Origin of the sequence: Veillonella sp. CHU740, from assembly GCF_003992055.1 — a bacterium.
In the GTDB taxonomy this organism is placed as follows: domain Bacteria; phylum Bacillota; class Negativicutes; order Veillonellales; family Veillonellaceae; genus F0422.
Genome location: NZ_RQVD01000007.1, coordinates 1 through 57,671, shown reverse-complemented (window position 1 = coordinate 57,671; position 57,671 = coordinate 1). Strand labels below are relative to the sequence as shown.

32 protein-coding genes and 10 tRNA genes (1 of these 42 running past the window's edge) are annotated in these 57,671 nt (G+C 41.2%); 39 read left to right on the top strand and 3 right to left on the bottom strand.

Annotated features, from left to right (window positions below; translation table 11 throughout):
• The 19 genes from EO115_RS05245 to EO115_RS05155 all read left to right on the top strand — a co-directional run.
• Positions 1-368: the 3' end of a DMT family transporter gene (locus tag EO115_RS05245; RefSeq protein WP_126937928.1), read on the top strand. Its footprint begins 541 nt before the window's first position; the window shows 368 of its 909 coding nt (coding positions 542-909); its start codon lies off the left edge, out of view; its stop codon occupies positions 366-368.
• Positions 369-375: 7 nt separating this feature from the next.
• On the top strand, positions 376-1,281 hold the full coding sequence (locus EO115_RS05240; RefSeq protein WP_126937927.1) for a DMT family transporter: 906 nt from the start codon (positions 376-378) through the stop codon (positions 1,279-1,281).
• 324 nt (positions 1,282-1,605) lie between these two features.
• Entirely contained in the window at positions 1,606-2,487 is an 882-nt protein-coding gene (locus tag EO115_RS05235; RefSeq protein ID WP_126937926.1) for a prephenate dehydrogenase/arogenate dehydrogenase family protein, read from the top strand.
• A 214-nt stretch (positions 2,488-2,701) separates the two neighbouring features.
• Positions 2,702-3,115 (top strand): hypothetical protein, encoded by a 414-nt coding sequence (locus EO115_RS05230; protein WP_126937925.1) that lies wholly within the window; start codon positions 2,702-2,704, stop codon positions 3,113-3,115.
• Positions 3,112-4,455 (top strand): MATE family efflux transporter, encoded by a 1,344-nt coding sequence (locus EO115_RS05225; protein WP_126937924.1) that lies wholly within the window; start codon positions 3,112-3,114, stop codon positions 4,453-4,455. The genes EO115_RS05230 and EO115_RS05225 overlap by 4 nt, the downstream gene beginning before the upstream one ends.
• 255 nt (positions 4,456-4,710) lie before the next feature.
• Positions 4,711-4,938, top strand: a complete 228-nt coding sequence (gene relB / locus EO115_RS05220; RefSeq protein ID WP_126937923.1) for a type II toxin-antitoxin system RelB family antitoxin — start codon at positions 4,711-4,713, stop codon at positions 4,936-4,938.
• A complete protein-coding gene (locus EO115_RS05215; protein ID WP_126937922.1) occupies positions 4,938-5,207 on the top strand; it encodes a type II toxin-antitoxin system RelE/ParE family toxin in 270 nt (89 codons plus the stop codon). The genes relB and EO115_RS05215 overlap by 1 nt, the downstream gene beginning before the upstream one ends.
• 261 nt (positions 5,208-5,468) lie before the next feature.
• Positions 5,469-6,515 carry a nicotinate-nucleotide--dimethylbenzimidazole phosphoribosyltransferase gene (cobT, locus tag EO115_RS05210; protein ID WP_126937921.1) on the top strand — a complete coding sequence of 349 codons (1,047 nt, stop codon included), beginning with the start codon at positions 5,469-5,471 and terminating at the stop codon, positions 6,513-6,515.
• Positions 6,508-7,572: a nicotinate-nucleotide--dimethylbenzimidazole phosphoribosyltransferase gene (locus EO115_RS05205; RefSeq protein WP_126937920.1), complete on the top strand. Its 1,065-nt coding sequence runs from the start codon at positions 6,508-6,510 to the stop codon at positions 7,570-7,572. Before cobT ends, EO115_RS05205 begins: the two co-directional genes overlap by 8 nt.
• Positions 7,573-7,615: 43 nt before the next feature.
• Positions 7,616-7,939 (top strand): nucleotidyltransferase family protein, encoded by a 324-nt coding sequence (locus EO115_RS05200; RefSeq protein WP_126937919.1) that lies wholly within the window; start codon positions 7,616-7,618, stop codon positions 7,937-7,939.
• A gap of 313 nt (positions 7,940-8,252) precedes the next feature.
• A tRNA-Gly gene (locus tag EO115_RS05195) sits at positions 8,253-8,327 on the top strand.
• A gap of 10 nt (positions 8,328-8,337) precedes the next feature.
• Positions 8,338-8,413 (top strand) — tRNA-Asn (locus tag EO115_RS05190).
• A gap of 27 nt (positions 8,414-8,440) precedes the next feature.
• Positions 8,441-8,516 (top strand) — tRNA-Lys (locus EO115_RS05185).
• 12 nt (positions 8,517-8,528) lie between these two features.
• A tRNA-Glu gene (locus EO115_RS05180) sits at positions 8,529-8,603 on the top strand.
• A 3-nt stretch (positions 8,604-8,606) separates the two neighbouring features.
• Positions 8,607-8,682: transfer RNA gene (locus tag EO115_RS05175), tRNA-Val, on the top strand.
• 101 nt (positions 8,683-8,783) lie between these two features.
• A complete protein-coding gene (locus EO115_RS05170) occupies positions 8,784-10,229 on the top strand; it encodes an LPO_1073/Vpar_1526 family protein (RefSeq protein WP_126937918.1) in 1,446 nt (481 codons plus the stop codon).
• A gap of 569 nt (positions 10,230-10,798) precedes the next feature.
• Entirely contained in the window at positions 10,799-37,297 is a 26,499-nt protein-coding gene (locus tag EO115_RS05165) for a YadA-like family protein (RefSeq protein WP_126937917.1), read from the top strand.
• A 159-nt stretch (positions 37,298-37,456) separates the two neighbouring features.
• On the top strand, positions 37,457-38,050 hold the full coding sequence (locus EO115_RS05160; protein ID WP_126937916.1) for a type IV toxin-antitoxin system AbiEi family antitoxin domain-containing protein: 594 nt from the start codon (positions 37,457-37,459) through the stop codon (positions 38,048-38,050).
• A 172-nt stretch (positions 38,051-38,222) separates the two neighbouring features.
• A complete protein-coding gene (locus tag EO115_RS05155) occupies positions 38,223-39,221 on the top strand; it encodes an Abi family protein (RefSeq protein WP_126937915.1) in 999 nt (332 codons plus the stop codon).
• Between the two features lie 242 nt (positions 39,222-39,463).
• Here EO115_RS05155 and EO115_RS05150 read toward each other — a convergent pair whose 3' ends face one another.
• The 3 genes from EO115_RS05150 to EO115_RS08515 all read right to left on the bottom strand — a co-directional run bounded on the left by EO115_RS05150 (position 39,464) and on the right by EO115_RS08515 (position 41,258).
• Complete coding sequence (locus tag EO115_RS05150) at positions 39,464-40,174, bottom strand: Crp/Fnr family transcriptional regulator (RefSeq protein WP_126937914.1); 711 nt, start codon at positions 40,172-40,174, stop codon at positions 39,464-39,466.
• Between the two features lie 10 nt (positions 40,175-40,184).
• The gene (locus tag EO115_RS05145) at positions 40,185-40,976 is read right to left on the bottom strand and encodes an Rpn family recombination-promoting nuclease/putative transposase (protein WP_126937913.1); all 792 of its coding nucleotides are present in this window, start codon (positions 40,974-40,976) and stop codon (positions 40,185-40,187) included.
• A 153-nt stretch (positions 40,977-41,129) separates the two neighbouring features.
• Positions 41,130-41,258 (bottom strand): hypothetical protein, encoded by a 129-nt coding sequence (locus EO115_RS08515; protein WP_256359653.1) that lies wholly within the window; start codon positions 41,256-41,258, stop codon positions 41,130-41,132.
• A 223-nt stretch (positions 41,259-41,481) separates the two neighbouring features.
• On the opposite strand from EO115_RS08515, the gene hcp reads away from it, so the two are divergent.
• The 20 genes from hcp to EO115_RS05045 all read left to right on the top strand — a co-directional run.
• On the top strand, positions 41,482-43,047 hold the full coding sequence (gene hcp / locus EO115_RS05140; RefSeq protein WP_126937912.1) for a hydroxylamine reductase: 1,566 nt from the start codon (positions 41,482-41,484) through the stop codon (positions 43,045-43,047).
• Between the two features lie 613 nt (positions 43,048-43,660).
• Positions 43,661-44,326, top strand: a complete 666-nt coding sequence (gene sdaAB / locus EO115_RS05135) for an L-serine ammonia-lyase, iron-sulfur-dependent subunit beta (protein WP_126937911.1) — start codon at positions 43,661-43,663, stop codon at positions 44,324-44,326.
• A gap of 8 nt (positions 44,327-44,334) precedes the next feature.
• Positions 44,335-45,210 (top strand): L-serine ammonia-lyase, iron-sulfur-dependent, subunit alpha, encoded by an 876-nt coding sequence (gene sdaAA / locus EO115_RS05130; RefSeq protein ID WP_126937910.1) that lies wholly within the window; start codon positions 44,335-44,337, stop codon positions 45,208-45,210.
• A 10-nt stretch (positions 45,211-45,220) separates the two neighbouring features.
• Positions 45,221-46,675: a CCA tRNA nucleotidyltransferase gene (locus tag EO115_RS05125; RefSeq protein ID WP_126937909.1), complete on the top strand. Its 1,455-nt coding sequence runs from the start codon at positions 45,221-45,223 to the stop codon at positions 46,673-46,675.
• Complete coding sequence (locus EO115_RS05120; RefSeq protein ID WP_126937908.1) at positions 46,672-48,657, top strand: penicillin-binding transpeptidase domain-containing protein; 1,986 nt, start codon at positions 46,672-46,674, stop codon at positions 48,655-48,657. The genes EO115_RS05125 and EO115_RS05120 overlap by 4 nt, the downstream gene beginning before the upstream one ends.
• 76 nt (positions 48,658-48,733) lie before the next feature.
• The gene (locus tag EO115_RS05115; protein WP_126937907.1) at positions 48,734-49,582 is read left to right on the top strand and encodes a bifunctional 5,10-methylenetetrahydrofolate dehydrogenase/5,10-methenyltetrahydrofolate cyclohydrolase; all 849 of its coding nucleotides are present in this window, start codon (positions 48,734-48,736) and stop codon (positions 49,580-49,582) included.
• Complete coding sequence (gene hypA, locus EO115_RS05110) at positions 49,560-49,901, top strand: hydrogenase maturation nickel metallochaperone HypA (RefSeq protein WP_009353487.1); 342 nt, start codon at positions 49,560-49,562, stop codon at positions 49,899-49,901. The genes EO115_RS05115 and hypA overlap by 23 nt, the downstream gene beginning before the upstream one ends.
• A gap of 9 nt (positions 49,902-49,910) precedes the next feature.
• On the top strand, positions 49,911-50,576 hold the full coding sequence (gene hypB / locus EO115_RS05105; RefSeq protein ID WP_126937906.1) for a hydrogenase nickel incorporation protein HypB: 666 nt from the start codon (positions 49,911-49,913) through the stop codon (positions 50,574-50,576).
• Positions 50,566-52,068 (top strand): hypothetical protein, encoded by a 1,503-nt coding sequence (locus EO115_RS05100; RefSeq protein WP_126937905.1) that lies wholly within the window; start codon positions 50,566-50,568, stop codon positions 52,066-52,068. The genes hypB and EO115_RS05100 overlap by 11 nt, the downstream gene beginning before the upstream one ends.
• Positions 52,069-52,346: 278 nt before the next feature.
• Positions 52,347-53,735 (top strand): YadA-like family protein, encoded by a 1,389-nt coding sequence (locus EO115_RS05095; protein WP_126937904.1) that lies wholly within the window; start codon positions 52,347-52,349, stop codon positions 53,733-53,735.
• A 66-nt stretch (positions 53,736-53,801) separates the two neighbouring features.
• Positions 53,802-54,944, top strand: coding sequence for a YadA-like family protein (locus EO115_RS08530; protein ID WP_164724057.1), 1,143 nt, complete (start codon positions 53,802-53,804; stop codon positions 54,942-54,944).
• A 420-nt stretch (positions 54,945-55,364) separates the two neighbouring features.
• Positions 55,365-55,440, top strand: a tRNA-Thr gene (locus EO115_RS05085).
• 7 nt (positions 55,441-55,447) lie between these two features.
• A tRNA-Tyr gene (locus tag EO115_RS05080) sits at positions 55,448-55,532 on the top strand.
• A 6-nt stretch (positions 55,533-55,538) separates the two neighbouring features.
• Positions 55,539-55,614, top strand: a tRNA-Met gene (locus EO115_RS05075).
• 25 nt (positions 55,615-55,639) lie between these two features.
• Positions 55,640-55,715, top strand: a tRNA-Thr gene (locus EO115_RS05070).
• Positions 55,716-55,722: 7 nt separating this feature from the next.
• Positions 55,723-55,799: transfer RNA gene (locus EO115_RS05065), tRNA-Met, on the top strand.
• A gap of 103 nt (positions 55,800-55,902) precedes the next feature.
• Positions 55,903-56,445, top strand: coding sequence for a Panacea domain-containing protein (locus tag EO115_RS05060; protein WP_126937902.1), 543 nt, complete (start codon positions 55,903-55,905; stop codon positions 56,443-56,445).
• On the top strand, positions 56,435-56,752 hold the full coding sequence (locus EO115_RS05055) for a type II toxin-antitoxin system PemK/MazF family toxin (RefSeq protein ID WP_126937901.1): 318 nt from the start codon (positions 56,435-56,437) through the stop codon (positions 56,750-56,752). The genes EO115_RS05060 and EO115_RS05055 overlap by 11 nt, the downstream gene beginning before the upstream one ends.
• 30 nt (positions 56,753-56,782) lie before the next feature.
• Complete coding sequence (locus EO115_RS05050) at positions 56,783-57,397, top strand: hypothetical protein (protein WP_126937900.1); 615 nt, start codon at positions 56,783-56,785, stop codon at positions 57,395-57,397.
• Positions 57,398-57,579: 182 nt separating this feature from the next.
• A partial coding sequence (locus tag EO115_RS05045) for a GTP-binding protein (protein ID WP_018590913.1) occupies positions 57,580-57,671 on the top strand: 92 nt, incomplete at its 3' end.

The following is a 57,671-nucleotide window of genomic DNA, read 5'->3' as shown; positions in this document are numbered from 1 at the left end:
TTCTTCGTACCTATGGAACCATGCCGATCGTAGGATTTGCCATGGTCATTGGTGGTCTAGTAGGTTGTGGTGTTTTTGATTTAGATAACACTGAAAGTATATGGGATCTATGGACATGGTTAGCTTTTTTTAGCCTTGTTTTTTTAGGCGCAGTAGTTTCTTTCAATGCCTACCATGAAGGGGTACAGCGGATAGGAGCTGTTCGGGGCTCTATCTTGTCTTCTGTAGAACCAATTTCTGCAGCATTGTTGGGTTGGACTATATTAGATAATCATTTTACAAGTTATGATATTATAGGATTTATTCTTATTATTATTACTATTTTTATGCTTGCTTTCGATGCCAATCGTCATACTGAAAGTGATTAGAGGAGTTATGAATTCATATATACTGAAAGGCATGTTGTATATCGTAATAGGCGCTGTCCTTTGGGGATTTTCTGGGATGTGCTCACAATTTGTGCAGCAAGAGAGGAATATGCCTGCGGAATGGGTAGTCGCCATGCGACTGACCTTAGCTGGAGCCATTACGGTACTCGCTGCATTTTGGCAAGGTAGAGCGTCTATTTTTAAAGTGTTTACTCATACAAAAGATACGATACGGCTCATCATATTTGGCGTGTTAGGTATGTGGTTGTGCCAATATACCTATTTCAAGGCCATTGCGTATGCAGGAGCGGGAATTGCTACGGTGCTGCAATATGTAGGTCCTGCATTGATTATTTTATACATCTCTATTACACGTCTAACGTTGCCAAGGGGGGCAGAAGTAGTCAGTGTAGTACTAGCTACAGTGGGAACGGCGATCATTGCCCTACAAGGAGAGTGGAATCTGGCAGCTTTAGATGACACCTTATTATTCTGGGGTCTCACCTCAGCCGTAGCAGTTGGCATTTATACAGTACAACCTGTACCATTGTTGAAGAAATATGGTACAGCTCCTATTGTAGGCTTTGGAATGCTGATTGGTGGCGTGTTTGCGTGGATAGTAACCCAACCGAGTGCAGAGGGAATCGTTTGGGATCTATGGGCCCATGGTGGATTTTGGAGTATTATTATCTTTGGTACGGTAGTCTCCTTTAATGCGTATCTAGAAGGAGTGCGTCGTGTGGGGGCTGTGACGGGCTCGATCCTGTCATCCATTGAACCCATATCGGCAGCTGTATTGGCATGGTTGGTGCTGGGGAATCAATTTTCTCAGTGGGATATGATAGGGATGACCCTGATCATTGTTACTATTTTTCTGTTGGCGTGGGATAAGCGTCGAGCTGCAGAATCGTAAATAATTCTATGATACACCATTCATTCGTCAGCGCTTTACAGCTGTACAAAACTAATATATTTTTATAGCATGCTATGTGGGTTCTAACCGTATGGCATGCTATTTGTTTTAAATGGAGATAATACTTTCTAGCTAAAGATAGTTACTTTCAATATAATGAAAGGTTGACCGCATAAGAAAATCATGGTAGAACTAGTAAATATAGAATAATAGACTATATCTATGACGGGTGCTTATACGGATCTAATAGACTAGTCGTAGCTAAGGAGCATTTGATTATCTGCATGGATACATATCCTCAAGGTGAGGAGTAGGAGGGATTCGATGACACGAACAGTGGGCATTATAGGGTTAGGGTTGCTAGGGGCATCTTTAGCAAAAGCATTACGAGCATATACAACATATGATGTCATCGGTTACGCTCGGCGCCAAGAGATTTGTGATGTGGCTCTAGCCGAAGGCTGTGTATCGCAAGCTTTCACAATGGTGGAACCTATTATTACGGGTGCAGATATCGTTGTGTTTGCCTTGCCTCCAGAAACGAATGGTCGCCTATTTGAAGAAGTGGCCCATTTATTTCGTCCGGGGCAAGTGGTGACAGATGTATCCAGTGCGAAAGATGAGTTTGCTAGTACCGTGTACGCACATATTCCAGAAGGCGTTCATTTTGTATCCATTCATCCTATGGCGGGCTCTGAAAAAGGTGGCTATGCAGAAGCCCACCAAGATTTGTTTCAGAAAATGGGGTGGATTGTCCTAGAGGATGAGGCACAATCAGCCTATGATGCTACAGTGGCACGGGAGTTAGCTGACATGGGTCGTGCTGTGGGGTCTCGTATTGAATATGTGGAGATGGAGCACCATGATAAATATTTGGCCATGGTGAGTCATATGCCACATATGTTGGCGTCGATTATGATTACTACAGCAGGTGGAGATGAACTGGGGGACAAACGGATGAGTTTATCTGCTGGTGGCTTGCGAGATAGTACGAGAACGGCTAGTGGCCTGCCTAGTATGTGGCAAGAAATTATCTACGGAAATCGTATGAATGTGTTGAAAGCCATTGAGCACGTAGAGCAAGAACTAGCTACTGTAAAACAGTTGCTCCATGCTAATGACAATGGAGATAGTTTGGGGCAGTATCTGGAGCGAGCGAAACAGATACGAGATCGCTTACCAAGCTTGACTATCGATAAACAGTGATAGATAGCGTAGAGATGATTGTATGGAGAATGCATATTGACTCATATAATCAATATACAGTCTGTGATATAATAGAAGTATATGCAATTAGGAGAAGCAGTATAAGGTAGCATAGTATATAATGCCCATAGGGGAGTCTTTTAGAACGGTTCTAGATGCCTTGCCTTATGGGGGGAAGAGTATATAGAGTGGATAGATAGAAAGGAGCAATAGTATGATGGAAGTAGCGCAAACCATTGTGGATCAAGTGCTAGAGGAAGTACAAACTACAGAAGGGCCAGGGGTGGAGAATCCATTAGGCGTCGCTGAGCAGGCGTTACAAGAAACATTAGCTGCTAGTGTAATTCCTAGTGAGTATTGGAGTGAAATTGTGTCCTGGATTTCTTCTACTGGATTAGATATAGTATATTTAGATAGTCATGATCGCATCGGTGCCTGGTGGGCAGCCAAAGAAGTTCGTTCTATGGGATATACGTTGAACTTTACTAAATCTGGTAAGGTTCCCAGTGAATGGTTCCCAGATGGGGCTCATTGGGAAGAAGCCGAAGCAGAAGCGAGATATCGCCTAGTGGCTAGTTGGGAATCTCTCGTATTAAATGGAGCTTTAGAAAAGGACGAATCATTATGAAAGTAACAAAAGATATATCCTTGTCGGTAGGGGCACTGAGTATCCCTATCTTTATAGAATTATTTTTGCAAATGCTACTGGGGAATGTAGACCAATTCATGCTCAGTCATTATGCAGAAACAGCGGTGGCAGCCGTAGCCAATGCGAACCAGATTATTAACGTTATCTTGTTTTTGCTCATTGTGATGAGTACAGCCACAACCATTTTGATCGCCCAATACTTAGGGGCGAAACGACCAGATAAAATTGATGAAGTATATACTATTAGCGTTGTCTTTCATACGCTGTTCAGCGCTATCGCAGGGGCTGTGGTTATTATCTTTCATCAAACGCTCTGTGAATGGCTTGGCGTACCGCCGGAGATTATGGAAGAAACCACACTCTATTTGAATATTGTGGCGGCTAGTATTCCTATTACAGGTATCTACACAACCTATGTAGCTATGTTTAGGGGGCACTCCATGCCTCGTATTGCCATGTGGATTGCCCTTGTTATGAACGTGGTTCATATTATCTTGAACTACGCCCTCATCTACGGCTGGGGACCAATTCCAAGCATGGGGGTATTAGGGGTATCCTTGTCGACAGTCATTAGCAAGGCATTGGGTTTAGGTCTTATTATCTGGTGCCATCAATCTTTGTTGACAGCCCGTATGAAAGTAGACTATCTTCGCCCATTCCGTTGGGAAACGCTACGACAATTGCTGTTTATTTCCGTACCATCTGGAGGGGAAACCTTGTCATACCAACTGTCACAAACAGTCATCATGAAAATGGTGAACCTCATGGGGCTAGTAGTGATTACTACGAAGGTGTATGTATATATCATTGCTACCTTCTGTTACATGTATACCATTGCGTTGGCCAATGCAGCACAAATTGTGGTGGGATTTCTCATGGGGGCAAAACGAGAAGAAGAAGTGTCGCGTCGAGTATGGATGACCACAGCGGCAGGTGTTTCTATTGGTGTGGGATTGAGTACGTTCTTTTACTTCGCTTGTGAACCAGTGATGGGTCTTGTGACGGATAATCAAGAGATTATTCAGTTGGCAAAAGATGTATTATTTATTGAAATATTCTTGGAAATTGGCCGTGGTGCTAACATTGTGTTGGTACAGTGTTTGCAAGCAGCGGGAGATATTCGTATCCCAGTGTTTGTAGGTGTCTTTGGTATGTGGATCTTTGCGGTAACCTTATCGTACTACTTTGGCATCGTCCTTGGTTGGGGATTAGTTGGTGTATGGGTAGCTATGGCTATTGATGAGATCATACGAGCACTTATATTTGTGTGGAGGTGGCAGTCAAACAAATGGAGAGGTCGGTCGCTCATATCGGTTTAAATTCCATAATGTAAAAGTATGTGAGAAAAGTCCGCACACATTCCTAGAAAACTGCCCTGCGTGAAAGTTTTTACGGAATGTATGCGGACTTCTTTATAATAAATTGTCTAATAGAATTTAAACCGTTCTGAGCAGTGGGCGACCTATGGGGAAAGAAAGTGATTTTGAGCCCCGGAGTGGTTTTCTTGACGGGTAATTTATATATGATATAATGTAAGTAATGTATTACATGTATTACAAAAAGGAGGGAGATTTATGGCGACTACTATTTCTTTATGTTTATCTGAAGATGAGAGTCAAATGATTCAAGCGTATGTTGCTGCTAATAACTTAAATGTATCTTCCTTTATTCGTAATCTAGTGCTAGATACGATTGAGGATGAATTACAAATTAATGAGGAACGCATTTTAAAGGCAAGACGAGACCTTCATAATGAAAAAGTTTACGATCATGAAGAGGTTTGGAAGGAGCTTGGTATCTAGTGTTTTCAGTTAAATTTTCAGAACATGCTATAAAGCAAATTAAAAAGTTAGACCAATCCATAGCAAGGATGATAAAACATTGGGTTTTGAAATATTTAGTAGGTACATTAGATCCTAGAATCCACGGAAAAATGCTAACAGGAAATCTTTCTGGAGTATGGCGATATAGAGTAGGTGATTATCGACTGTTTGCCGAAATTAATGACAAAGAAGTTACTATTTTTATAGTAGAAGTAGCACATAGACGTGAGGTATATAAAAATAAGTAACATCTTTTCCCCACCCTATTTTCCCCGGTCTGTTTCAATTTTTATATCTTCGTCAGTATTATTGTATGAGAAGCCCCAATATATGTTTTAAAAACTTTCACGAAGGGCAGTTTTTAAAACATATATTGGGGCTTTCAGTGTATATAATAAGAATATAAAAATTGAAACTGATCAAAAAATACTTTATAATGGAATCATCTTGGCATAGTCTAGGGCTATGCTTTTTTGTATTCTTATGATGGGTTTCACATAGGAGGACGTATGAGTTTATATGAAAGTACGTTGGCGCGCATTGTGCCACGGAATAAAGAGATTGAACGAGCAATTGAGGAACAGTGGAGTAAGGGGACTCCATATGGTTCGTATGGTAAGTTAGCGACAATGGTAGAGCATTATGCAGCGGCGACGAATCAACCGAATCCAACGGCTCCTAAGCCTTGTATGATCATCGCCTCTGGTGACCACGGTGTGGCAAAAATCGGTGTCAGCGCCTACCCACAAGAGGTAACGGTGCATATGACCATGAACTATTTGATTCCTAAAGGAGCGGCAGCCAATGCGTTGGCGAATTATTGTGGCGCCCAAATTGAGGTGATCGACGTAGGGGTGGCGGCGGATATGTCTGCTGTGCCAGGTCTACACCACCGCAAGGTAATGCCGAATGGTACGAATAACATGTTAGAAGAACCGGCTATGCCTATGGAGAAAGCCATTGAAGCCGTTGAGGTGGGTATTGCTTTCGTAGAAGAAAATGTGAAAGAAGGTTTTAACACCTTTCTAGTGGGCGAAATGGGTATCGGTAATACTACGTCTAGTGCGGTTATTACAGCAAAGTTCTCTGGACTTTCAGCGGATGAAGCAACGGGACGAGGCACGAATATTTCAGACGAACGATTGAAAGTAAAACAAAAGGTCGTTTACGATGCTCTCTTAAAATATGCAGATATTCCAACCACAGATGGATTGGGCATTTTATCGGCCGTAGGGGGCTTGGAGTTCGCTTGCCTAGTCGGTGTCATCCTAGGGGCGGCGGCGAATCATGCGTTGGTGGTCATCGACGGATTCAATACGACCGCTTGCGCCCTTATTGCGCATGCTATGAATCCGCACACCATGGATTACGTGATGGCATCCCATTTGTCTGCTGAAAAAGCTCACAAAGATGCACTGAAAACATTGGGCCTCGAAGCCTATGTAGATCTTGGATTCTGCTTGGGTGAGGCCACTGGCGGATCTATGCAAATGCAAATGTTGAACTTAGCCGTGGATATGTTCCACGAAGTTGCAGGAGGTGAGCACCATGCGTAATTTTGTCATCGAACCATTGCACAAACCGTCCATGGAGGAATGCCGTTTGCGCATCGACAACTTAACAAAACCATTGTATTCCTTGGCGCGCTTAGAAGGTATTACAGAACGTATGGCAGGGATTCTGAAAGAGGAAAAACCTAACAATCTTCGTCATGCTGTTGTTATCGTAGGAGCTGATATCGCTGTAGATGGACCACAAAACCAAACACATGGTGTAGAAAGTTTGAAAGCCATGGAACGGTTAGCATCTGGTCACTCCGCAACTCATGGAGCTGCGAAGAAAATCGGGGCAGATGTATTCTTGGTGGATGCAGGCTTAGAATTAGATACCAATAACATTGAAGGTGTGCGCCAACATAAATTAGCTAGAGGGTCTAAATTTTTCCGCATGCATGCGGCATTGACACCTGACATTGTAGAACAAGGTCTAGAAGTGGGCTTTGCCTTAGCGGATGAATTGAGTGAAAAAGGCTACCAGACTATCGGTATCGGTACTGTCGGTGAAAGAAGTTTACTTTCAGCGTTGGCAGTCACAGCAGGAATTACAGGATATCCGATGGCAGAGTTATTGGCAGAGAATAATTGTACCTTGAGCATTCAAGAAAAGGCAAAACAGTTGACGGCAAGTTTGGCAGAACATCAATTGCCTAGCCAAGATGGTGTGCATGTATTAGCCACCGTAGGCTCTCCAGACGTGGTGGTCTTAACAGGACTCATCCTGGGGGCGGCCAGCCATCGTATGGCAGTGGTCTTCGACACAGCAGAAACAGGAGCAGCTGTATTAGCTGCAAAATGCATCAATGGAGCGGTCATGGATTACGTATTCCCATCTGTTCATATGGGAGAACCGGTGCAAACAGCGCAAATGAAATACTTAGGTATTCAGCCACATTTGTTCTATGGGTTTGAAATGGATGAAGCCTTGGGCTCTACCATGGGGTTATCCGTTCTGGATGCGGGCATGCATATGCTAAATGATATGAAAACATTTGGCGAAGCTAGCGTGAACGTAGCCGTCGATGGACCAGGGTCAGAACGCCAAGATGGGCGGTAAAAGCTAGCGAGATATGATATAATGTAGAAAAGGAGGTATTGTTATGAAAACATTTAATGAGATTCGTAATGTGATTACTCCAGTACTAGAAAAGTATCATGTAAAATCAGCTTATATATTTGGGTCCTATGCTCGTGGTGAAGCTAAAGAAACGAGCGATTTAGATTTGTTTGTGGTGTTTCATAATGATAATCTTACTTTATTTGAAGTTGGCGGACTCTTAGAAACATTGAAAGATGTTTTGGGAATGGACGTAGACCTGATTACTGATGGAAATACCTTAACTAAGCGCTTTCGTGATAATTTGATGCGAGATATGATTCATGTGTATGGTGATATCTATGAAGAACAAAGATATATTAGTTGATGTATTGGAGTTAATAGATAGACTAGATGCATCTGTAAAAAGTATATAAATGATAAAATGTAGAGAAAGGTTGATACTTTTTGATCAACTTTTCTCTATTTTATTTGTGGACTATTTTCTTGCAGTCCTTTTGTGTGTTTTAGGGGAGATGTATGCCAACAACTGAAGTTATGAGACAGTTGTATATACTGTGGGTTCATTGCATGATACAATCAGCTCAAAAATAATTTTAAAAAGTTGTTGACAAATAATAATAGATTTTGGTATTATAAGTGAGCAGTCGCAACAAAGAAGAAACAAGGATTGCATACATGCGGAAATAGCTCAGCGGTAGAGCACCGCCTTGCCAAGGCGGGGGTCGCGAGTTCGAATCTCGTTTTCCGCTCCAGTTTGTTCATTCCTCGATAGCTCAGCAGGTAGAGCAATCGGCTGTTAACCGATCGGTCGTAGGTTCGAGTCCTACTCGAGGAGCCAACTTACTTTCGGTTAGTACACTATCATGACCCACTAGCTCAGTTGGCAGAGCACCTGACTTTTAATCAGGGTGTCCCGCGTTCGAGTCGCGGGTGGGTCACCACTTACACAACATGGCCCGTTGGTCAAGCGGTTAAGACACCGCCCTTTCACGGCGGTATCGGGGGTTCGATTCCCCCACGGGTCACCATATGGACGATTAGCTCAGCTGGGAGAGCGCCTGCCTTACAAGCAGGATGTCGGCAGTTCGATCCTGTCATCGTCCACCACACTAGGAACTATCTTCGGATAGTTCCTTTTTTTGTGTTCTCCAAATACAATGTGTTATAATAAAACAATATACATAGATTTATGAATCGGAGGAATCGCTATGGATGGATTAATAGAACTTTCATTACGATATACGCCCTATATAGTAATTTTAGGGATGATAGTGTTATTTTTACTATGTTGTTACTTTTTGTTCCGGGATGGTAAAAGTAAACAGAAGCCTCGTAAACGGCAAACTCGTGAGCATGATGAATACTATGACCAAATTAGACGGAACTTTCAGAATCCTTATACACAACGTGAGGAGGACGGTCTAGAAGAGGAACTAGTGAAAGCAGATGCAGATGTGGATGCTGTATGGGCGGAGTCAGATCCTAGTGATCACACATTGCCATTGGCAACAGCAGATGTGACAGATTGGAACGAATCGCAAGGGGTCGTATCCAAAGAGTTGGTGCGTGCCGTTAGCGAGCAACCATTAGAAGAGGCAGATGATGCGACGCGAATCATGCCAAAAATTACAGAAGACCTTGTGCAAGAAGAACTAGAGATAGAGGTAGCGAACGAAGAGGCTGCACCCGTATCATCTATGTCCATCGTGGATACAGCAGTGGCTCAATATGCAGCTGCCTTTGGTATCCTGAATCCTAACTCGGAAGAGAAAGCAAGATACATTACAGAACATGTATTCACGCAGTTGAACATAGACTCTGAAGAAGAACTAAAAGGGGTTTTAGAATATATTTCTGTACAAGAGGTGCTATTACAAGTGCAAAAAGCCTACGTAACCACACCGACAGAGTGGATGCGAGATGTATTGTCTGATGCTTTCTATGATGTGGTGAAACAGCCACAATCTAGTGCATTATACTTGGTGGCAGTAGATGCATTGAAAAGCTTGGTAAATTTGCAAAAAGGGCACTTACAAGCCTTGGGAATCGCTTTAATTGTCCAATATTCCAAAAACTCTAATAACTATTCATTGGATAATTTCCGCCATTATGTAACAAAATATATAGAGCCATTAATCAGCGATTTGCCGATGCAAGAAGATATGTACCAACAATTAGAGTACTTGCGTTGTACATCCTCGACAGGAGAAGTACGATTTGATCAAATTTTAAGAAGCTCCTATCCTCTTATGTTTGAATATCGTGGCTTTACCTATGAAGAGCTGGAGTATGTGATGCAAAATACACCAGTACGAACATCCATCACGGTGCCGAGTTTTAACTCTCCGTTGTTAAAATTGTGTGCTGTAGATGAGCAGATGTTGCCGGGGCTATACCAACGAGCAGGGATCACCGATCAAGGTACACAACAGGAATTGACAAAATTGGCTTGCAGCAAAGCCTTTGATTGGGAAAATATCTCCTTCGATGAGGTGCTTGAATACATCTCTCCAGTCTTGCTTGATTTCTGCAAAACCTACAATCGACTACCATTGTGCCGCTTGAACCTAACCTTGTTAGGATTATATCTAGGACGTAGCATGGTGAAGGCAACTATCCACGAGGACTTTGACATCTCTCCGTGGTTTAGCTAATGACAAAATGATACAGTAAAACAGGTTCACCCAATACAGATATGAGGTCTGGTTGGGTGAATTTTTTTATTATCAATGTGATTGTAAAAGTGGTTGTAATTGTCAACGTATTCAACTGTTTTTCTTATAATTATCATAAGTTTTATTAATAAATAGGGGGGGTAAAACGAAGTAACATGAAGAGAAGATGAAGAGTTTTATATTTCTTCATCTTCTCTTCATAAAAGTGTACAAATAGCGGAATTATAATTCAACAATTTGAAGTTTTATGCGATTTTGTTATGGAAAAACTCTATAAAACTCTAGTGTTTTAGTGTATAATAAAAACTAATGATTAAAATTTTTTTACTAGACTATGCTACGTTGCGTGAACGCATGATGATGTATTTGCTTATAAATGGCAAATGATTGTCGGGCGAGTGTAACGACAAAGTTGTGTATCGTATATCTATGATTCGTAATGACTAGCATAGGATGAAACAAAGGATACGATTCTCTAATCGTGGGAGTTTACAAAATTGTGAACACAAGTGTTAGAGTTGAAGGATAGTTATGTATGTGGAGGTTGTATGAAATCGAGCCAAATATTTTTAGAATGTGAACGCTTTCTAAAACGAGCATTAAAAGACAAAGGCCAGTATACCAAAGGGGCTGTTATCGCTTTCTTGATTACAGGGGGCATTGGGGTTAGCGTGCCTAGTACGGTACATGCGGTTGTGCCTACCCATTTATTGTGGCAGGCATTTCAGAATATGGGGGTGCTTGGTAGTTATAGTGGTACTACAAGCGCGGAAAAGAATCAAAGTATTCTTAACTCTAAAGTGAAGGATTCCAATATTACATTTAAAGATTTATATGCCCTGCTATACCATGGTCCATTGGCTACTGCCAGTACTCAAACAGGAACAGGACTAACGGTTAACCAAGGATATGTGACATATCAAGGTAGTAATATTGCTGGTGGTGAAGATGTATTTTTAAGAGGTGCAGGGGCCATTGCCTTAGGTGGTAATGCACATGCAGATGGTGTTGGTACATTAGCCTTAGGAGAACGAGCACAAGCTGAAGGATCTGATGCATTGGCTATCGGTTTAACATCAAAAGCCTTAGCCCATGAATCTGTAGCGGTAGGCCACGATGCACGCTCTAAATCTAATTATTCCCTAGCCTTAGGCAGTAATTCTGCTGCTTTAGGACATGGTTCCAATGCAGTTGGTTACAATACAAACGCAGGTAGTACGGCGTCCTTAGCACTTGGTTACAATACATTTGCCAATGCTAGTACTGCGGGTTCCGAGGCATTAGCATCAGCTATTGCTACAAACTCCTCTCGTTTATCTGCAGATACAATGGATAAATTGGGACTATTTAAACTTGCAGAAGTGAATGATAAAGCGGCAGAGGTGGCGTTGAAATCAGCGCGTATCAATCCGGCGACACCGGCTACTAAAATCAAGGAATTAGAAGATGCCTATAACCTTGCTCATCAAAAATATACAGAGGCTAAAACAGCGTTAGAAGGTCAGCAAGATTATATAGACTTAATTAATGACACAGATAATACAAAGTTGAAAACTGCCTTGGATTCAGCAGGCACTGGTGGTATTGGTAAGTTCTTAAATGATAACTTTAATAATAACACGGAACTGAATGATAAAGTTAAGTCCACTGTCAATACAGTAGTGACGACAAAAGGTAGTAACTCCTTAGCCATTGGTAACTTAACTGTAGCCGAAGGCGATGGCAGTATTGCCCAAGGTGTGGCAACGGTGGCTAAAGCAGATGGTAGTATCGCCTTAGGTGCGGCAGCACAAGTTGCTAAAAATGCGAACCAATCCATTGCGGTAGGTGTCGGTGCGCAAGCACATGATGCGCAATCCATTGCGATGGGTGTACAATCGTCTACTTTTGGTACTGGTGACGTTGCTATCGGTAATAGAGCAGAGGTATTAGGAGATAACTCTGTAGGCATTGGTTATCACTCATCTGTATTAGCAGAAAATGGTACGGCTGTCGGTAAATCTACAAAAATTGGAACAGGTTCAGTGAACTCATTATCCATGGGTTTTGCGACCACTGTTGGGAAAAATGCTGTAGATAGTGTTGCTTTAGGTTCACAAGCGAATGTGGCTGATGACAGTAAAGAGTCCATAGCGATTGGTAAATCAGCGCAAGCTTTAGCAAAGAATAGTGTCACATTAGGTGCAAATGCAGCGGTTAATGGGTTAGCTGATAAAAGTATTGCTATCGGTAATAGTAGTTCAACCTATGCAGCTAGCTCTATTGTTATCGGTGATAATGCTAACGTAAGTACAGGCGGTAAGCGATCTATTTCCATCGGTAATGCATCTAGTGTGGTAGGTGCTGATAGCTTGGCATTAGGTACAAGTGCTAAAGCCGATGCAACAGATACCATTGCTATTGGTAATAAAGCAAAGGCTAATAACGATCAAAGTATTGTTATCGGTAAGGATGCTTCTGCTAACCGAAAAAATTCCATTGTATTAGGTACAGGATCCACGGATTACTATCGAGGTATGGCTCCTAAATTAAAAGAGGGCGCCAATCCATATGCAAACTACACAGATCCTACAACAATTTATGAATATGGTGCTAATGGACAACCTATATCTGAAGAACAAGAAGGCGCTAATGTACCATCATTCTTGCCACGTGGCACAGAGATGGGTAAACAACTTCAAAAACTAGATAAATTAAATTTAGGTGTAGTGTCTGTAGGTGGTGGAGAAGTTACAATTCAAGATGATAATGGGGTTGATAAAAAAATTCGTGCATTACGTCGTATCACAAACGTAGCACCAGGTGCCTTAGATACAGACGCAGTAACAGTAGCGCAATTACGTGCATGGCGTGAAACAGATCCTCATTTCTTGTCTGTCAATAATGCAGAAAAAGCGGATGAACGAACAACTTCAACGATAGGTTGGGATGCGTCAGGAAATGCATTAGAAGCTCGTAACTCAAACTATCTTAATGATCAAGCTTTAGGTTCTAATAATATGGCTTTAGGCAAATATGCTAAAGCTGACAGGAGTGCACAATCAGCAATTGCTATCGGTACAGGATCTGGTGCATATGGTCAATACTCTATCGGTCTAGGTACGACTGTATATGCTGGTGGGCTGCAATCTATTGCAATAGGTTCAGTTGCAAAAGCTCGTGGACAGAACTCTATGGCTCTGGGACTAAGTGCTGAGGCTGTTGGCAAAGATGCTATGTCAGTAGGTGCATTATCTAATGCAAGAGCAGAGGGTGCATTAGCGATAGGCGGTAACTCGGATGCTAGAAAAACTGAGTCGATTGCTTTTGGTCGTACTGCATTTGCTAATGGAACAAGTGGTATTGCGATTGGTAAAGCTGCCAAAACTGGTTTAGCTATTGATGATAAAGATAAAGATGTAGCAGATGGCAACTGGACAGGAACTCGTACTGTTGCGATTGGTGAATCTGCAGAAGCAAGACGTGATCAAGATATTGCTATTGGTTATAATTCGGTTACAAAAGGTGGCGATGGTGTATCTATTGGTTCTGTGGCAAAAACTAATGGGGAAAACTCAATTGCTATTGGTTCTAATGCTCTGGTAGAAGTAGCTGAGAATAAACGTGCTGGTACCAATAGTATTGCTATGGGTCGTTATGCAAAAGCCTTAGAAAAAGAAGTCATTGCTATCGGTACAGAGGCTAAAGCAACAGCTGACAGCGGTGTTGCCATTGGTAGAAGTGCTCAGGTTTCAAGCTCCAACAGCGTTGCCTTAGGTAGAGAGGCGAAGGCTCAAGGCGGAAATAGTATTGCTATCGGTTATCAAGCTAGCACTGAATTAGATGGCTCTAATAACTGGCAAGCCGTGGCTATTGGTCAAGGCGCTAAGGCAAAACATCAAAATGCAACAGCTCTTGGCGGATATGCACAAGCCTATGCTCAACATTCTACAGCAGTCGGTGCAGATGCTACAGTTCAAAAAAGTGCAACAGGTGGTGCTTCCTTTGGTAAAGGTGCCACTGTATCTGCCGTGAATGGTCTTGCATTAGGCTATGGCGCGAGTGCATCCGTAGCAGGCTCTGTAGCACTTGGTTCTGAATCTGTAGCAGGTATTGCTGCAGGTGTAAATGGTTGGGATCCAGCTACTAGCCGTAGAAATAATTATGCAAATGCTGTGTCTGGTGCTACAGCCTCCAAATCTGGTTTAGGCTCAGTATCTGTTGGTGCAGCTGACAAGTTACGTCAAATTACTAATTTATCTGCTGGTACTCAGGATACAGATGCAGTGAACGTAGCGCAATTGAAAGCAATGAATTTAAAAATTGCTGGTAACTCAACGGATGCATCGGGTGCTGATGTGCGTTTACATGACCAAACGTTAACTGTACAAGGTGATGGTACATACTTAACATCCACTGCGAATAATAATACAATCACTATGGATTTGACGCAGTCTGCAAAAAATACACTAAACAGTGTGTTTACAACAACTTTCAAAGGCGATAATGATGGTGTAGTAACACCTACCAAAGCGGCACCGCAAGTGGAAGTGACAGGTAGTAAGGCCAATGAAAAATGGGGTTCCGGTGCAGATCGTATGGAAACCAAAAATATTGGAACCTTTGCGGCTGGGAATAAAGTATATATCGGCATGAAATCCGATTTACAATCGCGTAGTTTCAATACGTACAAATATAATGGTGATACGGCTACAACAGAAGCAGGTCCATCTATGTCCTACAATGGCATTAATATGAATGATAAGCCAATCACGAACCTTCAAGCAGGGGTAAATCCTAATGATGCAGTGAATAAATCTCAATTAGATGCGATTACATGGAATTTAGGAGCTAAGGGCGCTGATGGTAATATCAACCGAGTGGCGCCAAGTACTGATACGAATAAACGTATAGACCTAGTAGGAGATGGCGGTATTTCTGTGACGGCTAGTGGTAGCACAGTAACGATTAGTGGTAGCAAAATTTTAGATTCTATGCCAGTAGTGTACACAGATGCAGCAGGCAATCGTGTGTATAAACATACAGATGGAAAGTACTATACAACGGAAAATCCACCGGCTGGTTCAAAACCGGTAGCAGATGTTCAAGCCCGGTTAGTAAACACAGCCCCTGGAGCGGGTAAAACAGCAACAACAGACGCGACTGTATTCAATAATGTTAAGTCTGTCATCGAAAAACAAGGCGTCACTGGTAATACAGCTCCAACGTTTACAGATCGTTTAAGTGTAGCAGCTACGAATAACCCTACGGCCGCGGTGAACGTAAAAGATTTAAATAGTACTGTAGCTGATTTAAAAAATAAAGAACTACATATTACGCCAATGGAGTATACTCCTAAAGCAAATGGTGATGTTACTTTATCCTATTCCGATGGTAATGGAAGCGTTGTACCTAATACAACAGCGACTATCAAAGGTGTAGCGAAAAACGACTTATCTAACATTACAGATGCAGGTAAAAAAGTTATCACTGGTCTAGGCACAACAGTTACTGCTGGTAAAAATATTACGGTAACTACAACCACAGATGACAAAACAGGTCAAAAATCCTATGCCATAGCTGCTGCAGATCAAGTAGAATCTGTTACCACAGCAGCAGCAGAATCTGGTGATGAAAACATTGCTACTGTTTCCATGGTTACTGGAAATGATAAAGACGCCAATGCTCGTTATGGTGTAGGCGTATCTAAGAAAAAAGTAGCCGAAATCGCTCGAGGTGCAGTGGATGTAAAACCTGCTGATGGCTCAGATAATGTTCATGTAACAGCAGACACAACAACAGCTGGTAAAACGATTTACAAAGTATCTGTAGATAAAACAAAATTAGCAGCCGGTACGAATACAACGGTAGGTGGTACGGGTACAGAAACTGATCCATATACAGTTAATGTAGCTGGCGATCTTACTCAGATTACTTCCGTCACAAATGCTGCAGGTAATGGCAAAGTAGCCTTCGGTGCGAATGGAGTAAGTACTTTCAGTAGCGGAACTGCTGGAGATAAGACGGTAACGATCAATGGCAAAGAAGGTAAAGTTATTGTTGGTAATAATGGAAAACCTGTTACCATTGACGGCAGTGAAGGACATATTACTGGTTTACAAAATAAAGATTGGACTGTGGGTACGACAACACCAGTATCTGGCCGTGCAGCCACAGAAGACCAATTAAAGCATGTTAGCGATGCCGTTGTTGATAAAGCTGATAAAACTGCATTATGGGATTTAGGCGTTGTAGCGACTGATGGCACGTCAACAAAAGTAACACCTCAAGCCGTGGAAGGTGACAATAAGCGCATCAACTTGAAAGGTAAAGGTAATGTTACGGTTACTGCAGATGGCAATACGATTACTATTGAAGGGGAAAGCCAAAATGGTATTGTTGTGTACACCGATGCACAAGGTAATCGTTTGTACAAACGTGCCGATGGCAAATTCTATAAATCGAAAGAACCTGTGGCAGGTGAACGTGCTGTACTAGCTAATAATGTACAATCTCGTCTAGTGAATGCGAATGGAGATAGCACTACATCACCAACGGTACTTAATAATGTAAAATCTGCGATTCAAACGCAAGGAGTGGGACCAGATAATCTATCCCCAACATTCTTAGAGCGTTTGGAAGCGGCTGCAAAACCGACTAATAACCCTAACGCTGCGGTCAATGTAAGTGACCTTAAATCTGTAGTAGATGCGGGTATGAAATACGGAGCTAATATCTCTGAAGCCGCTGGCGGTGCTAACCCTGTTACAAATAAATTAGGTAGTACTGTGGCAATCAAAGGTGGCGCTACAGAAACGGATGCTACTAACTTTGATGGAAGCAACGTATTAACGACGGTACAACAAGATAATGGTAATACCACTGTTAACATCAAATTGAAACGTGACTTGGGTAATATCAAATCTATCACTAATGAAGCTGGAAATGGTAAAGTAGCCTTCGGTGCAGATGGTGTCACTACTTTCACAAGTGGTGCAGCGACAGGTGACAAACCTGTTAGCATCGATGGTAAATTAGGTAAAGTTGTTGTTGGCGATGGCGGAAAACCTGTTACCATTGACGGCAGTACAGGTCATGTGACTGGATTGCAAAATACAACTTGGGATGTAACAAATCCTGTATACGTAAGTGGCCGTGCTGCTACAGAAGATCAGTTGAAAACACTAACTACTGAGTTGAATAAAAAATCTAGCACAGATTATCGATTGATTGCAAATCCAGAGGCAAATAGTGGTGGCGCATATACTGTAAGTAATGCAGGTGAAATTGATTTAACTGTAAAAGACGAGATAACAAACGCTACTAATACTGTTAAGTTAAAAGATATCGCATCTAAAACTGCTTTAGACGCATTGGTAGGCCGTAGTATCACTTTAGGTGGGGATAATAACTCTGCTACTGATAAACAAACGTTAGCTAATGATGTAAAATTCAATATCAAAGGTGATACTAACTATATTACGACTACTGCTAAAGGAAGTGATGTAACACTTACTTTCAATGATGCTGGATTGGCGAAAAAAGCTGATGAATGGAAATTAGCGGCGAATGGCACAGTGGTAGATCCAGATAATAAACAAGTTAACCTTGTGAATGGTGATAATATTGCTATTACTAAAGCTGGCAATGGTTCTGTAAAAGTGAGCGCTACAGGATTGGCAAAAGAAGACTTGTCCAACATCACAAATGGTGGTAAGAAAAATATCACTGCTCTAGGAACAGAAATTACAGCAGGCGACCGTGTTACAATAGGAAACCCTACTGTAGATGCTACTACTGGTAAGAAAACGTATACTATTACAGCAGATAAACAAGTGGAATCTGTTGTAAAAGCAACGTTAGCAGATACTACTGATGAAAATATTGCTGAAGTAAGCCCAGTGACTGGTGATCAAGATGCAGCTAACACAAAATATGGTGTAAGTGTATCTAAAAAAGCAGTAGAAAATATTGCTAAAGGTAAAGATATTTCTATTGAAAATAAAGAGTATGAAGTAACTGGCACTGAAGGTAAGGTTGAATTAACATACGTAGATGGCAATGGCAAGGCTATTGCAGACCGTAAAGCAATGATCAAAGGTGTGGCGAAAAATGACTTGACCAACATTACGGATGGTGGTAAAACTATCATCCAAAATGAAGCTAAAAAAGCGGTAAAAGTCATCGATGGTAAGAATACTACTGTACAAGAAGGTACAGATGGCACAGCTAAAACATATGCAGTGGACGTTAAAGGTAATCTAACTGACATTACATCCATAACAAATACCGCAGGTGCTGGCAAAGTAAGCTTTGCTAGTGATGGTATTGTCAAAGTAGATGGCGATCATCCAGTATCTATCGATGGTAAACAAGGCTATGTAACTGGCTTACAAAATACTGACTGGAATGTAAAAAATCCAACAGCTGTATCTGGTCGTGCAGCTACAGAAGATCAGTTGAAAACAGTTAACGATGAAGTGAACAACAAAGCAGATAAAACTGCGTTGTGGGACTTGGCGGTTAGCAACGGGACATCTACAGATAAAGTAGAACCACAAGCAACTGGCACAGAAGGCGAAAACAAACGTATCGTCTTAAAAGGTGAAGATGGTGTTACTGTTAAGCAAGAAAATGGTGTCATCAAAATCGGGGCTCAAAAAGGCGTAGATAATGATACTGTAACAACTGTTACATCTACTGATGGTACTGTCACTGTTGATAATGTAGATGGAAATACACATGCATATGATGTAAAAGTTAATGCTCAAAAATTGGGAGAAGCACAAGCTTTAATCTTTGTAGATGACAAAGGCAAACAAGTGTTTAAACAACCTGATGGCACTTTCAAAAATGCAGATGGCACTAAGTATGAAGGCACTGTTCATACGAAAGTAAATACAGCAGCACCTCAACGTGTAGACAACGTAGGTTCTGCCATTGACGGAGCAAAAGTAACTACTGATGCAGGTCAAGAAAAGCCAGATGCAACGTATTTAGAAAAATTAAATAAAGCTAATGCGGATACACCAAATGCAGCGGTTAACGTTTCTGACCTTAAGAAAACATCCGATGCAAGTATTGCTAAAGCAGTAGAGGATGCTACTACAAAAGGAATGAAATTCCAAGGTAATACAGGGGATGTAATTAGCAAAGAGTTAGGCCAAACGTTAGAAGTTAAAGGTGAAGGAACTGTTGCTGGTAATACAGCAGCCAATAATATTCGTACTAAAAATACTAATGGAGAATTAGAAATTGGTTTAGCAGAATCTTTAACAGGCATCAATTCCATTGCAGGTAAAGGTACAAGTCCATTAACAATTTCCAATGGTGGTACAACATTGACTATCAATGCACCAGAAGGAACAAAACCTGGCACAATCTCCGTTGGTGGTGCAAAAGTTACTGGTGTGGCAAATGGTGAAGCAGAAACAGATGCTGTTAACGTGAGCCAATTGAATGCAGTAGCAGGCAAAGAACTTCACATCAAACCAACAACAGATGCAGAAAAATATGCTGTAGATGAAAATGGTGATGTAACATTAACTTACGTAAATGGGGATGGAAACGCTGTAGCTGATACGAAAGCAGTCATCTCTGGTGTAGCTAAAAATGACTTGTCCAACATCACAGATGCTGGCAAGAAAAACATCACTGCTTTAGGTACAGAAATTGCAGCAGGCGACCGTATTACAGTAGGAGAACCTACTGTAGATAAAAAGACTGGTAAGAAAACATATACTATTTCTGCAGATAAACAAGTAGAATCTGTTGTGAAAGCAACATTAACTGACACAACTGATGAAAATATTGCAGAAGTAAGCCTAGTGACTGGTGATCAAGACGCAGCGAATACAAAATATGGCGTAGCTGTATCTAAAAAAGCCGTGGCTAATATCGCTAAAGATGCAGTAGAAGTAAAAGCTGCAGATGGTGCAGATAATGTTACTGTAGATAAAGATACAACAACAGCTGGTAAAACGATTTACAAAATATCTGTAGATAAAACAAAATTATCTGCTGGGACAAATACAACTGTTAAAGGTGAAGGTACAGACGCTAAACCATACGAAGTAAATGTAACAGGTGATCTTACTAAGATTACATCTATCACTAACACAGATGGCACTGGCAAAGTAAGCTTTGCTGGTGATGGCGTTGTGAAAGTAGATGGTGATAAAGCAGTATCTATTGATGGTAAACAAGGTCAAATTACTGGCTTACAAAATACAACTCTAACTGCCGCAGATTTTGCTAAGGCTAATCGTGCAGCTACGGAAGAACAATTAAAAGCGGTAAAAGACATTGCTGATGCAGCGTCTACAACAGATTATCGTTTAATTGCAAATCCAGTAGAAGGTAGCAATGGTGCGTATAAAGTAGATAATGGAACCATTTCTTTAAAAGTTAAAAATACTAAACAAGCTGATAGTACTCCTGAAACGATTACTATTAACGATGTGGCATCCAAAGAAGCATTAGATACTGTAAAAGCAAATCAATGGGATTTAGCAGTTAGCAATGGTACTGTTACAAATAAAGTAGAACCACAAGCAACTGGCACAGAAGGTGAAAACAAACGTATCGTCTTGAAAGGTGAAGATGGTGTTACTGTTAAGCAAGAAAATGGTGTCATTACAATCGGCGCTCAAAAAGGCGTAGATAATGATACTGTAACAACTGTTACATCTACTGATGGCACTGTCACTGTTGATACTGTAGATGGAAATACACATGCATATGATGTGAAAGTCAATGCTCAAAAATTGGGAGAAGCACAAGCGTTAATCTTCGTAGATGACAAAGGCAAACAAGTGTTTAAACAACCTGATGGCACTTTCAAAAATGCAGATGGCACTAAGTATGAAGGCACTGTTCATACGAAAGTAAATACAGTAGCACCTCAACGTGTAGACAACGTTGGTTCTGCTATTGATCCAGATGGTACAACAACAGATACTACATTCTTGGGTAAATTAACCGAAGCTGCAGCAGATCCAACAAAAGGAAAATCTGCGGTGAACGTATCTGACCTTAAGAAAACATCTGATGCAAGCATTGCTAAAGCAGTCACTGATGCTACAAACAAAGGCATGAAATATGCTGGGGATAATTATAAAGCGGCGACTGCTACAGAAACTGAGCAAAATGGAATCACTAAGAAATTAGGAGAACAATTGCAAATTCTTGGCGGTGCCACAGGAACATTGACTGATAATAATATCGGTGTCAATGCAGATGGCGGTGCGTTGAAAGTTAAATTGGCAGAATCTTTAACAGGCATCAATTCCATTGCAGGTAAAGGTACAAGCCCATTAACGATTTCCAATGGTAATACAACGTTAACGATTAACAATGGCGAAGGAACAAAACCAGGTACAATCTCCGTTGGCGGTGCAAAAATTACTGGTGTGGCAGAAGGTACAGATCCTAAGGATGCAGTTAACGTATCTCAATTAACAAAAACTGTAACTGACTTAAAAGCGAACCTTGGCTGGTACGCAACTTCTGATGTGGCCGATGGTGGTGAACAAGCAACAGGTTCTAATCCAACATCCGAACATGTCACAAACGATAATGAAGTAGCTTTCATCGCTGGTAAAAACCTAAAAATCAAACAAGATGGCAAAAACTTCACATATAGCCTAAACGATTCTATTACTAAGTTGTCGAAAGTAGAAGTGACGAAAGAAGGAGAAGGTACGACGACGATCACTCCTGGTAAAGTGACAACTACGGATGGCACAACAACGACGGTAACAGGTCCAGAGGGAATCACGATTAAGCCATCCGCAGGTACAACAACTACGGTATCCTTAACGAAAAATGGCTTAGATAATGGCGGTAATAAAATTACCAATGTATCTAAAGGCGTAGGTGATTCTGATGCTGTTAACGTAAAACAATTGAACGATGAAGTTGGCAAAGCGAAAACAACTGTAACGGTTAATAATGAAGGTAAAGATGCTAATAAAAATCTTTCCTTAACTAAAACTACAGCAACCGATGGACATACTAACTATGACGTTCGTTTAGCTGACAAGGTGACATTAGGCACTGAAACAGCTAAACAAGTCACAATGGATGGTACAGCAGGTACTGTAACAGCAGGCTCCGGTGACAACATTGTGAAAGTAGACGGTACAAATGCTAGCGTAACAGCTGGTACTGGTACTAACGCTGTGAAAGTTGACGGATCTAAAGGTCAATTAACAGCAGCAGGTGTTGTAGTAGGTAACCAAACAGTGACTCCAAGTACAACTGGTGTAGCTCCTACAACAGGTGGTACATCTGAAACTGGCAACTATGTAACAGGTCTTGGTAACACAACATGGAATGTAACAAATCCTACATATGTATCTGGTCGTGCCGCTACAGAAGATCAATTAAAAACTGTTACTGATACTGTGAACAACAAAGCAGATAAAACTGCATTGTGGGACTTGGCTGTTAAATCAGGCAATACTATCACAAATGTAACACCACAAGATGGTGCACAAGCAACGGATAACAAACGAATTGCTATCGAAGGTACTGGTGGTGTTACTGTTAGCCAAGAAAATGGTGTGATCAAAATCGGCGCTGAAAAAGGCGTAGATAATGACACAATCACAACTGTAAAATCCTCTGACGGTACTATTACCGTTGATAATGTAGACGGAAACACACATGCATATGATGTGAAAGTAAACACAGATAAAGTTAGCGAAACACAAGCTTTCATCTATGTTGACAAAGATGGCAACCAAGTATTTAAACATGCAGACGGTAAGTTCTACAACGATAAAGGTATCGAGTATACAGATACTGTTCATACGAAAGTAAATACAACAGTACCGCAACGTGTAGACAACGTAGGCTCTGCAATTGATGGAGCAAAAGTAACTACTGATGCAGGTCAAGAAAAACCAGACGCAACGTATTTAGAAAAATTAGAAGTTGCAGCGAAAGATCCTGTAACAGGAACATCTGCTGTTAACGTATCTGACCTTAAGAAAACGTCTGATGCAAGTATTGCCAAAGCAGTCAAAGATGCAGCAGGTAATGAACTTCATATCAAACCAACAACAGATACAGAAAAATACACTGTAGATGCTAATGGTGATGTAACATTAACCTATGTAAATGGTAATGGTGAAGCTGTAGCTGATACTAAAGCTGTTATCTCTGGTGTAGCGAAAAATGACTTATCCAATATTACAGATGGTGGTAAAAAAGTTATTACTGGTTTAGGAACAAAAATCCAAGCTGGCGAAGGTATTTCTGTTGGAACACCAACTGTAGATGAGAAAACTGGTCAAACGACATATACTATTTCTGCTGACAAACAAGTAGAATCTGTTACTAAAGCACTTGCTGAAACTGGTGATGAAAATATCGCTACTGTAACTATGATGGATGGTACAACAGATAAAACAGCTAATGCTCGTTATGGTGTAGGCGTATCTAAAAAAGCAGTTGCCAATATCGCTAAAGATGCAGTAGAAGTAAAAGCTGCGGATGGAGCAGATAATGTTACTGTAGATAAAGATACAAATACAGAGGGTAAAACGATCTACAAAGTATCTGTAGCTAAAACAAAATTAGTAGCTAGTACAAATACAACTGTTGAAGGTGAAGGTACAGAAGCTAAGCCATACAAAGTTAAGGTAGCGGGTGATCTTACTAAGGTTACATCTATCACTAATACAGATGACACTGGCAAAGTGACATTTGATAACAATGGCGTTGTGAAGGTAGATGGTGCTAAAGCGGTATCCATTGACGGTAAACAAGGTCAAATCACTGGTTTACAAAATACAACGTTAGATGTAGCAGGTTTTGGTACATCTAATCGTGCAGCCACGGAAGAACAATTAAAAGCGGTAAAAGACATTGCTGACGCAGCGTCTACAACAGATTTCCGCTTGATTCCAAATCCGGATGCAGGTACTGATGGTGTATATAAACCAAATGATGGAACGATTGCTTTAAAAGTTAAGGATACTAAACAACCTAATAGTACTCCTGAAACGATTACTATCAACGATGTGGCATCTAAACAAGTATTAGATGAAGTGAAAGCAAATCAATGGGATTTGGCAGTAAACAACGGTACATCTATAGATAAAGTAGATCCACAAGCAACTGGTACAGAAGGCGAAAATAAACGAATCACCCTTAAAGGTAGCGGTGCTGTAAAAGTTACTCAAGAAAATGGGGTCATCACAATCGGAGCTGAAAAAGGCGTGGATAACGATACGATTACAACAGTATCCAATGCCGATGGTACAGTTACAGTGACTCCATCTACAGCAGATGCACACGCTTATGATGTGAAAGTAAATAAACAAGCTGTTGTTGACGGCGCTCAATTACCAGTTGTATATACAACAAAAGACGGTAAAAAAGTAACCATCGATAAAGATGGCAAGTTCCATACAGCAGATGGCGTAGAAGTAGCACCAGAAAATGTGGAAACACGAGTTCAATCGGCTGCGAAAGATACAACAAAAGGAGATACAATCCTTAATAACGTAGGCTCTGCCATTGCTAATACAAATGTTCCAGAAGGTGCAGGAAATAAACAAAATCCAACATTCCTAGAACGTTTAGCAGAAGCGGCAAAAGAGGGTAACCATCCAAATGCAGCAGTTAATGTATCTGATCTTAAACAAACAGCTGACGCTGTCACTGCAAAAGTGATCGATAAAGGTATGCAATATGGTGCAAACCTTTCTGCGAAAACTGGTGGGGATAAAGTTGTAACTAATAAACTTGGCTCTACGGTAAACATTGTAGGTAGTGCAGATGTCACCAATGCGACAGAAGCAGATAAACAATACGATGGTAAAAACGTATTAACATCTATCGAACAAGATGCTGACGGCAACACAACAGTAACTGTGAAGTTGAATAAAGATTTAACATCTAAATCCTTAACAACCAATACAGTGACTGTAAAAGGCGAACCAGGCGCTAACGGTCAAGATGGCAGGGATGCGGTAGTGACTGTAGGTGAAAAAGGTGAACCAGGCAAAGATGGTTCTGATGGTAAAATCGGAGTGAACGGTAAAGACGGATCTGCTGTTGTGATTAACGGCAAAGATGGATCTATCGGAATGAACGGTAAAGATGGTGCAAACGGTCTTACTATGAAAGGTGACAAAGGTGCGGTTGGATTAGACGGCACAGATGGCGCTAACGGTAAAGATGGTATGACTCGTATCGTGTATGAAACGAAACATACAAATCCTGACACTGGCAAAGAAACCATCGTAAAACATGAAGTAGCTACGATGGATGACGGTCAAAAATATAGTGGTGATAACTATGAACCAGCGACTGCAACCAAAGCAGAAGAGAATGTAATCAATAAAAAACTAAACGAACGTTTAGAAATTGTTGGTGGCGCAGCTAAAGACAAATTGACTAACAACAACATCGGAGTTAATGCAGATGGCGGTAAGTTGAAAGTTCAATTATCAGACTCTTTAACAGGCATCAATTCCATTGCGGGTAAAGGTACGAGCCCATTAACTATTTCCAACGGTGGAACAACATTGACTATTAATGCGGGTGAAGGCACAAACGCAGGTACAATCTCCGTTGGCGGTGCTAAAATTACTGGCGTGGCAGAAGGTACGGATGGTACGGATGCTGTTAATGTAAACCAATTAAATGCAGTAGCCGGCAAAGAACTTCACATCAAACCAACAACAGATACAGAAAAATACACTGTAGATGCTAATGGTGATGTGACATTAACCTATGTAAATGGTAATGGTGAAGTTGTAGCTGATACTAAAGCTGTGATCTCTGGTGTAGCGAAAAATGATTTATCCAATATTACAGATGCAGGTAAAAAAGTTATCACTGGCTTAGGAACAAAAATCCAAGCTGGCGAAGGTATTTCTGTTGGCACACCAGCTGTAGACGAGAAAACGGGTCAAACGACATATACTATTTCTGCAGACAAACAAGTAGAATCTGTTACTAAAGCAGATGCTGAAACTGGTGATGAAAATATCGCTACTGTAACTATGATGGATGGTACAACAGATAAAACAGCTAATGCTCGTTATGGTGTAGGCGTATCTAAAAAAGCAGTTGCCAATATCGCTAAAGATGCAGTAGAAGTAAAAGCTGCGGATGGAGCAGATAATGTTACTGTAGATAAAGATACAAATACAGAGGGTAAAACAATCTACAAAGTATCTGTAGCTAAAACAAAATTAGTAGCTGGTACAAATACAACTGTTGAAGGTGAAGGTACAGAAGCTAAGCCATACAAAGTAAACGTAACAGGCAACTTAGGTAACATTTCTTCCATTACGAATGGAGCTGGATCTGGTAAAGTAACATTCGATAACAATGGTGTTGTGAAAGTAGATGGCGATCATCCAGTATCTATTGACGGTAAACAAGGCTATATAACTGGTTTACAAAATACGGAATGGAATGTAAAAAATCCAACAGCTGTATCTGGTCGTGCAGCCACAGAAGATCAGTTGAAAGCAGTTAACGATGAAGTTAATAACAAAGCAGATAAAACTGCATTGTGGGATTTAGCTGTTAACAATGGTACATCTACAGATAAAGTAGACCCACAAGCAACTGGTACAGAAGGCGAAAATAAACGAATTACTCTTAAAGGTAGCGGTTCAGTAAAAGTTACTCAAGAAAACGGTGTCATCACAATCGGTGCTGAAAAAGGTACTGATAATGATACGATTACAACAGTATCCAATGCAGATGGTACGGTTACCGTGACACCATCTACAGCAGATGCACATGCTTACGATGTGAAAGTAAATAAACAAGCTGTTGTTGACGGTGCTCAATTACCTGTTGTATATACAACAAAAGACGGTAAAAAAGTAACCATAGATAAAGATGGCAAGTTCCATACAGCAGATGGCGCAGAAGTAGCACCAGAAAATGTGGAAACACGAGTTCAATCTGCTGCGAAAGATACAACAAAAGGAGATACCATCCTTAATAACGTAGGCTCTGCCATTGCTAATACAAATGTTCCAGAAGGTGCAGGAAATAAACAAAATCCAACATTCTTAGAACGTTTAGCAGAAGCGGCGAAAGAGGGCAACCATCCAAATGCAGCTGTTAACGTATCCGACCTTAAAAACGCAGCTGATGAAGTTGTGGCAAAAGGCATGAAATACGGTGCTAATCTTCCTGCGAAAACTGGTGGAGATAAAGTTGTAACTAACAAACTTGGATCCACTGTGAATATCGTAGGTAGTGCAGATGTAACTAATGCAACAGAAGCAGATAAACAATACGATGGTAAAAACGTATTAACATCTATCGAACAAGATACTGACGGCAATACAACAGTAACTGTGAAGTTGAACAAAGATTTAACATCTAAATCTGTAACAACTAACACGGTAACTGTAAAAGGTGAAGACGGCAAAGACGGCAAACCAGGCAAAGATGCAGTAGTGACTGTCGGTGAAAAAGGTGCAGATGGTAAAGATGGCTCTAACGGTACTATCGGTGTGAACGGTAAAGACGGTTCTGCAGTTGTCATCAACGGTAAAGATGGCTCTATCGGCTTGACTGGTCCGAAAGGAGCAGATGGTGCACCAGGTAAATCCATCAATATCGGTATGAAAGATGGCTACAATGGTCAAGATGGAGCTGATGGCGTTCCAGGCGTTCGTGGCGAAAAAGGTGTTGACGGCAAGGACGGCATCACTCGTATCGTATACACAGAAGGCGATAAAGAATATCAAGTAGCTACTATGGATGATGGCTTACGTTTCACTGGTAACAATTCTGATACAGAAAACAAACATCGCTTGAATACATTAGTGAACATCATTGGTGAAGGTGTTGCGAAAGAACAAGTAGATGGATTCCAATCTGCAAGTGGCAATATCTTAGTCGCCGCTGATGGTAAAACAACATTGACTGTAAAAATGAACAAAAACCTTGCTAATATCAGTAGCATTACTAATGCAGCAGGTAATGGTAAAGTTGAGTTCAAAGACAATGGCGTGGCTACTTTCAGTAGCGGCAACAACGATGCTAATGGTACAGATACACCTGTTGTTATCAATGGTAAAGATGGTAAAGTTACAACAGGAACTGTAGGCTTTGACGGTAAAGCAGGAACTGTGAAAGCTAACGATATTACAGTTGGTAAACAATCTGTAACACCAGGTGAGAATGGTGTAGCGCCTGCAACTGGTGGAACACCGACAGAAGGCAACTTCATTACTGGTTTAGATAACAAAGACTGGAATGTGGCAAGTCCTAGCTATGTATCTGGCCGTGCAGCAACGGAAGATCAATTGAAAAAAATCTCCGAAGCTATTACTGCTAAATCTGGCAGCGACTATCGTTTAGTGGTGAATCCAACAGCTGGTTCTGAAGGTAAATATACAGTAGGCGATGACAATACTGTTAAGTTAACAGTAGAAGATGCTGCGGATACTAATCATAAAACTGAAGTTACTATTGCAGGCATTGCTAAATCTAGTGATTTGTCAGACTTGAAATCCAAGGTAGACAACACCATTGCTCTTGGCGATGATACGGCTACTGGTACAACAACGGCTAAATCATTGAAAGATGGCAATGTGAAATTCAATATCAAAGGTGATGGCAACTACATTAGTACAGCTGCTAATGGCGATGATGTAACAGTATCCTTGAACACGAAACAAGTGGCACAAGACCAAGCCTTGATTTACGTAGATAACGCTGGTAAGCAAGTATTCAAACAACCAGATGGTACTTTCAAAAATGCAGATGGTACTAAGTATGAAGGTGATGTTCATACGAAAGTGAATACACCGGAGGCAAAACGCGTAGATAATGTAGGTTCTGCTATCGATACGACTGTAGTGAAAGATGCGACAAATCAACCAAAACAAGATGCAACGTATCTTGAAAAATTAGAAGCCGCAGCGAAAGACCCTGTAACAGGTAAATCTGCAGTTAACGTATCTGACCTTAAAAATGCGTCTGACGCAAGTATTGCTAAAGCAGTGACTGATGCGACAGATAAAGGCATGAAATACGGTGCTAACCTTCCTGCGAAAACTGGTGGAGATAAAGTTGTAACTAACAAACTTGGATCCACTGTGAATATCGTAGGTAGTGCCGATGTAACAAATGCTAGCGAAGCAGATAAACAATACGATGGTAAAAACGTATTAACATCTATCGAGCAAGATGCTGACGGCAACACAACCGTAACTGTGAAGTTGAACAAAGATTTAACATCTAAATCCTTAACAACCAATACAGTGACTGTGAAAGGTGAACCAGGCGCTAACGGTCAAGACGGCAGAGATGCAGTCGTGACTGTAGGCGAAAAAGGAGAACCAGGTGTAACGGGTAAAGATGGTTCTAACGGTACAATCGGCGTCAACGGTAAAGACGGCTCTGCAGTTGTGATCAACGGTAAAGACGGCTCTATCGGTATGAATGGTAAAGATGGTGCAAACGGTCTTACTATGAAAGGCGACAAAGGTGCAGTTGGTTTAGACGGCACAGATGGAGCTAACGGTAAAGACGGTATGACTCGTATCGTATATGAAACGAAACATACAAACCCTGACACTGGCAAAGAAACTATCGTAAAACATGAAGTAGCTACGATGGATGACGGTCAAAAATACAGCGGCGACAACTACGAAGCAGCGACTGCAACTGAAGCAGAAGCGAATGTGATCAACAAAAAACTAAACGAACGTTTAGAAATTGTTGGTGGCGCTGACAAAGCTAAATTGACTGACAATAACATTGGCGTGAATGCTAAAGATGGCAAGTTGAAAGTACAATTAGCTAGCGAGTTAACAAACATCAACTCCATCACTAATGGTGCAAACTCTGGCAAAGTTGAGTTCGGTGCAGATGGTGTAACTACGTTCAGTAGTGGCGCAGCAGCTGGCGATAAAACTGTGACAATCGACGGCAAAGCTGGTAAAGTGACTGTTGGCAACAACGGTAACCCAATTGCTATTAATGGTTCTGTAGGTGATATCACTGGTTTGACAAATACAACGTTAACAGGACCAGACTTTGGTACTAAAGGTCGTGCGGCTACGGAAGAACAGTTGAAATTAATCCAAGGTCAATTGGGCACTGGCAACTTGTCCTTCGGTGCTAACCTACCTGCCAAAGCTGGTGGTAAAAAAGTCGTTGAAAATGCTCTTGGTTCCACTGTGAACATCGTTGGTACTGCCAATGTAACAGCAGATGACAACTACGATGGCAACAACGTAGTGACAACTGTTGAAAAAGGTACTGATGGCAATAGCACGGTAACTATCAAGTTGAACAAAGACTTAACATCTAAATCTGTAACAACTAACACGGTAACTGTAAAAGGTGAACCAGGCGCTAACGGTCAAGACGGCAAAGATGCAGTAGTGACTGTCGGTGAAAAAGGTGAACCAGGTGCAGAAGGCAAACAAGGTAAACCAGGTTCTGACGGTGTTATCGGTGTGAACGGTAAAGACGGTTCTGCAGTTGTGATTAACGGTAAAGACGGCTCTATCGGTTTGACTGGCCCTAAAGGTGAAAATGGTAATAGTGTAGTCATCAATGGTAAAGATGGTAAAATCGGAGCTAAAGGTGAAGACGGAAAATCTGTTGTCATCAACGGTAAAGACGGCACAATCGGCTTAACGGGCCCGAAAGGTGCTGATGGTGCACCAGGTAAATCCTTAGATATCGGCATGAAAGATGGCTATAATGGTCAAGATGGTGCTGATGGAGTTCCGGGCGTTCGTGGTGAAAAAGGTGTTGACGGTAAAGACGGCATCACTCGTATCGTATACACAACGAAAGAAGTTGACCCAGTAACGAAAGTTGAAAAAGTAGTAGAACGTCAAGTAGCTACTATGGACGACGGCTTACAATTTACTGGTAATAACACTGACACTGTGAATAAACATCGCTTGAACACATTGGTGAACATCGTTGGTGAAGGTGTTGCTAAAGATCAAGTAGATGGATTCCAATCTGCAAGTGGCAATATCTTAGTCGCAGCTAATGGTACAACAACATTGACTGTAAAAATGAACAAAAACCTTGCTAATATCAGCAGCATTACTAATGCAGCAGGCAATGGCAAAGTTGAGTTCGGTGCAGATGGGTCGACTACTTTCAGTAGCGGAGCAGCAGACGATAAAACTGTTACTATCAACGGCAAAGATGGCAAGGTAACAAGTGGAGAATCTACTCTAGATACAACAGGATTGACTGTAAAAGATGGCGCTAAGGAAACGAAAGTGACTAATGCAGGTACTGTTGTCAAAGACGGTGCTAACGAATCTAAAGTGACTAGCGCAGGTGCTACTTTCACAGATGGTGCAAACACAACTAGCGTGGCACCGACAGTAGTTCGTGTGAACGGTATGAATGGTACAGATGGCACAGTGACTAACGGCGTAGTGATTGGTAAACAATCTGTAACACCAGCAGAAACTGTTCCTACACCAGGTAAAGTTATCGCACCAGAAGAAGGTAACTTCATCACTGGTTTAGATAACAAAGCTTGGGATGTAACAAATCCAACATTTGTATCTGGCCGTGCAGCAACGGAAGATCAATTGAAATCTGCTACAACAGGTTTAGTAGACAAAGGTTTAGTCTTCGATGCAAACACTGGAGGAGCGAAAACAAATAAACTTGGCTCTACTGTGAAAATCCAAGGTACTGCGGAAATTCCAGCAGGTGCTACGGATGCAGATAAAAACTACGACGGTAAAAACGTATTAACATCTATCGAACAAGATCCAACTACTGGCAACACAACGGTAACTGTGAAATTGAACAAAGATTTAACATCTAAATCTGTAACAACTAATACGGTAACTGTAAAAGGTGAACCAGGTGCCAACGGTCAAGACGGCAAAGATGCAGTAGTGACTGTCGGTGAAAAAGGCGAAGCAGGTAAAGATGGCTCTAATGGTTCTATCGGCGTAAATGGTAAAGACGGCTCCGCAGTTGTAATCAACGGCAAAGACGGATCTATCGGCATGAATGGTAAAGATGGTGCTAATGGTCTTACTATGAAAGGCGACAAAGGTGCAGTTGGTTTAGACGGCACAGATGGAGCTAATGGCAAAGACGGTATGACTCGTATCGTATATGAAACGAAACATACAGATCCTAAAACAGGTGCAGAAACTACTGTTAAACATGAAGTAGCTACGATGGATGACGGTCAAAAATACAGCGGTGATAACTACGAAGCAGCGACTGCAACCACAGTAGAAGCGAATGTGATCAACAAAAAACTAAACGAACGTTTAGAAATCGTTGGTGGTGCAGACAAAGCTAAATTGACTGACAACAATATCGGCGTGAATGCGAAAGATGGTAAGTTAAAAGTTCAATTAGCTAGCGAGTTAACAAACATCAACTCCATTACTAATGGTGCAAACTCTGGTAAAGTTGAGTTCGGTGCAGATGGCGTAACTACTTTCAGTAGCGGTGCAGCAGCTGGAGATAAAACTGTCACAATCGACGGTAAAGCTGGTAAAGTCACTGTTGGCAACAACGGTAAACCAATTGCTATTGATGGTTCTGTAGGTGATATCACTGGTTTAACGAATACAACGTTGGATGCAGCTGACTTCGCAACAAAAGGCCGTGCAGCTACGGAAGAACAATTGAAAGTAATTCAAGGTCAAATTGGTACAGGCAAATTGTCCTTCGGTGCGAACCTTCCTGCCACAGCTGGTGGTAAAAAAGTTGTTGAAAATGCTCTTGGTTCCACTGTGAACATCGTTGGTACGGCTAATGTAACAGCAGATGACAACTACGATGGCAACAACGTAGTGACAACTGTTGAAAAAGGAACTGACGGCAATAGCACAGTAACAATCAAGTTGAATAAAGATTTAACATCTAAATCCTTAACAACGAATACTGTGACTGTAAAAGGTGAAGACGGCAAAGACGGAAAACCTGGCACAGATGCAGTAGTGACTGTGGGTGAAAAAGGTGAACCAGGCGTAGCAGGTAAAGATGGTAAACCAGGTTCTGACGGTGTTATCGGCGTCAACGGCAAAGACGGCTCTGCAGTTGTGATCAACGGCAAAGATGGCTCTATCGGTTTGACTGGCCCTAAAGGTGAAAATGGTAATAGCGTAGTCATCAATGGTAAAGATGGTAAAATCGGTGCCAAAGGTGAAGACGGTAAATCTGTTGTCATCAACGGTAAAGACGGCACAATCGGCTTAACGGGGCCGAAAGGTGCTGACGGAAAACCAGGCAAATCCTTAGATATCGGCATGAAAGATGGCTACAATGGTCAAGATGGTGCTGATGGAGTTCCAGGCGTTCGTGGTGAAAAAGGTGTTGACGGTAAAGACGGCATCACTCGTATCGTATACACAACGAAAGAAATTGACCCAGCGACGAATACTGAAAAAGTAGTAGAACGTCAAGTGGCTACTATGGACGACGGCTTACGTTTCGCTGGTAATAACTCTGACACTGTGAATAAACATCGCTTGAACACATTGGTGAATATCGTTGGTGAAGGTGTGACGAAGGAAGCGGCTAAAACATTTGCATCCGCTGAGGGTAATATCTTAGTAGAAGCAGATGGTAAAGATGCGTTGACACTTCGCTTGAACAAACATCTAAACTTAACGAATACTGGCTCCATGACAGTAGGCAACTCTGTGGTGAACAACGCAGGCTTAACTGTGAAAGACGGTGCTAACGAATCCAAAGTAGGTAGCACAGGTGCGACTTTCACAGACGGTACTAATACGACTGAAGTGGCACCGACAGTAGCCCGTGTGAATGGCGTGAAAGATGCAACAGGCGCTGTCACTGGTGGTGTTGTGATTGGTAAACAATCTGCTACACCAAGTACAGATGGTAAAACTCCAACAGCTACAGACGCTGCGGCAGAAGGAAACTTTATCACAGGTCTTGAAAATAAAGATTGGAGCGTAACAGATCCGAAATTTGTATCTGGCCGTGCAGCTACAGAAGATCAGTTGAAAACTGTATCTGATGCAGCGAAAGCAGTAGCGAATAACACAATCCAATTCGGTGCGGACAATGCGTCTAAAACAGATACACAAGCCTTGAATAAAGAAGGCGGTATCGCTTTTAATATCACTGGTGGCGCAGATAAAACTAAATTATCTGATAACAATATCGGCGTGAATGCGAACGGTTCTACTGTGGAAGTGAAATTGGCGAAAGAATTGACAGGCTTAACAAGCGCTGAATTTACGAACGCTGATGGTAAAACGATAACGAAAGTAGAGGCTGGCAAAGTAACGACGACTGATGGTACGACCACAACGGTGACAGGCCCTAACGGTATCACAATTAGCCCATCGAAAGGTACAGGTCCTAGCGTATCCTTAACAAATGCTGGCTTAAACAATGGTGGTAATAAAATCACGAATGTAGTGGCTGGTACAGATGATACGGATGCGGTTAATGTGAAACAGTTAAAAGATGAAGTTGGCAAAGCGAAAACAACTGTGTCTGTAAACGGTGAAGACAAAGATGTAAATAAAAATCTTTCCTTAACGGTGACAACAGCGAAAGATGGTCATAATAACTATGATATTCGCTTAGCTGACAAAGTGACATTGGGTACGGATACTACGAAACAAGTGACAATGGATGGCACAGCAGGTACCGTGACAGCGGGCACTGGTGATAACATTGTGAAAGTAGACGGTACGAATGCGACTGTGACAGCAGGTACTGGCACGAATACTGTGAAAGTAGATGGTGGTAAAGGTCAAGTGGTAGCTTCTGGCGTGACCGTAGGTAAACAATCTGTAACACCAAGTGCGGATGGTACAACACCGGCGGCTGATGCAACAGCGACAGAAGGCAACTTCATCACTGGCTTGGATAACAAAACTTGGGATGTAACAAATCCAACATTTGTATCTGGCAGATCAGCGACAGAAGACCAATTGAAATCTGCTACGACTGGTTTAGTGGACAAAGGCTTAGTCTTTGATGCAAACACTGGCGGAGCGAAAACAAATAAACTTGGCTCTACAGTGAAAATCCAAGGTACTGCGGAAATTCCAGCAGGTGCTACGGATGCAGACAAAAACTACGACGGTAAAAACGTATTAACATCCATTGAACAAGATGGACAAGGCAATACAACAGTAACCGTGAAGTTGAACAAAGATTTAACATCTAAATCCGTTACAACTAACACGATCACTGTAAAAGGTGAAGACGGTAAAGACGGCAAACCTGGCACAGATGCAGTGGTAACAGTAGGTGAAAAAGGTGCACCAGGTGCTAACGGCAAAGATGGTAAACCAGGTTCTGATGGTATCATCGGCGTGAACGGTAAAGACGGCTCTGCAGTTGTGATCAACGGCAAAGACGGATCTATCGGCTTGAACGGTAAAGATGGTAAAAATGGTCTTTCTATTAAAGGCGACAAAGGTGTTGTTGGTGTAGACGGCACAGATGGCGCTAATGGTAAAGACGGTATGACTCGTATCGTATATGAAACGAAACATCCGGATCCTAACAATGCTGGTAAAGAAGTTGTAGTAAAACATGAAGTAGCTACGATGGACGACGGCATGAAATATGCTGGTGATGATGCACAAGGCACTGACAAATCCAAAGTGATTGCTAAGAAATTAAACCAAACGGTAGATATTATTGGTGGTGCAGCTAAGGATAAATTAACGGACAACAACATTGGTGTAAACAATGTGGATGGCAAGTTAAAAGTACAATTAGCTAGTGATTTAACAAGCATCAACTCCATTACAAATAAAGAAAACAACGGCAAAGTTGAGTTCAAAGATAAGGGAGTGACTACTTTCAGTGGTGGCAAAGCTGACGATAAAGCAGTATCCATTGACGGAAAACAAGGATTTGTAACAGGCTTGCAAAACAAAGACTGGAATGTAGCAAAACCAACTGTTGTATCTGGCCGTGCAGCGACGGAAGATCAATTGAAAGTGGTTAGCGACCGTTTGGCAGAGGCTCGTAAATTCACAGGCGATAACAAAGATGTGACGGCTGTGGTTGGCCTTGGCGAAGTATTGAATATCAATGGTGGCGCAGATGCGGCTAAGTTGACTGACAATAATATCGGCGTCATTGCGAAGGAAGCTGTTAAAAATGCAGATGGAACGGTGAAAACACCGGCGTCCATGACAGTTAAGTTGGCGAAAAACGTTCACATGGGTGATGGTTCTACCGATTATACAGGCGTATTTAAACCTACTTTCATCGACAAAGATGGCAAGGTGAAACCTGTAATCGATGAGAAAACAGGTAAACCGGCAACATTTAATACATCTGTGAAACATGACGGATCAGGCAGTGAATACACTGTATATCGTCCTGGCAAAGATGGTAAACCTGAACCGGCGATTACGACGAATGTGACACCATTGGGTGTGGTGATTGAATCCAACAATGCTAATGGCAAAGCGAACCCTCCTGTGACATTGACAGCAAATGGCTTAGATAACGGCGGCAACCGCATTCTGAATGTGGCACCTGGTATCAATGGCACTGATGGTGTAAACGTTGATCAGTTGAAAGCTACAGCGAACAATGTTCTGAACCAAGCGACTGGCGAAGCTTATAAAGCTGGTGCGAAAGCAGCCGCTTTAGCAGCGTTGAAACCATTACAATATGACCCATTAGAACCGACACAAATCATGGCGGGCATTGGTAATTATCGTAATGAAACAGCAGCGGCTATTGGCCTTGCACATTACACGCAAGAAGCGACTATGTTCCACGTAGGTGTTACATTAGGTCAACATCAAAATATGGTGAATGCTGGCGTGACTCATAAATTTGGCTGGAGTCCAGAAGAAAAAGCAATTCCTGAACGTTATAAAGCGGGTCCGATCTCCTCTGTATATGTAATGCAAGATGAAGTATCTGCATTGAAACAAGAGAACGAACGCACGAAAGTAGCGTACGAACAAGTATTGGTAGATAATGCAAATATCAAAGCAGAAAACCAAGAAATGAAGGAATCTTACAACAAAATGGCTCAAGACAATGAAGAAATGAAAGCACAAATCAAAATGTTGATGCAGGCTATGGGAATGAAATAAGTCCTGAAGATGTAACTTCCTAGAAGATGCAAAAAGCCCCTACCCTTCCGGGTCGAAAGACTCGGGAGAGGTAGGGGCTTTTGTGTTATTTATTGTTGTATTTGTGCTAATAAAGTGGTATAATGTTAGCACGAATAAAACTTTATAGGTAGGTAGTATATGGATTATAAAAAAATATTAGAAGAGAAGTTAAAACAAAGTGGAGGCATATTGCTGAGTGAAGAAGTGATATCCGAGAATATACCGAGTATTTATTTAACAAGAATGGTTGAGCAAGGCAGGCTACAGCGAGTGAATAGAGGAATTTATATGATGGAAGGGGGACAGTATGATGAATATTATTTCTTTCAAAGACGATATAAAGTAGCAATCTTTTCTTATCTATCGGCACTGTATCTACATCAATTGATGGATAGTATACCAAATAAATTAGAGGTGACCTTGTATCGTGGATATAATCCACATCGAATGGATGAAAATATTATAAAGCACTATGTAACAAAAGAAGTACATGAACTGGGAACTGTTGACTGTAAAACGATGTATGGCAATACGGTGAGAGTATATGATTTAGAAAGAACTATTTGTGACTTAATAAGAAATAGAAAGGCTATAGATAGCGAGATATTTTCGAAAGTATTAAATCGTTATGCAAGTAGTTCAAATAAAGATTTATCAAAACTTTATAAGTATGCTCAAAAAATGAAAATACTAGATAAAGTTTTGGGGCTTGTGGAGGTCCTTTATGAATAAGGATAAATCATAAATAAATTATTTAGAAAAATAATTAATACTTAGATGTATTAACGGTTGACAGGTTATTTGCATAGTGCTATAGTTGTGTTAGTAGATTGGCTGCAACGCTTAGGGCGTTGGTCACTAGGACACTGCTTTGGCAGTGTCCTTTTTATTTGTGGAGATACTTATGGACTACGATAAACCGTTTCAAGATATTTCTCAACAAGTAGAAGTATTACAAAATAAAGGACTTATTATTTTAGATCCGGTATTAGCAGAAAATATATTAATGACCGTGTCATATTATGATCTTGTTAATGGATATAAAGAAGTATTTATAAAAAATAAGGTATATATTAAAAATACCAGTATTGAAGATTTGTTTGCATTTTGGTATTTAGATAAAAGGGTACAAGCACTTACTATAAAATATAGTTTAATCATTGAAACTATTTTTAAGCAAAAGTTATCATATGTGATTGCTAAGAATATAGGCGTTGATGAAAAGATATATTTAGATCCTAAATATTATAAGAAAAAAGCAGGAGGATTATTATTCAATAATCTTAAAATAGATATTATGAGGTTGTTGTCTGTTAAACATAGTAAAGCACCTACTAAATATTATATAAAATCTCATAATCATGTTCCTCCATGGATTCTATTAAAAAATGCATCATTTGGTATTTCGATTAATATGTTTAAATTTTTAAGTACCAAAGATAAAGCGGAAGTAGCAAATTTACTTATACAATCTGATGCGGTGTTAGTATATGAAAAAATTGAACTCATTATAAGTTTTTTAGAAGGGCTGAGAAAGTTTAGGAATTATGCGGCACATAATCTGAAATTTATTACATGTCAGCCTGGATTTAAATTGCCAGGGAAAAGCATGTATAGGTTATATCCAAAGTACGTTATTAGAAAATATTCCGGAGATATTTCAAAAAAGGATAAGGGTAGTATCAATGGATTATATGGGTTGATACTTATGATGATCATCTTTACAGAGGGTACACCGCTAGCTCAAACTATAATTGAAGATTATTCTGCAGAGATATTGCTAGGAGGTAATATACAAGAAGGAATAGATATGAAAGATTTATTGAAAAAATATTGTAACTGCTTGCGTTTACCAGAAGATGTGTTACGTCGATTTGAAATTATTAAATCTATATTTAGGTAGAATGCAAAAAGCCCCTACCCTTCCGGGTCGAAAGACTCGGAAGCGGTAGGGGCTTTTTATTATTCTCTGTATAAAACAGACTTAATAGTACCTCTTATTAAAGGACAAAAAACCGGGGCAATACAGAGTATCGCTCCGGTAAAAACTTTACAGTTTATTGTCTTGTATTAATTATATTATACAGTTTTATACTAATTGTCAATTATATCACTAAAAAATTGAAAGGCAGACGTAACCTTATTTTAAAATGAAAAATTTTGGATGGTTTCTATATCCACTAGCTCTACTTCTTTGCCGTGGAATTGGATGATCCGCTCATCTTGCAAACGACCTAGTTCACGGCTGAGGGCGGTGCGGCTCACGTTGAGGACATCCGCCATTTCTTGTCGATTGTGTGGTAAGGTGAGGATATTCTTTTTTTGCACTCGCCGAATATCCATGAGATAGGCAAAAATTTTCTCGCGCATCCCTTTGAGGGACAGATAATGCACTTTGCGGGTCAGCTGCATCGCCTTTTCAGACAGGTCATGCATGAGGTTGGTGAGCAACTGGATTTGACAGGATTGGCAGTCCGGAAATGCTTTGGTGAAAGTCTCGATAGGTAAGAACAAAACGATCGCATCTTTCGTGGCTTCGATCGTAGCTGGCCATAGGGGATGATTACTAAAGAGCAAAGCTTCTCCGAACATAGAGGACGGTTGTAGTTCCGTTACGATAGTTCGTTGTCCCAACATATTCTCTCGTGTTAATAAGGCACGCCCTTCTAGCAAGATACCAATGCCTTCCATAGGATCCCCAGCAATGGCAATGAAAGAATTTTTTTTGAAACTTTGTACTTTCACATTTGCTTGAGATAAAAAAAGTGATAAATTTTCTGGCGCAATGTGTGCGCATAGGGGAGATTGTTGAATTGTTTGTATGTATGTTTCTAACGTTGGATGTAATGTCGACATGGGACCTCCATTAAATTAGAGAGTGCGCTTTACCGATTTCGGTGATTTGTTCTATGGTGAGCTTAGTATATTTGGCAATCATTTCTAAGGATAGTTTATCTTCTAACATACCAAGAACTACTTCGGCTTTGCCTTCAGCATTACCTTCTTTCCGTTGGCGTCTTAATTCCATTTCAAGTGTCATATATTCTAACCTCCATTCTTTAGAGTGTTTTACTTTATCTACGACAGAATCCATTTCCAATACTAACTCATCAGCAGGTGATTTACCATCTACATAATCTAAAAAATATTGTAACGGTTTTGAAATATCGTCTTCTGTACCTTTAGTGCTCAAGAATAGTTTTGTGGTTCCATCGTGTAATTCTATATTGTGATTTTCTAAACAAATATTTCTGAAAGTATACTTATGAAGATTATTACTAAATAGTGGAAATGTACATATAAAAATGACATAGGTATCATTGAGCTCGGTGTAGTCCTGGCCTTTTTCAATGTTATGTAAATCGATGATACTTTGATAGTATCGGACTCGTTTTACTAATTCCTCCATATTTTTAGTAGTTTGCATTTCCACATTAAAGACAGTACCATCCACATCGTTGACGTAGACATCGAGTCGAATACCTTTACTGTCTGGGTTCATATGTAGTGACTTTTCTTCTTCGAGATAGGTGATATCTTTAATCTGGATATCTAACAGCCGTTCTATTGTTGCTTTACAAATACGCTTATTTCGCATTACCTTCTGAAACATAAAGTTATCCTGAATGGTTAGCTCTTCAAAGGGTTTAATATGCATAGAATCACCTCCGGCTCTTATTCAAATTATACCATATATTTTAGATATATAACATTATTCTTTCTTACGTAACTATATCAATCTATGGGTTCGACCAATTTTTATAATTTGCTCTACAGTTAGCTTCGTATACTTTGAAATCAATTCTAAAGATTAGTTATCCTCTAACATGCCAAGAACTATTTCGGCTTTAGCGTCAGCTTTGCCTTCGGCTATAGCGTCAGCTCTACCGGCAGCGAGTCCTTCTTTTCTGTATCGTATTTTTTCAACTTCAAATCTCATATACTTTTCTCTTCATTTCTCAGAATGTTTTTAAAGTGTAGCCAAGGATACGTTTTTTCTGCTTTCAGTATACTATACTACATGTATAGATAACAAGACACTGCTAGATTGCCCTTGAGAGGGCTTTCACTATGAAAGTGATTGTCTAGTAAGATATCTAAAGTAATACAAAAAGTATGTTGTAGTATACATGTTAAGGGCAAAGTTCCCAAGGAGGTTTATCATGAGTATGTTCTGTTTCCAATGTGAACAAACAGCGCAACCAAATGGTTGTACAGTACAAGGTGTGTGTGGTAAAACAGCACCAGTTGCAAATTTACAAGACGAATTAACAGCGGCGTTGATCGGTTTAGCTCGTGCAATGCAAGCTACAGAAGTAACGTTAGAAAACGTACAATTGTTAAAACGTGGTTTATTCATGTGCGTAACAAACGTAAACTTCTCTGAAGATCGTGTACAAGAGTTCATCGATGTAATCAACAATGCGCATAACAAATTAGATGCGAACATTCCTAACTTTGATTGGGAAGAATTGTGGAAAGGTCATGAAGACATCGTTTCCTTACGTTCCACATTGTTATTAGGTATGCGTGGTATGGCTGCGTACGCATGGCATGCAGCAGTATTGGGCTACAATGATCCAGAAGTTGATGCTTGGTTTGTAAAAGGCCTTGTTGAAATGGCAAAAGACCACAGCGCAGAAGAATGGTTAGGCCTATTGATGGAATTCGGTGGCATCAACCTTGCTTGCATGGCGTTGTTAGACAAAGCAAACACAACTACATACGGTACTCCAGTTCCTACAACTGTACCTTTGACAGTAGAACCAGGTCCTTTCATCGTTGTAACAGGCCATGACTTACACGACCTAAAAATGTTATTGGAACAAACTGATGGCAAAGGCGTTAACATCTATACACATGGTGAAATGCTTCCATGTCATGCATACCCTGAATTGAAAAAACACCCTCAATTGAAAGGTAACTTCGGTACTGCATGGCAAAACCAACAAAAAGAATTTGATGGCGTTCCAGGTGCATTCTTGTTCACAACAAACTGCATTATGCCACCAAAACAAACATATATCAAAAATATCTTCACAACTGACATGGTTGGTTTCGATGGCTGCGGTCATGTGGAACACAATGAAGATGGCACAAAGGATTTCTCTGCAGTCATCGAACGCGCTATTGAATTAGGCGGCTACAAAGAGCCACAACAATTCACTGGTATCAACGGCGGTACAGAAGTAACAACTGGTTTCGGCCATGGTACAGTACTTGGCGTAGCTGATAAAGTAATTGATGCGGTGAAAGCTGGCGCTATCAAACATTTCTTCTTGGTAGGCGGTTGTGACGGTGCTAAAGTAGGCCGTAACTACTACACTGACTTCGTAAAACAAACTCCAGAAGATACAATGGTATTGACTCTTGCATGTGGTAAATATCGTTTCAACGACCTTAACATCGGTGAAATCGGTGGCTTGCCTCGTATCCTAGATATGGGTCAATGTAACGATGCGTACTCTGCAATCCAAGTAGCGGTAGCATTAGCAGGCGCTTTTGAATGTGACGTAAACGAATTACCATTGACATTAGTATTGTCTTGGTACGAACAAAAAGCGGTATGTATCCTATTAACATTATTGTCTTTAGGCATCCGCAACATCTACATCGGACCATCCTTGCCAAAATTCTTGTCCAACACAGTACTTGGCATCTTAGTTGAAAAATTCAACTTACATCCGATTACAACACCAGAAGAAGATTTGAAAGCGATCTTGGGATAAACCTCTCTTTCCCTCAATATCCTACGACCTTTCAATCTATCAATATAAGAACGCCCCTTGCATTGCATGGGGCGTCTCTTGTTTCGCTATGTAGCCTTGTGGCGGTGTTAACTAAATAAGATAAAAGAAAGACCGTAACATACTCTTTCTCAAACTGATCCTACGGTAGGTTTGTTCAGGAGCATATTGCGGTCTTTTGTGTTTGTGTGATTTAGATAGTAAAGGAACGCCACAAGGCTGCTACTCGTAATGGCGTTCCTCAGGGGATTGGAAGAGTACGACATATTCCTCCGCAAACTGATCCTGCGGTAGGTTTGTTCCGGAACATGTCGTGCTCTTCTTGTGTTAGTATGATTTAGGCAGTAAAGGAGCACCACAAAGGCTGCTACTCGTAACGGTGTTCCTCAGGGAGTATGCTTGTGGCGTTGTCAGTTGCAAACTTGCGCTTTGTTTAGTTTGCTGTTCGGGATGATATGAAAAGATTCAAAGAACCAGTCTCTCTTATGAGAGATCAGGTTCTTTTCTTTTTTACGAGAAGGGCTAATGTATGGTATGATATAAGGTACAGATAATACATAAGATATTCCTACATAGATAATAGGAGGTACCTACTTTGAGTAGTATTTTTGATATTATTGGACCGGTTATGATTGGTCCATCTAGTTCACATACAGCGGGGGCGGCGCGCCTGGGAAAGATGGCTTTGTCTATTTTTCGTGAGCGCCCTGACAGTGTGACTATGACATTATATGGTTCTTTTGCGAAAACGTATCAAGGACATGGTACGAATCGTGCCTTAGTGGCTGGACTACTAGGCATGGATGCAGATGATGCGCGTATCCGCGAGTCGTTGGAAATTGCGGCGCAAGAGAACTTTCAATATACTTTTATCGAATCTGAAGTCGATGCAGGTCATCCCAATACGGTACGGTTTAACATGTACGGTAAAGATGGCAAGCATATGTCTGTCACGGGATCTTCTCTTGGCGGTGGTCGAGTGGCGGTCACCAATATTGATGGTATCGATGTAGACATTACCGGGGAGGAGCATCAAATTATTGCGTTCCATACGGATCAACCGGGAGTGATTGCTGGGGTGACGCATATTCTAGGTCTTGAAAGCGTCAATATTTCTAGCATGCGTGTATTCCGAAAACGGAAAGGCTCAGAAGCAGTGATGCTTATTTCTACAGATTCCGATGTAGATGAGAGGGCGTTACAACAAATCAAGGAAGTGCCGGGCATTTCCTCTGTTATGTATTTTGAGCCATTGGAATAGAGGAGATTATGAGTTATTTATACGATACAATTGAAGATATTGCGCGCCTCGCAGATCGTGAAAACATATCCTTTTCCGAAGTGGTGTTGCGCGCAGAAATGGAAGGCACTGGCTCTACACGAGATGAAGTGGTGAAAGAAATTCTCTATCGGGTTCAAATTTTTAAAGAATCTGTTCGAGATGGTTTACAAGATGAACGAAAAAGTAAGAGCGGCATGTCTGGTGGTCAAGCGAAGCAATTGCACGAACGGAAACCTATCTTTTTGAGTGATCTTACGTACCGCGCCTTGCGGTATGCTATTTCTGTAAACGAAGCCAATGCGAAGATGTTCCGCATTGTAGCCTGTCCTACAGCTGGTGCCTGTGGTATTTTACCAGGTGTCATGCAAGCAGTGGGTGAAGTATACAACTGTGATGATGAGGCCTATATCAACGGATTTCTAGCAGCGGCTGGGGTAGGTAATGTAGTCACAAACCAAGCTTGCGTAGCAGGTGCTGTGGGCGGTTGTCAAGCCGAAGTCGGCACGGCCGCAGCGATGGCAGCAGCTTGTGCTGTGGACATGATGGGTGGCACTACCGAAGAAATCATTACAGCTATGACGTTATGTATGAAAAATGTATTGGGATTAGTCTGTGATCCTGTAGCGGGGCTAGTAGAAGTACCTTGCGTGAAGCGGAATGGTATTTATGCAGTTCATGCATTGTCATCTGCAGAAATGGCGATGGCAGGACTACGCAGTCGTATTCCAGCAGATGAAGTCATCGGCGCTATGGATTCCATTGGACGAGCGTTACCAGAAGCATTGCGAGAAACTAGTGAAGGCGGGTTGGCAAGAACAAAAACAGGGATGGAGATTACGAATCGCTTAGCAAATCGAAAATAAGGTGGTATATATGGAGTGTAAGGCGTATAGGGATACTGAAGTCTATGAAGGGGCTATATTGGTGCTGCGTACATTGCAGCAAGCAGGGCACGAAGCTTATATAGTAGGTGGTGCTGTACGAGATATTCAGATGGGCCGTATTCCTCATGATTATGATATTGTTACCTCGGCCTTGCCAGAGAATACCATTCATACTTTGCGGGAAGCTGGATTCACCACTACGAATGTGGTGGGAGTTTCCTTTGGTGTCGTAGTGGTACGTTGGAAAGAGTATGAATATGAGGTGGCATCCTATCGCAATGAACAGTATGGTGAAGATAGCCATCGCCCTGTGTCTGTTGACTTTCCATCTACTTTTTTAGTGGATGTACAGCGACGAGATTTTACTATCAATGGTCTTGCTATGACAGTGGATGGTGACATTCGAGACGAAGTACAAGGGTTACAAGATATTCAGAAGGGTATATTGCGGACAATTGGAGCCAGTAAGAAACGATTCCAAGAGGATGCATTACGCATGTTTCGACTCTGCCGCTTTGTAGGGCAATTAGGATTCACTATAGATTCAGACACGTGGACTGGGGTGGCACCGAATTTGTATCGGGTGCAGGGCTTGTCCTTGGAACGAGTACGCACAGAGGTAGAAAAAATGCTGCTCAGTGACCATGTGGCATTAGCCCTAGATGCATTGGTAAGAAGCCATTTGCATGAACAATGTTGCCAACAGACCACAGGCGGAACATCACGACGCATTCCTATACTGCCAGAGCTAACGCACGTAGTCGACTTACCACAGGCGCCAGAATATCATGTTCATGATGCTTGGAATCATACGTTAGCTGTGGTCCAGCAAGTGCCACCGAACCTAGTGTTGCGATGGGCTGCCTTGCTCCATGATGTGGGGAAAGGTATGGACGGTGTTCGAGGCTTTCACAAGGGGCGTATCACGGATTATAACCACGATCATGTGGGGGCTACCATGGCGCGCCAAATTCTTGAACGGTTGGGGTATGGCAAAGATTTTGTGAACTTGGTGGTATGGCTAGTGGAACGGCATATGCGCTTTCATTTTTATGTGGCGAATGCCGGTGCCGATCTACGAAAATGGATTCATAAGGAAACTGGTGAAAGTCAATTCCGAGAAACGGCGGACTTGGTGCTGGCCATGGAATATTTAACAGCCCTGGGGGTCGCAGATGTAACCGGTAGTGGAACTAAAGATATAGGTCCTTCACAAGTCTATGGAGAGCGCATGGTACGGATAGCTAAATCTATGCCTGTCCATACGAAAGATTTACAATACCATCGTACCCTTCCTAAAACGGTAGCACCTTATACAAAGGAAGTAATGACTACCTTATTGGAACGTGTACAAAGAGGAGATCTTGACAATACGCCAGAAGCGTTACAAGAAGCAGGTATTGCCAAGTATCATCGATTGATGAAAAAGGAGCATAAAGAATGAATGTGCCAGCAGCACGAAAACGGTTGACCCTGACGTCTAGAAAGGGTTTGACTTGGACATTAATACTAGCTATCGGCTTATTATGCCGATATATAGATGTACAAATTATTCATAATATCACATATTCAAAACGATTTTCGAATCAGTTTATCACGGACCGAGTGTTACAATCTCCTCGTGGTACTATTTATGACCGCAATGGGAACCCACTAGCCTTGAGTGTCACTGTTAACTCTGTCAGTGCAGACCCAACGATGATGCGAGCGGCGAATGTGTCACCAGAAGAGGTAGCTGATGTGCTAGCTCCCTATGTGCGGATTTCGAAAGAAGAGATAATCAAGAAACTCAATGAAGATACGGCTTTTGTGTGGATTGATCGATTATTGGATGTACCCAACTCCAATGGAGTAGAAGCGGCTGTGAAAGCAGCTAAGTATGACTTTATTGGATTACATAAGGAGAGTCGTCGCTATTATCCGAACGATACATTATTAGCGCAAGTACTTGGTTTTGTGGGATTTAATGAAGAAGGACAGGCGGATGCAGAAGGGAAAGCTGGATTAGAAGCGGCCTTAGATGATGTGATTCGCAGTAATGAAACAAAAGTGAGTATCTACAATGATGCGGCAGGACATCCTGTATTTGAATCGGTACAATCTCAATTCTTGCCTAATCAAGAAAAATCGGTGAACCTAACCATTGATACAACGGTGCAGTTCATTGCAGAGCAAGCCTTAGATAAGGCTATGGCAGAAACAAAAGCTAGCAGTGCGGCCATGATTATTATGGACCCTAAAACAGGGGAAATTATTGCGATGGCAAATAAGAACAAGGGAATGTCCAAGGACATTAATAAGTTGAAGTTTGAAGACTATCGCAATAATGCAGTGGTTAGTATTTATGAACCAGGATCTACGTTCAAACCGATTATTGCCGCCTCCGCTCTGGCAGCTGGAAAGTGGCAACTAGATACAGTGTACAATGATACGGGCACCATTCTAATCGATGGGCATACGATAAAAAACTGGGACGGTAAAGGTAGTGGTAAAGTTCGCTTACTAGATATTCTAAAATATTCCATCAACACAGGTATGGTGTACTTGGGTACGACTACAGGTGGAGAGATTTTGACGGATTATGTAAAACGCTTTGGTTTTGGTAAAGCGACAGGGATTGAACTACCGGCTGAGGGGGATGGTATCCTTTTTGATCCGAAGACGATGAGTAAACTAGATACGGCGACTATGTCCATCGGACAAGGGATTGCGGTGACTCCGTTACAAATGGTACAAGCCTTTGGAGCACTGGCTAATGGCGGTAAAATGATGAAACCTCATATTATCAAATCCATTGTCAATCCAGATGGAACGATTTATAAAGAGGCACAAGATGTGGAGCAAGGTCAACCGATATCTGAAAGTATTGCCAAACAGATTACGGATATTTTAGAGAAAGAAGTCTCCGAAGGTGGTGGACATAAGGCGTATGTAGAAGGCTATCAATTTGCTGGTAAAACTGGTACGGCGCAAAAACTAGATGCTGAACATGGAGGCTATTTGAACGGTCGTTATATTGCGTCCTTTATTGGTTATGGACCGGTAGAAGATGCCCAATTTGTAGCATTAGTTGTGATTGATGATCCAGCAGGTACTTACTATGGTAGTCAAATTGCGGCTCCTGTATTCCAAGATGTGATGTCACAATTAGTGCGGTACTATAAGCTTTCGCCGACTCGTAGTAAACACGGTGATAAAGACAAGTCAAAAGCTGAAACTAAGGTATTGACGGTGCATCGTAATAAAGATGGCTCTGTCATTGTGCCAAACTTCGTGGGACATGCCTATGGGGAGGTCCGTGATTGGGTGCATGAAGCAGGATTAACGTTCAAGCCCAATGGCACGGGCTATGCCATTTCTCAAGATGAAGCCGTAGGCAGTACGGTAGAACAAGGAGAATCTATAACGGTTCATTTTAGTCGTTAATGTAGATAGAATGCTTACACATACTCTGATAGGTGTAACATACTAATGTAATAAAAATTCTGAATGTGAGGATATCATGATAGAATTATTAGGAAAACCAGTAGCACAGGCTCGTAAGACGGTGCTACAAGAGAAAATGCAAGTACTAGTCAATCAAGGCGTGACCATTACACTAGGTATTTTGTTAGTGGGTAACGATAGTGCTGCTAAGATGTATGCTACTTTTATGGAAAAGGTAGCAAAAGGAGCGAATTTCGATACTGAATTAGTGGAATTGCCGGAAACAGCTACCCAAGAAGAGGTAGAAGCGGTGATTCATAGATTCAATACAGATGAACGTATCTATGGTGTGTTACCGTTGATGCCAATGCCGAAACATATCGACAGTGAAGCGGTGATTGATGCCTTAGATCCAGCGAAGGATATTGATGGGCTTACCACCTATAATATTGGACTCGTGAGCTCTGGCAAAGGTGGGTATGTACCATGCACACCAAAAGCATGTATGGCGATCATCGACCATTATGGCATTGATCTAGCGGGTAAAAAAGTAGTCGTGCTAGGACGTAGCCAAGTGGTGGGAAAACCAGTGGCATTATTAGCTCTAGATCGAAATGCAACAGTGACGATTTGTCATTCTAGAACGCAAAACTTGGAAGCTGAATTAGCCCAAGCAGATGTGGTCATTGCGGCAGTAGGGAAAGCCCATATGGTCCTTGGCTCTGCTTTGAAACGAGGTTGCGTTGTTATCGATGTAGGCATTAATGACCTAGAAGGACAGACCGTAGGTGATGTAGATTTTGATTCTGCCAAAGAAGTGGCATCGGCTATCACACCTGTACCAGGTGGCGTTGGTTCTGTAACGACCACGATGATGTTAGAAGGATTATATGAGGCATATCATGCACGAAATGGCCATCGCTGAGGGAATTGTGGATGTGGCCTTGGACACGCTGAAAGCAAACCAAGGTAGTGTGATCCACGCGATTCAAGTACAGATTGGCGTTCTGTCTGGCGTGGAGCCGGATGCGTTGCATTTTTGCTTTGATGCAGTTACGCAGGGAACACCAGCAGAAGGAGCCACATTAGAGGTAGAGACCATACCTATGAAAGGTCGCTGTATGGATTGTGACCAAGAGTTTTCAATACAAGATTACCGCCATGTGTGCCCGCATTGCCATAGCTTTGCTGTGGAAGAATTACAAGGCAGGGAACTACGAGTGGCATCGATTGATATGGATTAGAGGAGTTCTATGGAAGTACAAGTAATGACAAATGTATTGGCAAAAAATGATGCCATTGCAGAAATACTACAACAACAATTTCGAGATAAACAAATTATGGTCATGAACTTACTGGGGTCTCCAGGGGCAGGTAAAACGTCTTTGTTGGAAGCTACCTTGCAAGAGTTATCCAAGGAGTATCGCATTGCTGTGATTGAAGGTGACCTGTTTACCGATAAAGATGCGGACCGTATCCATGCTACGGGAGTGCCAGTCATTCAAATTAACACGGTTGGTGGCTGCCATTTAGATGCTAACATGATTCGTGAAGCCATTGCTGAGCTAGATTTGGATGCCTTAGATGTCATTATCATTGAAAATGTAGGCAACTTAGTATGCCCAGCAGAATTTTTCATCGGTGAAGATATGAAGGTGACGGTCCTTTCCATTACAGAAGGTGAAGATAAGCCGCTGAAATATCCGTTGATATTTAAAGAATCTGCAGCGGTCTTATTGAATAAGGTAGACTTATTGCCATATGTGCCATTCAAAATGGATGAGGCCATCCGAGATATTAACTCTTTGCAACCAGGAGTGCCTATCTTCCAAGTGAGTTGCACACAAGAATCGGGACTTTCAGAATGGATACAATGGCTAAAAGCCAAGTTAGAGGAGCGAGTAAGAGATGAAGCATAAACTGACATATACCTTGAGCCTGATCGCGGCATTGGGGATGGCAGGGGTACAGGCGCAAGATGTAACTCCATCTACAAAGGCAGACATAGTAGTCGCAAAGGATGTCATTATGAAACATGGACTTCCTACGAAGGTTACAGCAGGATCTGTGACTTTTGATTTGACACTACTTCATGTGGAAGAAGAAGCAGCCATCCGTGCGTTTATGAAAGAAAAGAAAGCATCCTTTGTAGAGTCAGAGGAAGATAATTTAGAGAATGTAGGAACCACATTTACAGCAAAACGCGTGCTACCTATTGTTATCACAGATGAGTTTGTGCAAGCACTGCAACAAGAGGCGAATGCTCGTGTGGAAGCGAAGAAGCAAGAGTCTTGGACCTTCCCTGAAGTGGATACGCTAAAGCAGAAATTAGAAGGCATTCTAGGGAAAACCACAGATGCTAAGGTAGCTAATAAAGAGACTACTGAAAGAACAGAGAAGAAAGCATCTGTTACAGAAGATGGAGATGTGACATCTGTTGAAGATGAAGGCACAGATGCTTCTGATGTAACGATGGAGAAGAATGACAGATCGAAGTCAGACACTGATGCAGCTGCAAAGGACGAATCGAAGTCAGATAAGAAAAAGGATACAAAAGAGGATATAAAAGCTAAAGATGCTATGGCCTATACACCAGAATTATTATGGACAGATAAAGACACTATTTTCTTGCATAAGGATGTGCATGTAGGAGCTACCCGTGGGGAAGTACTCTTTGCTTGGGGCGCACCGAAGGCTATGTGGCGCAATACTAAAGATGGTTCTATGGTGTGGCTATATCAAGGGAGGTTTCCTTTTAAAAAAACTATAACAGAATCTGCAAAAAGTTCTATGCAAAAAGAGGAGTTTTCACGGTTAGTGAAGAACTCTTATAGTAGTGACTCTTTAGCAGGTTCTAACAGTTCTGTGGGCTATGTGTGGCTTTCTCTTGCAAAAGGAAAAGTGGCACATTTGGGAATGATTAAAGGCGAAGATTGGCCTCGCTTTGCGATACCAGCCACTACATTAGAAACGTTTATACCGAATGAAATGAAGGAAGCAGATTTTTCTTTGATGGGATATCGCTTAGGTACACCATTTACTAATGATCCGAATCGATCTTGGGAAGAAAAGGGAAAACTTTACGGCCAAGAATTTTTGGGGTATAAGGATGTAGTCGTCGCATATAACAAGGATCATGAAATCACTTTGGTCATGATCAACTCATCGCTTGGTACGACAAAACGCGGCATTTCACTTGGAGATTCTAAATACTTACTGCTCTATCTCTATGGAGTGCCAGATTTTGAAGAACCTGCTAATCATCATGATCCTAGTAAGGGAACAGTGTATGGATATCGCCACCCTCTATTAGCGAATACATACTTGTTGTTTACTGTGGATGATAAATTTATACGAGAGATATTATTGTCGACTCAAAAGAAAAGCGAACTTGTTTCGGCTATGAAATAAGTGGCGTTCTTTGCTTGATGTTGGGCAAAGGGAAGACCGCAACATACTCCTTCTCAAACTGATCCTACGGTAGGTTTGTTCAGGAGCATGTTGCGGTCTTCTTGTATTTGGTATATGTAAGCAATAAAGAACACCACTCTATTTCTACGCGTAACTGCGTCGCTTGGGGAGGGTGAGTTTCTAAAAGGTTATTTGACAAAATGTGATTTGAATAGTATTATTTGTCAGTGTTTCATATGTAATTAATAGGTAAATAGAATAGTAAGGGAGGCAAGTGGATGAATAGTAAGTCGATAGCAGCCATTGTGATGACTACTGTGCTGGCTACAGGGTATGGAATTGTGCAGGCAATAGGACAGGGTTCCTATGCTTCTGATGGGATACAGATTGGTAGTGACCATTCGGTCGGAGTAGGGGGTAGTATTCTGATTAGTGGAGATGATGCTGTAGTAGTGGGCACATCCCATGCAGAGGCGAATGATAAGGGCACATCCGTTGGAGGATATGCAGGGGCAAGTAGTTATGACGGGTCTACTAATCTTGGATATAATGCATTAGGTCGTGCTATCAATGCGATAGCACTGGGAAGATTGGCTGTATTACAGGGATATCAATCGATGGGTATTGGCTATAAGACACATACTTTCTTTGGTGTTGAAAATGGTATGGCCATTGGTGAATCGTCAAGGGCGCGTGAAACTAATTCTGTTGCACTAGGGTCTCAAACAGTAACTAACCGTGATGAGGGTGTAGTTGGATACGATCCTTTGAATATAGCTGTTATAAAAGATCCCGAGAAGGGTAATTTACAGCTACCTACTGCATTACAAGCGGAAATAGCAACTAAAGAAGCAGAATATAAAGTCTTGCAAGGAGAATATGAAACGATTCAAGGGGACATATATGAATTATCTGAAAAAAGAGCAAAATTAATAGGTGAATTAACACGGGGTGAAGTGACAGATCAAGAGGAATTAAATGCTATAAGGACTCAATCGAAAGAAAAATATGATTTATTAAAGAAAAAAGGTACAGAGCTAATCAATAAGAAAGCAGAAATCAATCGGATAGCGGGTACTTGGCGGTCTGGACAAGGCGCTATATCTATTGGTAATTCTGAAAAAGGGGATACAAGACAGCTCATAGGTCTAGCAGCTGGATCAGAAGATACTGATGGCATTAATGTGGCACAACTAAAATCGTTAGATTTGGCGGCTCATCGTGCATTGGATAGAACGATTGGACAGTTGCGGAATGAAGCGAGACAAGGAAATACGATGACGGCGGCTCTTGCTGCACTGAAACCAGTCGCGTATAAAGTCAATGAACCAACGCAAGTGTTGGCAGGTGTGGGGCAATATGCAGGTCATAGCGGTTATGCCTTAGGGGTGGCTCATTATAGGAACGAACGAATGATGGTGAATGCAGGGGCAGCACTTTCAGGAAACCAATTGGTGTATAATGCAGGAGCTACTTTGCGATTAGGCAAACAAAGAGCAGCTTTAATTATGGATAAAAATCATCTATCCATAGATACTTTATTTGAAGCATTACAGCACGAGCAAAGTAGAAACCAACGACAGAAACAAGTGCTACGAGAGTTGGAACTAGAAAATCAACAGTTGCACCAAGATGTAGAACAGCTAAAACGTATGGCAAAACAATAGATATATGGTGAAAGATAGGATGAAATGAGGTAAGTGATGAAAAGACATTGTATTATACCTTTAATAATGGCTAGTATTTTAGCAACAGGTTTAGGAGGTGTGCAGGCAATACATGAGGCTTCTTATGAAGCCGGTGGAGGTAATGCTTCTGGGGATTATTCTGTAGCGATAGGGGCGTCAGCGTCGAGTGTTGGAAATCATTCTGTGTCCATCGGCGCTGGAGCATCTTCTGCAGAAGAGTATGGCGTAGCGATCGGTAAAGATGCGAAAAGTGTTAAAGAAGGCGCTATCAGTATGGGGTATAAAGCAGAGGCTACCGGTACAAATGCAATGGCGTTGGGAAAAGAGGCTCAAGCCCATGGTGAAGACGGTTCTATTAGTATAGGCGTTGAAGCGATTACAGGGAATGGTGGCAGTGGTTCGGTAGCGATTGGTACCTCGGCTAAAACAGAGGCTGCGGATAGTGTGGCGCTAGGATCGTATACATTAGGGAACCGAAATAAAGGCGTTCTAGGATATGATCCGTCTAAAGAGTTTGTAGTAAAAGGTGCTAATGGGACATTACAGATAAGCACTGACAAACAAGGCACTACTAGCAATACTGCGGCCAGTACATGGCAATCTACAAGAGGTGCTGTATCCATTGGTAATTCGGAAACAGGAGATACAAGACAGTTGATAGGTCTAGCAGCGGGCTCTGAAGATACGGATGGTGTCAATGTAGCTCAATTAAAATCCTTGGAAACAGCTACATACAAAACGATTGATGCAGCGGCTAAAGGATTGCGTGGTGAAATTCATCAAGGGAATGCCATGACAGCAGCTTTGGCAGCCTTAAAACCTATTCGATATAAAGTAGATGAACCAACACAAGTTATGGTAGGTATAGGCAAACAGGAAGAGAAAATGGGCTATGCCTTAGGTGTGGCGCATTATACCAATGAAAGAACGATGTTTAATGCAGGGGCCGCTTTCTCAGATGGTCAAATGATCTATAACTTGGGTGCTACACTTCGCTTTGGTAAGGGTGGTAAAGCTGTTGGTGCATTTGGCGACAATGCATCTCTTTCTGTATTATCTGATGCGATACAAGCAGAACGACAACAAAATGATCGTCAAGAACAGGCTATTATTAATTTACAATCGGATAATCGACAACTACGGGCTGATATAGAGATGTTGAAACAACTTGTTTCGGCTAAGAAATAGGTGGCGTTCTTAACTGAATATTGGTCAAAGGGAAGAGCACGACATATTCCTCCGCAAACTGATACAGTGGTTAGGTTTGCTCCGGAATATGTCGTGCTCTTCTTATGTTTGCAAATGTGAGTAAAAAGAACGCCATCCTATTTTTATTCAAATGGCGTTCTACGGGGGAAGGTATGTTACGGTTTTCTTACATTTGTGTGATTTGGTCAGTAAGAGAAAGCAACAAGGCTACTACGCAAAATAGCGGTTACTATGAGGGTGTGCAAACTTTTCCCAAAAAAGTTAAAAAATTTTTTATAAAATACTTGCATTATAAATAGGGGTATGTTATTATATACAAGTAGTCAGGAACAGCACTGCAAGGCAGAAAAAGTTCTTGACAAACTACATAAAGACATGTATACTAATGCATGTGAATGTGCTGGCGTAGCTCAATCGGTAGAGCAGCTGACTTGTAATCAGCAGGTTGTGGGTTCAATTCCTATCGCCAGCTCCATTTTTTTGGAGGGATTCCCGAGCGGCCAAAGGGAGCAGACTGTAAATCTGCCGTCTTCGACTTCGAAGGTTCGAATCCTTCTCCCTCCACCATTTCATCGCGGGGTGGAGCAGTTGGTAGCTCGTCGGGCTCATAACCCGAAGGTCGCAGGTTCAAGTCCTGTCCCCGCAACCATGTTAATTCGTTAGTGATTGAATGTGCTGGTGTAGCTCAGTCGGCAGAGCGTATCCTTGGTAAGGATAAGGTCACCGGTTCAATCCCGGTCACTAGCTCCATATACTTGGCGGCATAGCTCAGTTGGCTAGAGCAATCGGTTCATACCCGGTGTGTCCGCGGTTCAAATCCGTGTGCCGCCACCAATAACCTCACTTTGGTGGGGATTTTTTTATGCCCAAAATTAGATATACATTGAAATTCATTGGTTGGCTTTGTATAATGAGAGTATAGAAAGGTGGTGGCTCTATGGCTAAAGCGATAGATGTAGCAAAATTTTTTATTGAAATAGTTGCTAATAATCCTAATGAAGATGCGATGACTAATTTACGATTAAATAAACTGTTGTACTTTGCTCAAGCTGGGAGCATTTCATCATTAGGTTATACTCTGATTGAAGAAGATTTTGAAGCCTGGGATCTAGGTCCAGTTGTTAAATCTGTCTATAAAACTTTTAAAGAATATGGAAGAAATGGGATTGTTAATCAATCGTTTGATAGACAAGCGTTGACCAAAGAAGAGCAATTATACTTGTTAGATGTTCTACGTAAATATAGCACAATGTCTACATCTTCTTTGGTGAATAAATCTCACGAAAAAGGGACACCGTGGTATGAGGTGTACTATTCTACTGGCGATAAAATTATTCCGAAATATCGAATTACAGAATATTATGAGCATATTGAAATTGTTGATAAATTTACATTGCCATTTACAGAGAAAGACTTCGTTGGGACAAGAGATGAATCTAACCATTTAGTGTTACCACAGGAGTGTGACTATGCCGAATAGTTGGGAAGTATGGTGGGCGATTGTAAAGTTTGAAAACTCAGAAGAATCAAAGATACGACCGGTTGTTGTATTAGAGAATCAAGAAGCCTTTATTATTTCATTGAAAGTCACTAGTCATAAGCCGAGGGATACATATCCTGGGGAATATGATTTAATGCGTTGGAGTGATGCAGGGTTAACCAAACCATCAACAGTTAGACTGAGTCAACCTTTGAAATTAATAATAACAGACTTTAAAAGCAAAATTGGTGATTTAGATGCGGTGGATATCTATGCGATTCAGCAATTGATTGCATATTATAAATGATAATATATCTATGCGAGAGGAGCGGTACATATGACATCATGGTTTAGTGATTTAAAGGCATTGATTTTAAATCCTATAGGGCGAGGGGCCGATCAAGTGGCACAATATGGAACGATTAAAAAAGGTTTGCTCACATTTTTTGGGTTAGAATTTTTATTTTGTATAGTATTAGGTTCCACTCTTACGTCATTAGTTGGATTTTTTATGCCTGCTTATTATCGTGAAATTGCTGCTTATGGGTCTTTGATTATTGTTGCAACAGCTGTACTTATATTTATTGCTGAAACAGTATCTATTTATCTAAATAGTGCTATATTCTATGGATTATATAAACTGACAAAATCTGTAGGGACTTGGAATGATGTGGTGAAAGGTTTCATTTATGGTAAAATTCTCTCCGATATATATATTGCCTTTTTAATCCCTATACTATTAATCCTGGGTAGCTGGATACTCCCTCATAGCACAGATTTCGTTTGGTTCCTTATTATTGTGGTAGTAGGAGTAGCACTTTGGATTGTATATGTCGATGTGCATATTATGAGTCGCATATTACAAAGTACGAAACTGAAAGTATTTGCTTTATATATAGGAGTAGCAATTGTAGGTGCATACATTCAATATATGTTGGGGCTCTTAACATAGTAGCAGATGGGTTAGTATAGTTTCTTATAAAGATAGGATAGACTTTCATAGAAATATCTAAAAAGTAGAATGAAAGCACCTGTAATTCCTATAAAATAAGTAAACTGTATTTGTATTTCTCTATCTAATCATATATAATAAAGGTAATTAGTTTTTTTGTATTGAAGGAGGCTATTTTAACAATGGCAAAAGCAAAGTTTGAACGTAATAAACCACACGTTAACATTGGTACTATCGGTCACGTTGACCATGGTAAAACTACTTTAACAGCAGC

What these genes read in the sequence shown, in the direction of transcription:
- EO115_RS05240 (WP_126937927.1), top strand. Translation starts at nt 376, where the DNA reads ATGAATTCATATATACTGAAAGGCATGTTGTATATCGTAATAGGCGCT.
- EO115_RS05235 (WP_126937926.1), top strand. Translation starts at nt 1,606, where the DNA reads ATGACACGAACAGTGGGCATTATAGGGTTAGGGTTGCTAGGGGCATCT.
- EO115_RS05230 (WP_126937925.1), top strand. Translation starts at nt 2,702, where the DNA reads ATGATGGAAGTAGCGCAAACCATTGTGGATCAAGTGCTAGAGGAAGTA.
- EO115_RS05225 (WP_126937924.1), top strand. Translation starts at nt 3,112, where the DNA reads ATGAAAGTAACAAAAGATATATCCTTGTCGGTAGGGGCACTGAGTATC.
- relB (WP_126937923.1), top strand. Translation starts at nt 4,711, where the DNA reads ATGGCGACTACTATTTCTTTATGTTTATCTGAAGATGAGAGTCAAATG.
- cobT (WP_126937921.1), top strand. Translation starts at nt 5,469, where the DNA reads ATGAGTTTATATGAAAGTACGTTGGCGCGCATTGTGCCACGGAATAAA.
- EO115_RS05205 (WP_126937920.1), top strand. Translation starts at nt 6,508, where the DNA reads ATGCGTAATTTTGTCATCGAACCATTGCACAAACCGTCCATGGAGGAA.
- EO115_RS05200 (WP_126937919.1), top strand. Translation starts at nt 7,616, where the DNA reads ATGAAAACATTTAATGAGATTCGTAATGTGATTACTCCAGTACTAGAA.
- EO115_RS05170 (WP_126937918.1), top strand. Translation starts at nt 8,784, where the DNA reads ATGGATGGATTAATAGAACTTTCATTACGATATACGCCCTATATAGTA.
- EO115_RS05165 (WP_126937917.1), top strand. Translation starts at nt 10,799, where the DNA reads ATGAAATCGAGCCAAATATTTTTAGAATGTGAACGCTTTCTAAAACGA.
- EO115_RS05160 (WP_126937916.1), top strand. Translation starts at nt 37,457, where the DNA reads ATGGATTATAAAAAAATATTAGAAGAGAAGTTAAAACAAAGTGGAGGC.
- EO115_RS05155 (WP_126937915.1), top strand. Translation starts at nt 38,223, where the DNA reads ATGGACTACGATAAACCGTTTCAAGATATTTCTCAACAAGTAGAAGTA.
- EO115_RS05150 (WP_126937914.1), bottom strand. Translation starts at nt 40,174, where the DNA reads ATGTCGACATTACATCCAACGTTAGAAACATACATACAAACAATTCAA.
- EO115_RS05145 (WP_126937913.1), bottom strand. Translation starts at nt 40,976, where the DNA reads ATGCATATTAAACCCTTTGAAGAGCTAACCATTCAGGATAACTTTATG.
- EO115_RS08515 (WP_256359653.1), bottom strand. Translation starts at nt 41,258, where the DNA reads ATGAGATTTGAAGTTGAAAAAATACGATACAGAAAAGAAGGACTCGCT.
- hcp (WP_126937912.1), top strand. Translation starts at nt 41,482, where the DNA reads ATGAGTATGTTCTGTTTCCAATGTGAACAAACAGCGCAACCAAATGGT.
- sdaAA (WP_126937910.1), top strand. Translation starts at nt 44,335, where the DNA reads ATGAGTTATTTATACGATACAATTGAAGATATTGCGCGCCTCGCAGAT.
- EO115_RS05125 (WP_126937909.1), top strand. Translation starts at nt 45,221, where the DNA reads ATGGAGTGTAAGGCGTATAGGGATACTGAAGTCTATGAAGGGGCTATA.
- EO115_RS05120 (WP_126937908.1), top strand. Translation starts at nt 46,672, where the DNA reads ATGAATGTGCCAGCAGCACGAAAACGGTTGACCCTGACGTCTAGAAAG.
- EO115_RS05115 (WP_126937907.1), top strand. Translation starts at nt 48,734, where the DNA reads ATGATAGAATTATTAGGAAAACCAGTAGCACAGGCTCGTAAGACGGTG.
- hypA (WP_009353487.1), top strand. Translation starts at nt 49,560, where the DNA reads ATGCACGAAATGGCCATCGCTGAGGGAATTGTGGATGTGGCCTTGGAC.
- hypB (WP_126937906.1), top strand. Translation starts at nt 49,911, where the DNA reads ATGGAAGTACAAGTAATGACAAATGTATTGGCAAAAAATGATGCCATT.
- EO115_RS05100 (WP_126937905.1), top strand. Translation starts at nt 50,566, where the DNA reads ATGAAGCATAAACTGACATATACCTTGAGCCTGATCGCGGCATTGGGG.
- EO115_RS05095 (WP_126937904.1), top strand. Translation starts at nt 52,347, where the DNA reads ATGAATAGTAAGTCGATAGCAGCCATTGTGATGACTACTGTGCTGGCT.
- EO115_RS08530 (WP_164724057.1), top strand. Translation starts at nt 53,802, where the DNA reads ATGGCTAGTATTTTAGCAACAGGTTTAGGAGGTGTGCAGGCAATACAT.
- EO115_RS05060 (WP_126937902.1), top strand. Translation starts at nt 55,903, where the DNA reads ATGGCTAAAGCGATAGATGTAGCAAAATTTTTTATTGAAATAGTTGCT.
- EO115_RS05055 (WP_126937901.1), top strand. Translation starts at nt 56,435, where the DNA reads ATGCCGAATAGTTGGGAAGTATGGTGGGCGATTGTAAAGTTTGAAAAC.
- EO115_RS05050 (WP_126937900.1), top strand. Translation starts at nt 56,783, where the DNA reads ATGACATCATGGTTTAGTGATTTAAAGGCATTGATTTTAAATCCTATA.